This is a genomic window from uncultured Proteiniphilum sp., from assembly GCF_937873925.1.
Classification (GTDB): Bacteria; Bacteroidota; Bacteroidia; order Bacteroidales; family Dysgonomonadaceae; genus Proteiniphilum.
In genome coordinates this window covers 1-50,783 of record NZ_CALNAT010000046.1, presented here as the reverse complement: position 1 = coordinate 50,783, position 50,783 = coordinate 1, and the positions used below count along the sequence as shown (strand labels likewise).

Sequence of the window (50,783 nt, the reverse complement as noted above, 5' to 3'; positions counted from 1 at the left end):
AGTTATAAGATGTTCGGGGAGAGAAAAGGGAAATATACCTCACTGATCACCTTCATTGAAGAATTACTGCCGGTTACCGACGTGATACCCTCTTTTACGATCTTCTGGATCCTGTTCGACTTTCTGGGTCTGGGCAAAGAGAAGAGCCATTTAGGGAATACTCCGGATGCCAATTTCGCAAAACTGCACCGGTAAATATAAAGTTCACTAAATAATTACTCATGAATTACAAAAAAGGGCTCGTCGTTTTAACGATTCTATTTTTATTACTTTCCTGCTCCTCCGGAGTATCGAACGAAAAAGGGAACTCACTGCTGTGGAAAATATCGGGGAACGGGCTGGAGAAACCCTCTTATCTTTTCGGTACACATCACCTTGTGCCGATCTCCTTCCTGGATAGTATCCACGGAATTGACGCTGCTTTTGAAGAAACGGAACAGACAGTGGGTGAACTCGATATGGGCAATATGACAGAAATGCAGAGGAAGATCATGGGCGAAGGCCTCATGCCCCCGGAAGTAACCTACCAGACACTGTTTTCTCCTGAGGATGCGGCACTGCTGGACAGCATGCTCCACGCCCTGGTAGGGGTTGGTCTCAATCAATTGGGACAACTTAAACCGGCAATGCTGTCCAATTTGATTTCCCTCTCCCTCTATCAGCAATATTATCCTTCGGTAACTTCGGAGAAGAATCTGGATCAATATTTCCAGGAAGAGGCGCTGAAACGTTCGCGTCCTGTGATGGGTTTGGAGACAGCCGAAGATCAGATCGACGTACTGCTGAATTTACAGTCATTGGAGCGTCAGGCCGAGATGTTGATCTGTATGGTAAAACATCCGGGACTCTTGAAAGAGCAGATGGATGAATTTCAGGCAGCTTACCATGCGCAAGATATCGAAACCCTGCACCAGTTGTACGAAAAGGAGACACCCGATGATCCCTGTCCCTCTACGGAAGAAGAAGACAATGCGCTGAACGGTGACCGCAACCGGAAATGGTTAGAAAAATTACCGTCTGTCATGGAAGAAAAATCCTCATTTATTGCCGTCGGATGCCTGCATTTACCAGGTGATGAGGGACTGATCGAAGGATTACGAAAGTTGGGATATAACGTAGAGGCAGTAAAGAGATAGTAAAAAGCTAAGATTCTGGGAAAAGTCGTTATTTCCCGGATATCAAAAACAATAATTATAAAATAGCAGAGCCCCGTACAATACCGGGCTCTACTATTTTGAGGTCAATTCAGCATTGGCCCAAATTATTTATAATTTCTTCAATCCTTTGGTTTGTGCTTTGTCCGTTACCGGAAACAGGCTGATGGCAAAACCACCTCCCGGGACGGAAGCCTGATTCAATCTGGATTTACTGGTTACTACTACCTTGCGGATAGTATATGCCTGCGGGTTGGTTTTATAATCAGCATCTTTGGCATCAGCATAGATCGTGGCAACATATTGCTTGCCCGGATCCAGAAAATCGAATGCGATTTTAGAAGTAAACGGGTTGTTCCCCGCAGTATTGCCGACGAACCAGTTATCTATGCCTTTGGCTTTTCGGGCAACGGTAATGTATTCTCCCGGTTCGGCTTCGAGGTATATGCTTTCATCCCAATCCAATGCTACGTCTTTGATGAACCGGAAAGCATCGGGGAATCGTTCGTAATTTTCCGGCAGGTCGGCCGCCATTTGCAGCGGACTGCTCATGGTGACGTACAGTGCCAGTTGGTTGGCGATGGTCGAATTACAATGCGACTGGTTGTTGGGGTTAAGTTTTGATATATCCATTCCGAAAATACCCGGGGTATAGTCCATCGGCCCTCCGATAATGCGTGTGAAAGGCAGCACTGTTACGTGATTCGGCTTGCTGCCGCCAAAGGCCTGGTACTCCGTTCCCCGTGCCGACTCGTTGGCGATCAAGTTGGGCCAGGTTCGGGAAAGACCGGTGGGGCGCACGGCTTCATGCGCATTGACCATGATCTTATACTCTGCCGCTTTTTCAATTGCATACTGGTAATGGTTATTGATCCATTGACTGTAGTGGTTTTCACCGCGGGGAATAATATCGCCCACATAACCGCTCTTTACGGCGGGGTAGTCGTACTTGTTCATCAGTTGGTACGCTTTATGGAGATAGCGTTCGTAATTGCGGACGGAAGACGACGTTTCATGATGCATGATCATCTGCACGCCTTTACTCTGGGCATAGCGGTATATCTCATCTATATCGAAATCGGGGTACGGCGTTTGAAAATCGAACACAAAATCTTTCGAATTGCCGAACCAATCCTCCCATCCGATATTCCAGCCTTCCACCAGTACACCGTCGATCCCGTGCTTTGCTGCAAAATCAATGTATCTTTTCACATTCTCCGTAGTAGCACCGTGCCGCCCGTGCGGCTTCACTTTGGAATAATCCGTCACACCGATATGGACACTTGGCAAATCATAGGTATAGGACCATTCGCTTTTTCCGGTAATCATTTCCCACCATACGCCGACATATTTCATCGGTTTGATCCATGAAGTATCCTCAATCTTGGACGGTTCATTGAGATTCAACGTGATATCGGATGCGAGGATATCGCGGGCATCATCGCTTACGATAATGGTACGCCAGGGAATTGTACACGGGGTTTGCAGATATCCTTTTGCTCCGTTGGCATCGGGTGTAATCCATGACTGGAAGATGAAGTTCCGGTCATCCAGGTTCAGGTGCATGGCTCCATAATTGATCAATGCTGCTTCATGTAGGTTGATATAGATACCGTCGGCTGTTTTCAGTTGCAATGCCGTCTGCACACCCGTGTCTGAAAATCCGGTCTGGGACAGGTTCTCCTGCCTTCCACCTTCGTTGATACCTCTGATTTCCGATAATCTGGAAATATGATAGTCATACTCCTGTGTATCATAATCACCGGGGATCCAGTAAGCCGTATGGTCTCCCGTCATACCGAACTGCGTCAGCTCTTCTTTCACGACAAAATAGACCAGATTCCTTTGTTGGGGAAATTCGTAACGAAAGCCCAGCCCGTCGTCAAACAAACGAAACCGGATAATCATATTACGGTCGGTAGCTTTCTGAGTGAGCGTTACCGCCATCTCATTATAGTGATTGCGGATCTCTTTGGTTTCGCCCCATACCGGCTCCCATGTCTCGTCGAAAGTACTATTCTGCACATCGGACACACTGAATCCGTCGTACAGTGATGTTTGAGGATCTTTCTCCCTATTTATTTCAGCGCCAAACTCCACCTTATCGCTCCCGATCAATTCGAGACCCAATTTACTGGGATTTACTACCGTGTTCCCTTTATATTTCAGGGTATAAACCGGTGTTCCCTGCTGATCGACCGAAAAATTCATCTCCAGATCACCATTCGGCGATCTCAAATCCTGTGCAGTCATGATTCCCGCGATCAGGCAGAAGTGCAATAGAATATATATTTTCTTCATACATTTAAAATTTAGACGCAAGAGCCAAGAATCAAGACACAAGACATGTTAACCATGTTTTTGTGTGAGCATTTGTCTCTTATAGTTCTTTGATACAATTGATTCTTTATTCGCAAGTTTATCAGCAAGAAGTAAGCAGCTAAATATGGAACATGTGAATGGTTTGTGGGGAACCCGTTCGATGAAACAGGCGTAATCTGATAAGCTGTTTGAGCGCAGCGAGTTATTTATCAGATAGCCTGCGAATCGTGAATAGGTCTCAAATCATTCTTAATGAAGTATTTAGCCGCGATCGTGACACCTGCGAAAGTTCAATTAGCTAATATTACAGTTATCTCTTTTCTTTGATCGGGTATTTTCACCCGGCACTCTTTCGATTGATCGCTCCACGACCATTCTATCGACGAGACATCGGTTTCCGCTTTCCGGGCGATGGACGCATCATCCGTTTTTTTGACTGTCTTCCCGTTTACGGTAACCGAACCCGGCATTTCTTCCAGATGACAGACAAGGATAATATTCCTTTTATCCGATTGCCTGAACCCGTTGTCTGACGGTTCCACCACCGTACGGTACCCGTTGGAAAGCGTGGTACAGGTAAACCGGGTCCTGGAAGCAATGTCCCCGAGGTAATCGAGGTTCTCGCCGTCGTCTTCATAGAGTTCGAATTCGGCTGTTTCATCTTCATAATCCGGGAAAATATGGACAAACAGCGGATAGTCTTTCTTTTCGTGGATATATTGCATCACGGGCATCATGGGGATGATGGATCCTTTCTTTACGAACAGGGGGATTACGTTCAAAGGTGTACGATAGGCAATTTGCTGACCACCAAGGTAAACGGTTTTCTTATCGTTAAAATCAATCCATTCGCCTTCGGGCAGATAGAGCCGTTTTACCCGCTCTCCCTTTTTCAGCACGGGCGCCACAAGTAATTCTTCACCGAAGAGGAATTGGTCTTCGACCTTTACGGCTTGTTCATCGTAGGGATACTCCATGAATAGGCCCCTCATAACAGGTAATCCGGTATCATGCGCCTCGCGGGCATAGGTGTACAAATAAGGGAAAAGCTGGTATTTCAGTTCGATAGCTGCTTTACTGTTCTTCTCGGCCACCTCGCCGAACATCCATGGTTCTACGGCATTGTCGCCTTCGTGGTGCACCCGGCTCAGCGGGTTGAATATACCGAACTGCATCCACCGGGTGTATAATTCGGCCATTGCGGGATAATCGCTGATATCGCCGCAATAACCGGAAATATCGGTCGCCCAGAACGGTATTCCTCCCAATCCGGCGGAAATACCCACGGCCACCTGATTCTGTAATTGTCCCCACCCTTCGAGGACATCATTACCGTTCCCGCTATCGCCGCTCCAGCCGAAGGTATAGCGCTGAAGTCCTGCATAGGCCGCTCGGGTCATCTGGAACACCCGTTTGCCGGGATTCCTTTTTTCGAATTGCTCTTTCACTACTTTATCCCAGGTCAGGCCGTATACATTATGGATCTCGTCGTGCATCCCGGTATGGTGCTGCATGTAGAGGCGGTCGGGGTCTTCCTCGTTACTCCATGCCGGCTCGCCCATATCCGTCCAGAAACCATGTGCTCCGTCGTCCAGCGGCTTTTGCTGGGACTCGCCCCACCAGTCGGCTACTTCGGGAATGGTAAAATCAACTACCCCGCAGTTGCCGCCCCATGGCCAGGGCATATCATATGATTTACCGGTACGGACATCCTTTACGAAATAACCGAGCCTGTCGGCTTCTTCCCATTGCTTCTTATTGGCTTGAGAGATCACCGGGTCCTGTGAAAGGATCACTTTAAAACCCTGTTGACTCAATGTAGAGAGCATTTGCTTCGGGTTGGTGTAATTCCCTTTGCGCCATTCGAAATCCTGCAAATACTGGGTCCAGCCGATATCCTGATAAATGATATCGACAGGTATCTCCCGTTTACGGAATTCGGCAGCCACTTCCAGTGCCTGTGCCTCCTTGGTATAAAGGCCACGGCTTTGTGCAAAACCGAGCGCCCACTTTGGCGGCATGATCGGCTGGCCCGTCAGCGTGATATACTGACTCAGGATATCCTTATAATCTTTCCCGAAGATAAAGTAATAGACAAATGCTCCGTCCGGCGCCTCGAACGAGTAATATTCTTCGGATTCCGTACCGAATTTGAATTCGGTCTTGTAGGTATTATCCAGAAAAATACCGTACTGGTAACTGCTCATAAAGAACGGGATGCTCTTATAAAGCGGATCTTCGGTCGTACTGTAGCACGGACGGTCACTGTTCCACATCTTGTATGCCCGTCCGCGGCGGTTGAGCGGCCCGGCCTTTTCACCCAGACCGAAAAATTGCTCGTCGCTACGCAGCATTTTATAGGCTTTTTTCGCTGTTGAGTCCGACACGTGCCCGATCTCCTTAAAATCGCTGAACACCAGTTTTTGCCATTTGTCGAAGATCTGTAACTGCATCGGATTTTTATTCAGCCGGATGCGAAGTTTGGACGTATAGATCTCGTAGCACAACGGTTCATCGTTCACGTTTATCTCCCCTATATCTTCAAGGTCTTCATTGACAACAGCAAACGATCCGTTGTGGCGGACGAATGTCCCGGCAGGGTCAAACCAGACTTTTACGACAGAACTACTAAGAATCTCGAGTGAGAACTTCGATCCGTCATCTGCATTGAATACGATCCTGTTCCCCTCTTTCGTATAAAAGGTAGTCTCTTTCGCTTTGCCGCTTTGTTGCGCGGACAAGGCGAAAGGAATGAAAAGGATAAGCAATAGGATAAATTGTAAATACTTCATCAACTTGTTTTATTGAATTACAAATACTCGAGGACGATCATGTCCCAATATTTCAAGGCCGGAAGCGTCAATCTGACTTCGTTGCCTTCTTGCGTGAAGTCAAGTGTATTGGATACCCCTCCGTTCAGATCGGGGGAAGCGAACCAAACGTTTTTCACCGGATTATCCACGGTGACTGTAATCTCCACATCGGCAACTTCCGTGGGCTCTTTTTGGATTCCATTGGTATCCCTCCATTCCATAGAATTGGCATCGGAAAAATTAAGAAGATGGATCACATCCCTGCCGGTAAATTTTTTGCCGGTAACGGCCACTGCTCCCTGTGACGCCGGCCAGTTCTCTACCCGGACATTTTCGTCGGCCGATTGCACTTCAAACGATGCAAACGTGCCTCCGTCGCGCAAAAGGTTCTGGTAAGCCACAAGAAAATCGTAGTAACGGATCAAATCCTGCCTCAGTTCGCTCTTCATTTGCAGGTTCGAGTTCGGGAAATATTCGTTTGCCAGGTAATGTTCACCCAGTTCAAGGTGTGCACCTCCGAAAGAGAATATCACCGCGTTGGCCAGCAATACACCCGGCCTGTTCACATATCCTGCACTGTTCGACCGGGCATAGTTCATATAAGCGGCAAGCACGGTTTGTTTCCGGTTATCTGAATAGGCGTTGTTGTCAAGGATCACCTGCGCCAATTGTTCAAAGGTCTTGCTTTCGTCCCACACTTCGGTATAGAGAAAATCGACATCAGCCTGGGCAATATGGCTCTGCCCGTATTGGCTGACCGCGTTCATCACCAGCCGTTTGCCGGGGTCGGCCTGTTTCATGGCGGCAATGAACGGTGCATACGTTTCATCCAGTTTCACTTCGTTGCCATTATAATCATATACCGTTCCCCGGTTCCCCAACTGGTCGATATGGTAGCCGTCGAACCCGAATACACTGTACACATCTTTGTGGCGTGCGGCCAGATAGGCCTGCCATCCCGGATTGCCGGGATTGGTCAGGTAAATGCTGCTGCGGAAAGGGGGATCGAGGTGGTGATTGTCCTTATCGGAACGGTTGGCATCCCTGAAGATATACCACTCCTCTTTTACCCCATCCGATGCGGCATTGCTCAGCGCACCGAACGCCAGGTTGTAAAACATCGCATTCATTCCCCTGTCATGCGCAGCATCGATATATCCCTCTACCGTAGACAAATAGTTGGTGCGTCCGATAAGGTCGGGCCAGGACGCCAGCGGATTTTCCACGGTGCCGGCCAATGGACGATGATGGTCGTACATCCAGTCATAGAATTGTATCCCATTGATACGGTAACGGCTCAGTGTCTCGATATTCCTCGCAATTTGTTCTTTGGACATATCGCCGTAAGAAGAAAGAAAACCGTAACGGGGGAATTTCGTCCAGTCGGAAGAGACATCCACGGCTATGCTCTGATATACCTTTTCGCCGTTTTCCTCCGTTTCATAAATATCAACCATATATCCTTTGAAATCTTCGGCCGGTGCAGTCCATGACCAGGTTGTCCCCGGCAGGGCTTCCTCCTTTACCACTTCTCCCAGATGCGAATAACGTACTTTCAGGTTACCGGCCGGTTTTTCTTTCAGGGTAAAATGTACGGTTTCCCCGGGTTTATATACGGCTTTATCGGTAGTAATACCGATATTCAGGTAGGTATCGCCGTAAGTGACCGGATCGTTTTTCGTGTCATAATAATCTTCGCATGATGCCAATATCAGCGAATAAATGACAATTATATAAGTGATTTTTTTGATCATAATATTTTTTAGAGATCCGCCACACCTGATGAAGGGTATGGCAGATCCTCCGGTTTGTTTATTGTTTCTTGATGGTAACTGTTTCTTTCAACTGGTCGAGTTCGATCTGATACGTTCCGGCCTCTGGTATCCTCCACTTGTAATCGACTCCCGCCCCCGGATAGTTATACATCATCTGTTCTTCCTGTCCGGTCGGTGTTTTATCGGCTTCGTTTGCAATGAACCAAGCGCCGTTCCAGTCATCTTGTTTATCGCAGGTAAACTTCAATTCTCCTCCCTTCAGTGCTCCGGTCCAAGTGAACTTGTACGGATCAGCGGTGGTCGTCATTGCGGTGGCATTACCGATATCCCAACCATTGGGCGTTGCATCGCCCACGAGGTATACCATTTCGAACGGCGTGAACGGAACGATATTGATCTTCATATCACGCGTATCCAGTTTGATTTTATATACACCGCCCGTAATATTCCATTTATAATCAGGATCGCCGGCCCATTTGTCCACATCCAGATCCGTACCTTCGCCCGCCATATCGACAGCGGGACGGAAAAAGACTGCGTCCCAGTTTCCCGCGGCAGTTCCGATCTTGAATTCACCGCCGGTCGAAAGATCGGCATTGTAATGGAAAACGAACGGATCGAGCGGATTTACGGTCATTACTTCAAAATTCCAACCGGTAGGATTGCCCACGAACCACAACTCGCTGTATTCCGGCCCTTCTCCTTTTACGATGCTGAGGGCCAATGTGATCAGATTCACCGCCACGGTATAGGTTCCGGATTCTGTTATTTCGAACTGTTCATCGTAGGGATCATCGCCACTTTCACGCAGATAGAGTTTCGTATCATTTTCCCCTTTGTTGTAAGAAGGGACGAACTCACCCAGCGTTGTGATGAATTTGAATTTTCCCGGTGAAAGCGACCCGGTCCAGGTAAAACCTTTAGGAACATTGTTGATAGGCCGCATTTCGGTAGCATCGTCCGCGCTCCATCCGTTGGGCGTTGCGTCGCCTATCAGGTACAACGTTTTTGTAATGGGTTTGTGCGTTTTAACCGAAATACGCTGTACATTAGAGATCTCCGGCTCAATACCCTCTGCCGCAATCGTGGCGATGACACGGGCTTCCAGTACTGTTTCCGTATTTACGGCAATACCGAAATCGTTGAGCAATATCTCATTCAACTCTTCGTTCCTGTATATTTTCTCATAGACTTCCCTTCCCAGATCGAGAGAGATGCCACCGGCAAAGTCATTACCCTGCACATCCATTTGAAAAGTATAGCTGATAGCAGCATGGGTTCCCTGATTGGACCCTGTTGTCCACGATAATTTCAGGGCTTCCGTCGTCGGGTTGGCAGCATCGAGTCCGATCTCAGCAACTGACGCGGTGATTTCCAGCGGGGTATTCCCTTTATCCAGTTCCATATAATTATCGTCGGCACACCGCATGAAAACGGTGGCCAGCAACGATAGGATGAATAATAATCGATATGTTTTCATCATAAAAATTCGTTTTTAATCGTTAATCGTCCGGTATAGGTCCACTTAATAACCCAATTAAATATGTTCTTTGAGATGTCTGTTTGATGCCGACAATCAATTTGTTATGAGTGGTTCTTTAAAGAAAATACCGGACTGTTATGATATTAATATCCTTGATTCTGTGTTAAATTGGGATTGGCATCCCTTTCCCTTTGCGGGATAGGGAACAGAAGGTGTTTCTGCGCCGCATTGATTTTCCCGATAGAATGCAGGAAATCCAATGCATACCGGCCGTTATCCCACCGGACCATGTCGAACCAGCGGTGTCCCTCAAAAGCTAATTCGATACGGCGTTCATGCCTGATCTTCTCCCTCATCTGTTCGGCCGATAAATTTTCCACATCGCTCCGGTCATCCAGTCCGGCTCTCCTGCGTACCTGATACAAAGGCTCTTCCGCTTCTTCACTTCTTCCCAACTCGTTCAATGCTTCGGCTTTCATCAGCAACACATCGGCAAAACGCAACACGACGACGTTTGCCGAATTCGTATTGTAATCGGGCGAAACGGACAGCGGTACAAGGAATTTCCGGACATTGTACCCTGTATTCGACATGGTGGCTTTATATGATTTGCCGTCGAAAGTGGGGCCTCCTTCATACAGAATGGTTTTGTCTTTACGCAGATCGCCTTCTTCGTATTGATCCACAAATTCCCGGGTCGGCTGGTTCCAGCCGTATGCGCCGCCTACCCATCCGGTATTGCGCGGTCCCATATAGGTACTTAACCAATTCGCCTGATTTTCATCATCCCAGAATCCGGCTTTGGTCAATCCGTAATATTGTACCTCAAACAGAGATTCGGCTGTATTTTTATGCCTCTCCTCCCCGCCGAAGCAATCGCTGTAATCGGGATTGAGGGTATAACCGAGGCTCTCGACCAGTTCACTCATTTGCAGTGATTCCTCATACATCCCCAGCGTAAGATATACCTTTGCCAGCATTCCGGCGGCAGCTCCCTTGGATGCACGACCGATATCGCTCCCTGAATATTCTTCCCTGACGGGTAATAGTGCTACTGCATCCTTCAGATCAGGAATGATCACTTCGTTATAAATGGTCATCCTGTCGGTACGTGCCTGCAGCAGGTTATCTCCGGGTTTCGGCGTGGCGACCGTCATCGGGACATCCCCGAAAAGTTGTACCAGAATAAAGTAATAGTGCGCTCGAAGGAATTTTGCTTCCCCGATAGACCGGTTTTTCAACGATTCATCGATATCCATCTCCGGCACATTTTCCAATACCGTATTGCAGTACAATATGCCCGGATTGGGACCTCTCCAGATATCGAGTGCGGCGGCATTATCGGCCGTGGCCACAAAATTCGCCAGCGTAACGGTCTCTATACCGTCGGTACCCCCTCCGGCGCCTACTTCACTGTTTCCGGCAATAATATCCAGCGTCCATATCCTCATGTTGTATAACTTGGGACGCTGAAGCGGCTGATATGCCCCGTTTACCAATGCAATGGCCGATGCTTCGTCGGTAAGCGCTTCGGCGCTGGGATCTTCATAAGGGACCTTGTCCAGAAAATCCGAACATGATCCGAGCAATGTCAATGCGGACAAAAGTCCTATATAGAATATCTTCTTCATAATATTTAAAATTGAATGTTTAACCCTAAACTGATGGTACGTGTTACCGGATAAGTGCCGAGATCGACACCGCCCGCCCCTACTTCGGGATCGAAACCCGAATATTTGGTAAGCGTAAACAAATTCTGACATGAGACATAGAGGCGTGCCATGCTCAATTGTGCTTTTTGTGTAACCGATTGCGGTAGCCTGTAACCCAGTGTAAGGTTTTTCAAACGAAGGTATGAACCGTCTTCGATAAACCGGTCGGAGTGACGCACGTTCTGGTTGGGATCACTATATACCGCACGCGGGATGCTGTTACTTGTCCCCTCCCCTGTCCAGCGATCCAACACTTTTCTCGTCTGGTTCTGCGGAACGGACATACTTTCCTGCCATATCCTGTTGGCATTGTAAATATCATTTCCGGCGACACCCTGGAAAAACAGCTGCATGTCGAAATTCTTATAGGCAAAGCTGTTGTTCAGAGAGAACGACCAGTCAGGGAAAGGGTTGCCGATAAAGGTCCGGTCTTCGGCATTGATCACACCGTTATTGTCCAGATCACGGAATTTGATATCACCGGGCGCCGTCCCCCCCGCTACCTGAACCGCATACCGGTCGACTTCCTGCTGGTTCTGGAAAATACCATTGGTTACATAACCATAGAAAGCATTCACCGGCCTCCCTTCTGCACTGACCTGCACTTTGGTCATATTGATATCGTTGCCGGTAAACAAGGCAATCCCCTCATTCATCTTCATTACTTTATTCTTATTGTAAGAAATGTTGAAATCGGTATCCCATTCAAATTCACCGGTAAGGTTCCTGGACGACACGGTCAATTCAACACCCTTATTCTGAACTTGTCCGGCATTAATACTCGGTACGTAAATATCGGAATAACCGGTTGTAATGGGTACGGACATCGGCACCAGCATATCGCTCGTATTTTTCAGGTACGCATCCAGTGTCAGGTTAATGCGCTGATTGACCAGTGCGAGATCGACCCCGGCATTGAGTTGCTTTACGGTCTCCCATTTCACATCCTGATTGGGCATCACCAACGGATACAACGTGGAAACCGGCGTACCGTTGAACACATACTGGCCTGTTCTCAGGCGGGTGAAGTAGGCATAGTTATCAATGCCGTCCTGGTTTCCGGTTTCACCGTAACCTACACGTACTTTGACATCGTTCACCCATTCGTTGGTATGGAAAAAAGACTCTTCCGACAACCGCCATGCCGCTGAGAACGAAGGGAACGTTCCCCATCTGTTCTCTTTGGAAAACCGCGAAGAACCGTCGCGGCGGATGGTTGCCGTGAAAAGGTATTTATTGTCGAAATTGTAATTGGCACGCCCCAGGAACGAAAGGACAGCCCAATCGTTTTTTGTTCCGCCGACTGTCGGGTCGGTAAGCCCGTTGTTCAATTGGTGGTTGTTATCGCTCAGGAATCCCTGTATACTCGCGTTCATGCGGTTATACACATTATTCTGGGCGCTGGAACCGATCATCACATTGATATGATGTTTATCCTCAAACGTGTCTATGAATGTAAGTGTATTGTCCCATAAATAGGTAAGGCTTTTGTTCGATTCCTCATACAACGATGATTGCGGCTGCGGAATAGGCTTCCAGTCGTATTTGGGACTAAAACTGTTATTATCCCAGAATTTGAAATCGATACCGCCCAGCGATTTGAATGTGAGTTTATCTGCCGGTTTGATCTCGGCAAAGATATTGCCAAGTACATTGTATCCGTTGGTCCTGTTCCGGCTTAGGGTCGCCGTTCCGATCGGGTTGCGGATATCGCCGTACTGGTGGGCCGGTTCGCCGGGGCCGGAATAAGAACCGTCTTCGTTATAAACAGGTTGGGTAGGCAGTGAAGCCATTGTTCCGCGAATATCATAAGAACCTTGTTTCTTTATATCATGGCTCAGGGTTATGTAGTTACCGAATTTTATCCATGAGCGCACATTCGATTCGCTGTTGAACTGTACGGTATAACGCCGGTATGAGGTATTAAGCACGATACCATCCTGATCGAAAACTCCACCCGACACATAGTAATTACTCTTATCGTTACCGCCCGAATAGGAAACCGTATAGTTTTTCATCCATGCCGAGCGGAACAGTGCGTCGAGCCAGTCGGTACCCTCGCCCCACAACGTTGGGTCAGCAAAATCAGGACGCTGGGCAAGCGGCGAGGAAGCGAACTTGTTATAATTGGCGATCATCTCGTTATGTAACGAGGTAAACTGTGCAGCATTGAGCATTTGAGGCATATCGGTAGCGGTTTGTACTCCCCAATTCGCACTGAACGAGATAGAACCGTCCCCCGATTTCCCTTTCTTCGTGGTAATCAATATCACGCCGTTCGCACCGCGGGAACCGTAAATAGCGGTTGCGGAAGCATCCTTGAGCACATCTACCGTTTCCACGTCCTCCATATTCAGGGCATTGATCCCCAAATCGGTAGGTACGCCATCGACAACCAACAAAGGTTCGCTGTTGTTAATGGTACTGATTCCCCTGATGCGGAAGGAAACATTATCGCCCGGTTTACCGGAAGAAATAACCTGCACACCGGCTGCCCGCCCCTGAAGGGCTTCCCCGATGCTGGCTACAGGTTTGTCTTTCATCGTTTCGCCGGAAACCGATGCTACAGCGCCTGTGAGGTCCCTCTTCCTCATCACGCCGTATCCGACAACAACCACTTCATCCAACAATTGATTGTCTTCTTTCAATATAATGGAGAAATCCGTTCTCCCCGCAACCGGAATATCCTGGGGGTGATAGCCGATGTAAGAAACGGTAATCACTGCGGATTCAGGTACCTCCAGAGAAAAATTGCCATCGATATCACTTACGGTTCCGACAGTAGTTCCTTTTACAAAAACGGAAGCCCCAATCACAGACTCACCCTGTTCATCGGTGATATTTCCGGAAATCATTTTCTGATTCTGAGCCGACAGATGAACACTGAAAACTACACACAAGACCAATAATAATAACCTGTATGCAATAGGCTCTTTGGATAATTTTTGTTTTTCCCTCATGTTAATAAATTTAGAAAATAAAAAATACAACATTTTTGTTAAGCAAGAGCAGAACAAATTTATTTGTTTTGCCGAGCGCAGAATTGGAAATCGAGAAGCGAAGGCGACTCAAAATGTCTAATGAAATTGAAAGGTTATAGTCACATTTATACTTCAATAACACCGGCAAATGTAAAAGATGAAGTAACGAGAAAAAAATCCGAATAGTTAACATATAGACACGAAAATCACATACAACGCTATAAATCAAACGAATAAACACATATCAAGCTGCAAAAAAAGTGGATCGTATATATTTATACTTTCTGTATGGCACCGATTTTCATCACTAAACCTTCGAACTTATCACGGGGCACGGCAGCTTTATTTCGTACTCTCGTACGATAATTATAAATGGTATTTGCGGAATAATGCAGGAAGTTGGCTATGCGTGCACTGTCGGTTATTCCCAACCGGATCAGGGCGAATATACGTAGTTCAACGTTCAACAGTTCATTGGCTTTTAGCACGAAACGTTCTTCCTCGAGCAACAGTGAATTAAATTCTTCCACGAAATCAGGATACAGATGAAGAAAGATGTTATCGAACAGTTTATAGAGCTCCTTCAGCTCCTGGTCAATCATATCGTGCGATTTCAGCATCCTGAAAAGTTCATCGAGTTTTCGTTCGGCGGCTTTGTTATTGAGCGTGTTCTGGTATTTCTCCAATTTATTGATATATGTTGAACAAAGATCCAGAAAATGGCCGATGTAAGTTTCCTTGATCTCGTTGGATTCGGACAATTCATCATTTACGTCCGACAATTTTTTATTCGTTTTATTCAATTGATCCACGGTGAGTTGCAAATCCCTGTTCAGATCATTCAGCTTCAGGTTCGTTTGATACAGTTCCTTTCTTATCCGGGCAATCTTCTTCATCTGGCGATAGACGTAAATAATGGCAAGGATAAGAAACAACGACAAAAGACTTACCAGGACAAGGAAGAGTTGCAGCTCTGACTGCTGATTCCTGACTTTTTCCTGATAAGCCGAATCGATAATCGGAAGTATTTGCGAAATTTCATACGTCCGCAGCCGGGCATTACAAAACATGGCATCTTCCATCGACGATTTGATACAACTATAAGCCTTTTCTATATTACCGGTTTCAAATAACGTGATGGCCAATGCCTGCATCGATGCATTTTCCTTAATCGCATTCTTTATATCGCAGATGGCCGATATGGCGTAATAGGTTATTTGCTTATCGATATCTCCTTCTTTCCGGTAAATATTTGCCAGGGCATAGGTCAAAACGGCCTTTTCATGGTCTTCTGCCTCCGATTGATTGATAAGATCCTGTAAAATCTGTTTTGATTCAGCCAACCGGTTTTCGTCGAATAGTTTTTCGGCATATACAATCCGGTAATGGTTGGAATTTTTATCAAGTACATTCAGCAATGAGTCGCGGTACTGGCTGCTCTTTGCAATATATACATGGGCATTAAAATTATTGAAGGAATAGTTCCGGTATAACTGTTTATAGCTGTCATAATATCTTATCAGCAGTTCATCAGAAAGTCCGTTTTTATCAATATTTTTCAGAATATCCAATGATTCGATGTACATTCCCGCTATAATATACAAAGAGGTCAGATTAAGGTTCGATTCATTCATCCGGTCGCGATCGCTCAATTTTTCGGATATCTTTATGTTCTGGTTTACATAATGAATGGCCGAATCGGAAATATATGTTTTATATTCGTTGAATAATTGCAGGTTTATATCATATCGTTGTACATCGCTTATATTAGGCGTTTCTAACATCTTTTTTACGGATAATATCCGGTCCTCTTTTTCCGACATGAATGTTTCTTTGTTCTCCATCAGTTCGTATAATATCCTGAGTGCCACCCCTTGTTGTGGCTCGCCGGCTAAAACGCTCCTGACAGGGAAAACAAAGACAACAGCCCAAAACAGTACAACGATTGATCTGCGACTATTCATAAATTAGATATATCTCTCATGTCGCAATTTATAAAAAAATATCGGATAATGCCTTATCCCCTCATATAAAACTAAATAAATTGCCCGTTTATATTGCGGAAGCACACAAAATTATTTTTTTTCCAACAGCACCACATTCTCCACATGATGCGTGTGCGGGAACATATCTACCGGTTGTATGCGTGCCACCCTGTACTTACCGTCGAGCAGGCTCAGATCACGCGCCTGCGTGGCGGGATTACAGCTTACATACACAATCCGTTCCGGTTCCGCCAGAAGGATCACATCGATCACATCGTTGTGCATACCGGCCCGGGGTGGGTCGGTGATGATCACATCGGGGCGTCCGTGTTCAGAGATAAAATCGGCGGTGAGTACATCTTTCATATCACCGGCAAAAAAAAGTGTATTGTCGATTCCGTTCAGACGGGAGTTCTCATGGGCATCGTAGATGGCCTCAGGGACATATTCTACTCCCACCACCTTTTTTGCATTTCGCGCCACGAAGTTGGCAATAGTACCCGTTCCGGTATAAAGGTCATATACTGTCTCTCCGCCTGACAACCGTGCAAAATCACGGACCACTTTATAAAGGTTATACGCCTGTTCGCTATTGGTCTGAAAGAATGATTTGGGCCCGATCTTGAACTTCAACCCTTCCATCTCTTCATAAATATGATCACGGCCATGCCAGGTGATCACCTCCTGATCGGTGATCGTATCGTTGGCTTTGCTGTTGATAATGTAGAGTAATGAAGTGATTTGCGGAAATTTTCCGGCGATAAAACCCATCAGTTTTTCCCTTTTCTCCGGATCGTCTTCATAAAAGACCACGATCACCATCCATTCGCCAAGGGAACTGTTGCGGATGATGAGCGTACGCATCAGCCCCGTCTGGTTGCGAAGATCGAAAAAGGAATAGTTGTTTTCCAGGCAAAACTCCCGGACTGCATTTCTGATTTGATTGGAAAGGTCATCCTGTAACCAACATTTATCGATATCCAGCACCTTGTCGAACATACCCGGAATATGAAAACCCAACGCTTTCATATTGTCAAATGTCTCACCGCCGGCAATTTGTGCTTCGGTCAGCCATTTTTTGTGGGAGAAGGTGAATTCAAGTTTATTCCGGTAAAAAGTCGTACGGGATGCACCCAGAATAGGATTGATGTCCGGCAGATCGACTTTCCCTATCCGCTCCAGGTTATCCGCCACCTGCTGCTGCTTCTGCTTCAACTGCTCCTCATAAGGCAGCATCTGCCATTTACAACCGCCGCACACGCCAAAATGAATACAAAACGGTTCAGTCCTGTTTTCCGAATACTTTTCAAAACGCACCACCCTACCCTCGGCGAAACTGTTCTTTTTCCGCGTCAACTGAATATCCACCACATCTCCCGGTACGGCATAAGGCACAAAGACCGCCATACCGTCGACTTTGGCAATCGCCTTACCCTCGGCTGCCACATCAGTAATAAGAATATTCTCTAGTAAGGGAAGTTGTTTTCTCTTTCTTACCATCATCTCCACCGTTTTGAGGCACAAAGATAGTGAAAGGTGAGCGCAGAATATCAAACTTGTTTGAAGATTCTGCCGAACCGCATCTTATATTCTATAAAGATAAAAAAAAGTTATCCGGATGAAACTGCATCTTAAACGGGTTTGAGACAAAATTAAGGATGATACTTAAGAAATAATGGGTCTATACCGGACCCGCGGTATCGGTTTTTTTATACCTGGTCAGATTTTCAATGGTGCGTTGTTGTGAATCAATGATACTTATCAGCTGTTTGTTGATATCGGTCTCGTAATGAGACGCCGGTTCTGCAACGTCCCGGTCGCTTTTTTCGACTTTTTTTCTCATTTCTCCTCTGCCGGTAATCAACCAGTCCGGATTTAACCAATCAATTGATTGGATAATCTTTAATAATATCTCGTATCCAGGGTAACTTCTTCTATTTACAACAATATTTCTGACAGTTTGATCTTTTGACCCAATTTTTTTCGCAAACTGAGCAGGCACTCCATTACACTCAATTTCAATCACTTGAGCGATCCTATCAAAAATAGTTTCATTTTCCATAAAAAAACACTCATTTTATTTGCTTTATTCAATAATATTATTGATATTTGCAAAACGAAATAACTTATTACAAAGTAAATGTTTTTATTTCATTTTTGAAATAGGGAGAAAATGCTATTTCCCTTGCTAATACATAAAAAAATGGAAAGAAATTCGTTTCAGAAAGGTCTCGGTCAAGTACAGGTAAAAGATCTGGCTGAAGTCAAAGCTAAACTCATGCAGGCGCTTGGCATTCGAACCTCGCAGGGTCTGGGATATCGTATCCGCGGTGTGTATTCCCTGAAGGTGCATGAAAAGGAACTAATAGAATCCATCTTCGCAGAATATGGGATTACAGATATCTGGGGTTCGTAGAACATTACCAACTTGACGCGCTGAGAACGTGAGATGAGCCCACAGTTTGGGATACCGCTAAGCTACACCTGAGGGGCATGAGGATCAGGAATAAAGAACAATGGGGCAAAAGTCAAGGGTAATTAGTTGATGTGATGATTAAACGATTTAATGATTGAGTAATCTGCCATCAGACATATCCTGGGCTCTTGATTCTTTTGTCTAAATAAAAAATCATATGAAACGAGCATGTGAAAAGTACACTAATCACATGAAGAAGAATCAAATCAGCGAAAAATGGCTCGAGATCATGATCTATCTCCTTTTAGCTATAGTACTCATCGGGCTATCCGTTTGCCTGATCATATTAACCACCTGATAAACCCATATTTTATAATCCCTTCCTCTCTCCCCCTATTTTCAAATAATTTTTCCTCCTATGGCTAAAGATTCTCGTTACCGATAAACTTAAATGTAACTCTTTTTACCCAGCTTATTGAAATAGATCTCCGATATATAGTGAGAGTATCAAAAGTGGCGGTAGAAAAGGTTCGCGGCAGTAGGTACGAAAATCAAAAAATCGCTGGTACGGCTCAAAAAAAGATTTTTCAGATTTAATTCAGAAATAATTTCGTTATTTATCCCGGTAAATATAAATAGGGTATAAGCAGGAGAAAACTTCGAAAGGATAAATTAACAGCCGGTACCCTAGGGATCTGATGCAAAATATTTAATTTTACTGTATGAGATCCCTGAAAATAAATTAACCGTATGAAGATATTGATAGTAGAAGATGAACCATCTTTACACGAGCTGATAAAGCAAACCCTGGAAAGAGAACGATATGTGGTGGAATGCGCCTCATCCTATCAATCGGCTATCCGGAAGATAGAAGATTACGAATACGATTGCATCCTGTTGGACATTATGCTTCCCGACGGTAACGGGTTATCTATACTGGAAGCTTTAAAGAAGATGCAGAAACAGGACAGCGTGATCATTATTTCCGCTAAAGACGCGTTGGAAGATAAAATTACAGGGCTGGAACTGGGTGCGGACGACTATCTGGCCAAGCCATTCCACCTGGCCGAACTTGTTGCGCGGATCCGGAGCGTTATACGACGGAAACAACACGACGGAAACATGTCCATAGAAACAGGCAATGTAAAAATTTATCCCGAAGGGTTCAAGGTTACGGTCAACGACAGGGATATAGACCTTAACCGTAAGGAATACGACATACTTTTTTATTTTGCAAACCGCAGTAACCGGCTGATCAATAAGCACACACTGGCGGAGGCGGTATGGGGCGACCACATCGACCAGGTCGATAATTTCGATTTCATCTATGCGCAAATTAAAAACCTGAGGAAGAAACTGAAGGAATCCGGAGCAAACATTGAAATAAAAGCCGTGTACGGCATAGGGTATAAATTAATCATTGAATGAAACTGATCTACCATATCATCATCCGATTGAGTATTATACTCAGTGTTGCCTTGGCAATATGGGCCGTCTTCTTTTATGTGAGGATGATCGATGAAATAAATGATGAGACCGACGACTCGCTGGAAGATTATTCCGAACAGATCATCATGCGCCTGCTGGCAGGAGAAGAACTGCCTTCGGAAAGCAACAACTCCAATAACCAATATTACCTGAAAGAAATAACGACCGCAGAAGCACAAAACAAACCCCACATCCGTTATCTGGATTCCATGGTGTATATACCATTGAAAAAGGAAACAGAGCCGGCACGTATACTCACCACCATTTACAAAGACGAAAACAGAAAATATTATGAATTGGTTGTCGCCATACCCACCATTGAGAAGAAAGATCTCAAGGAGGCCATCCTTTACTGGATTATCTTCTTATATTTTGGTCTTTTACTTTGCATACTCCTGATCAACGTCTGGGTGTACCACGAGAGCAATCGCCCCCTGCATAAATTACTCGCCTGGCTCAATCGATATAAAATAGGAAGAGAAAACGCCCCTTTAAAAAACGATACGGATATCACCGAATTCAAAAAACTGAACGAGACAGTAGTCAAAAGCATGAAACGCAGCGAAGAGGTTTTCGAAGAACAAAAGCAATTCATCGGGAACGCCTCCCACGAAATCCAAACCCCACTGGCCGTCTGCCGCAACCGCCTGGAAAACTTAATGGATGACGAATCCCTTACGAAGACCCAACTGGAAGAGTTGTCAAAAACACTCCGGACCCTCGAATACATCACCCGGTTGAATAAAACACTGTTGTTGCTCTCTAAAATAGAAAACAGGCAGTTTTCCGGCACACATGAAATTGAACTGAACTCCATTATAAAAAAGAATATCCGCGATTACGAAGAAGTATACGCCCACATGAACATCGACGTTGAAATCAGGGAATCCGGCATATTTAAAGTAGTGATGAATAGAACCCTGGCCGATATACTGGTCAACAACATTATCAAAAACGCTTTTGTCCATAACATGACAAACGGAAAAATAAATATCGAAATCTCTTCGTCGAAGCTTATTTTCAAAAATACCGGGCAGGGATCCTCCCTTGACCCCCAATTTATTTTCAAGAGATTCTACCAGGGGAATAAAAAACCGGAATCCTCAGGACTTGGGCTGGCATTGATCAAGTCGATATGCGATTTGGGGAAGCTGCATATAAATTATGCTTTTGAGGAAGATTTTCATCGTTTCGAAATTTCCGGATAAAAGGGCCTCGATTTTATACCACAATATTTATTATTTAACACTAAAGTCGTAAAAGATGGGGTGATTCACTGATCTGTTGATTGGTATATTAAATCATCACATTGCCCAATCATCACATCATCAAATTGATTATTACGTTCGTTTCATTTTCTTTTCAGAATCGTGTCATAGCTTTGCCATGTACAAACTGAAAATAAAAACAAATCACAGATGAAAAAATTAATTCTTTTATTCTTATGCGTGGCAGCTGTTCACGTAACAACCAAAGCCGGTAATGATAAACCTATCAACTTTGATCAACTACCGGCCCGGTCTCAACAAACGATCAAAAAATATTTCCCCGACCACTCAGTCGCATTGGTTAAAATGGAACGTGATTTTTTGGACAAAAGCTATGAAGTTATTTTCACCAACGGCAATAAAGTGGAATTCGATAAAAAAGGAATGTGGAAAGAGATCAATTGTAAATATGCGGGGCTTCCCCCGGAAGTCGTACCGGAACAAATTGCGAATTATGTCAGGACGAATTATCCCGATCTGAAAATAACCAAAATAGAAAAAAAGAGTCGGAACCGGCATGAAATCGAACTATTGAATGGGATGGAACTGGAATTCGACGCTAATTATACTATAATTGATATTGACGATTAAAAATGAAAAGTATGAAAAAATCTATTTTAACAATGTTAGCGCTGGCTGTTATAACAATGCCATTTTTGAGCTGTGATGACGACTATTTGCCCGGCACTGCTACCAACGGCATCAAAGTATTCATCGAAGAGAAATATCCGGATGCCCGGATCCTGGAGATTGAACGGGACGACAACAGAACAATCGAAGCAGACGTTCTTCATGATAATGTGAGTAAGGAGGTCGTTTTCGACCTGAACAACAACTGGTTGCGAACTTCGTGGGATATGAGGATCTCCGACTTGCCGCAGGAAGTAAGAAATATCATAAACGATCCCGCTTATACAGGATACCACATCGATGACGCCGATTTTGTAGAGACCCCCCAGGGCAATTACTACCTGTTGGAACTTGAAAAAGGCAACTCCGAAGTAAAAGTAAAAATAGACGGAACCGGAAAAGTACTAAACTAAAGGTGGTTTAAATGCCGTATAGGAATAATCCGGCGACAAACAGAATAACGGAGGCGAATATCCCTCTAACACAGGAGAGCGCGTCATAAGCAAGGGCTTATAACACGCTCTCTTCTTTTGGCCTGATCAAGGAAGATCGCTTCTATATCAATCCAGCGACTTGATCATATCTTCGGGGCGCACCCATTTATCGAAATCTTCCGCAGAGACATAACCGAGGCGCACGGCCTCCTCTTTGAGCGTGGTTCCGTTTTTATGGGCCGCATTGGCGATCTCGGCAGCTTTATAATAACCGATCTTGGTATTCAAAGCGGTTACCAGCATCAATGAGTTGTTCAATAATTCCTTAATACGTGGCTTGTTGGGTTCGATATCCGATACGCAGTGTATATCGAAGGAAACGGCGGCATCGCCCAGGAGTTGTGCGCTCTGCAGGAAGTTGGCGGCCATTACCGGCTTAAAGACATTCAGTTCGAAATGTCCCTGCATGCCTCCTACGGCAATTGCCATATCGTTCCCGATCACCTGGGCGCAGACCATGGTGAGCGCTTCCGATTGGGTAGGATTCACTTTCCCGGGCATAATAGACGAGCCGGGTTCGTTAGCCGGGATAATGATCTCACCGATACCGCTTCTCGGGCCGGAGGCCAGCAGGCGGATATCGTTGGCTATCTTATTGAGCGCTACGGCTACCTGTTTCAAAGCGCCGTGTGTTTCCACGATGGCATCATGGGAGGCAAGCGCTTCAAACTTATTCTTTGCCGTTACAAAGGGGAGGCCGGTAAATTCGGCAATGTAGCGTGCCACGGTCACATCGTAGTTCTTGGGCGTATTCAACCCTGTTCCTACCGCGGTACCGCCGAGGGCGAGCTCCGCCAGGTGCGGCAATGTATTTTCAATAGCCCGGATACCATACTCCAGTTGTGCGGCATACCCGCTGAATTCCTGTCCCAATGTGAGGGGAGTGGCATCCATAAGATGTGTCCGCCCGATCTTCACCACATCCTCCATCTCTTTCGATTTGGTGGCCAATGCTTGCTGCAGTTGGCGCAACCCGGGCAGGGTGACCTCTGCGATCTTTTTATAACAGGCGATATGCATTCCGGTAGGGAACGTATCGTTAGACGACTGCGACTTGTTCACATCATCGTTGGGTTGTAATGTTTTCTCTCCCTCCCCTATCGTCTTTCCTGCCAGCTGATGGGCACGATGGGCAATCACTTCATTCACGTTCATATTGCTCTGCGTCCCCGATCCTGTCTGCCAGATAACCAGCGGAAACTGGTCGTCGAGTTTGCCTTCCAGGATTTCATCGCATACCTGCGCGATGTAATCGCGTTTCTCCTGTGACAGCACACCCAGTTCATGGTTGGCATACGCCGCTCCTTTTTTCAGATAAGCAAACCCGTAAATGATCTCCAGCGGCATGGAAGCGGGGCTTCCAATCTTAAAATTGTTGCGCGACCGCTCGGTTTGCGCACCCCACAGTTTGTCGGCAGGCACTTGCACCTCACCCAGCGTATCCTTTTCAATTCTGTAATCCATAAACCTTTTGTTTAATATTTATATAATTTTTGTCTTTAATCTCATCAGCCGGTTTGTCGTCAGTTTCTGCTTATAGTGTTTAATAAAAACATTCCGATCCCTCTTCATTCCGCACCATGCAAAAGTACAAAGAAAAAACGGCATCGGAAAACGGGATAAAGTAAAAAACATACACTCAATACTCCTATTTCATAGTATATTTCCCTAAAAATATACTCATTTCAGGGGATGGTTTTACCATGAAAAAGGTTATTCCTTTGAAGTTGTAAACTCACAAATGAAATATATTTATTGGAATTATATCAGGCCGCCACTCCGCCATTTGAATAGTAATCACCCAAAAAACAGTAATTTTGCACATTAATTCATAATTGATAAATCAAATAATCGTATGAAACAGTTAGCTTTTACTTTAGTGGCATTTGCCTTTTATACAGTCTCCTGCAGCAACGCGGGACAAACACAAAGCAACAGGGATAGTAAACAAACTACGGCAGAAACCGGGACCGTCGTTTTCGATGCAGATTCCCTGTATGCCGTTGCAGAATCGTTTATCGATGAACCGGTCGCGGTCAGGGGGTATGTTACCCATACTTGCAAACATTCAGGCAAACGTTGTTTCCTGACCGGCGAAGGACAGAAGCATTCAATCCGTGTGGAAGCCACAGGGGAAATAGGGGGATTTGACAAGGAATTGGAGGGTTCACAACTGGAGGTGAACGGCATATTGCGTGAACGACGCCTCACCCAGTCTGAAGTAGCAGATATGGAAATTGACCTCAACGAGAGACTGGTAAAAGAAGAAGTTTCGGCGGAAACCTGTGAGGCTGAATTAGCCAATATCAACGAGATGAAAGAGTGGATGAAAGTCCACGGCAAAGATTATTATTCGATATATTATATCGACGGGTTGAACTATGAGAAAGTTCACAATTAATCCGAAAGTAAGAAAGTGGATACGGATCATCCACCGCGACCTCGGTTTCGTGATGGTGGGACTGTCCCTTGTTTACGGAATTTCCGGTATTTTACTCAACCATCTGGACGGCAAAGACCCCTCGTATAGAATAGAGAATGAGAGCCTGACTTTTGCCGAAGGACTGACGCCGGAAAAGTTTAAACAAATATGGGAATCCGAATCCGACAGACCCAAACTGAACAATATCGGCGAAACTGCGGGGAAATACCGTCTAATGATACAAGGTGGTATCGGAGAGTATGATCCGCGGACAGGCATGGTTCAATACCAAACGAGCAAAAGAAAGCCGTTTGCCTACTGGGTGAACCGGCTGCATTATAATCGTGTCAAAGGATGGTCGCCCGTGGCCGATATATTTGCAGGCGCACTGATCTTTCTGGCTGTGTCGGGGTTATTTATGGTAAAAGGGAAGCATAGTATCGCGAAAAGAGGAAAATGGTATCTGATCATCGGCCTGCTTATTCCCATCTTGTATATATTATTGGCAGGATAAGAAAATATAGACCGGGATTTATTATTTAGAAACAATATAAATAAAACGATAAAAAGGCTTATCTTTGCAGGCCAAAATAGAAAATTCAATCATTAATGCGCCTTTCAGAACTACAAACCGGACAAAAAGCCTATATCACAAAAGTAAATGGTAGCGGTGCTTTCAGGAAACGCCTGCTCGAAATGGGGTTTGTGCGAGGAGAGGAAGTGAAGTCTATACTGAATGCCCCATTGAAGGATCCCATCAAATACGCGATCATGGAGTACGAAGTATCGCTACGCCGGAGCGAGGCAGTAATGATTGAAATATCCATGCTCGCAGGGGATGCCCAAAAATACAGAGAAGAACCGATATCTGCTGAACAGTATCCATCGGACACGGACGAAGACAACAATGACGGAACGGAACACAGGATATCCCACCACAGGAACGACGGACTCCATTCTGAAAAAAGGATAAAAGTAGCACTCCTGGGCAATCCCAATTCGGGAAAGACCACCATTTTCAATCTGGCATCCGGTGCGCATGAGCACGTGGGTAATTACGGAGGCGTGACAGTCGATTCGAAAGAAGGAACTTTACGGCATAACGGCTATAAGTTTACGCTGGTAGACCTTCCGGGCACCTACTCACTCTCGGCATATACTCCTGAAGAGTTATTCGTGCGGAAACATATACTGGAGGAAAAGCCCGATGTGATCGTCAACGTAGTCTCAGCATCGGCGGCGGAACGAAACCTCTACCTCACCACCGAGCTGATCGATCTGCAAGTCCCGATGGTGATCGCCATGAATATGTACGACGAACTGGAAGAGAGCGGCCGCACATTCGATCATGAAACATTCTCCTCACTGATCAATATCCCTATTGTCCCCACCGTAGGGAAAAGGGGTGAGGGAATCCCCCGGTTGCTCGAGAAAGTGATCGAGGTTTACAAAGAGGAGGAGCACGATTATGTGCAGATACCCTATGGAAGGGTTTTGGAAAAATCCATCGGCATCATGGAGCGGGAATTCAATAGTATCGGATCCGCTGCTTATGCCGGATGGAACATGCCATTACGCTACATCTGCATCAAACTGCTCGAAGGCGACAGCGATATAGAGAAACGGGTTCGTGCCTTGGCCCAACAGGAACAGATCTTTAGCCGCAGGGATAAAGAACGGGTCTACATTGAGAAATTGTTGCGTGAAGATCCTGAGTCGGCCTTCACCAACGCCCGGTATGGTTTTATCGCCGGAGGGCTGAAAGAAACGCTTACGGAAAAGACCCTGTTCTCCGACAAAACAAAACTGATAGACACCCTCGTAACCCACAAATACATCGGGTTCCCTCTCTTTTTCCTTTTTTTGTGGGTCATGTTCGAAGCGACTTTTCGCCTGGGCAACTACCCGATGGGGTGGATCGAGTGGCTGGTGGAACAACTGGGCAATCTCGTCAGAAACAATATGTCAGAGGGACCACTGAAAGCACTGATCGTAGACGGTATCATCGGAGGTGTGGGGGGCGTCATAGTTTTCCTTCCCAATATTGTAATATTGTACCTTTTCATCGCTTTCATGGAAGATTCGGGTTACATGGCGCGTGCCGCTTTCATCATGGATAAGCTGATGCACAGGATCGGCCTGCACGGGAAATCGTTTATCCCGCTTATCATGGGATTCGGTTGTAATGTTCCTGCTATCATGGCTACACGCACCATCGAGAGCAGAAGCAGCCGCATGATCACTATGTTCATCGTGCCGTTCATGTCATGCAGCGCCCGGTTACCGGTCTATATCCTTTTCGTAAGCGCATTCGTACCTCAATATGCAAGCCTGGTGTTGCTGGGATTATATGCTTTTGGTATTTTAATCGCTGCGGTCACGGCAAGGTTGCTCCGCAAAACCGCTTTCAAGGAAGAGGAAACCCCGTTTGTGATGGAGCTGCCTCCTTACCGGATGCCCACCCGCAAGTCCATTGTTACACATATGTGGGACCGGTCGAGTCAGTACCTGCGGAAAATGGGAGGTCCTATCCTGGTGGCCTCCATCGTGATATGGTTCTTAGGATATTTCCCCCAGAATGAAGAGAGAGACGCCGCATTCGACCAGGAGATTGCCCTGATCGATACGCAGCAGGCCAGCAACGAGATCAGCAGCGAAGAGAGGGAGGATCTGGTGGCCGAGATAGAGCATATCCGCAATACATCTCATCAGGAAAACTCCTATATCGGGAATATCGGGAAATTTATTGAACCGGTGATGCGCCCACTCGGATTCGACTGGAAAATATCGGTAAGTTTACTCTCGGGTATGGCTGCCAAAGAGATCGTTATCAGCACCATGGGTGTACTTTATACCGGTGACAGTGAAAATCAGCAATCATTACAGCATCGGCTGCGGGCAGAATCCTATTCCAACGGATCACCCGTTTTCACCCCTCTCGTTGTGGCGGGCTTTTTGCTTTTCGTACTGATCTACTTCCCCTGTGTGGCTTCCATTGTGGCTATCAAGGAGGAGTCACACTCCTGGCAGTGGGCGCTGTTCAGCGTGCTGTACTCCACCGGCCTCGCCTGGTTTATAGCTTTTCTGGTATATCAGGTGGGTAACCTGTTGATTTAAATATGGCCTATGTAAAAACTTTTCATCCGGTGAACCTGTTTTAATCGTATGGATATACAACTTTTTATCATCATCATTATCGGTATAGTCGTGGGTATTATCCTCGCGCGGACGGTGTATCGTTTCTTTTTCACCGAAAGAGATCACTCTCATTGCGGAGGCTGCATGGGATGTGATATACAAAAAGAACAAGCCCGCCATCTCGATCGATAACAGGCCTTTAGCGGCTAATGAGCAGGGTCTATTCTACTGGAATATAAATCTCCGTTTTTAACTTTTCCGGAGCCGTTTTCCCGGGGTGGTTAAGGTACTTTTCAAAACAATGATAATCCCTTAGCTTCAGGTTTTTTTCAGGTAAATATTTGCCGTAAATCGTGTCATATACTGCATCCAGATTCTCGTAGGGACCTTTATAAAGGAACATGGCAAACTTTCCGCCTTTTATCTCTTTTACTCCTATTTCTCCTTGTGGTTTGACCTCTTTTTTAATGGTCAGGCATATATCTGTCCTGAGTTTTTCGCTTTCCGTTACTTTCGGATCGTCATGGTATATTGCAATGTGCTCCATACCCGCGGAGAATAACTTCTTCTCTTTCACAAATTGCCATAAACGTTGCCATGAACCGCTAAAATCCAGGCTCCCATAACGTCCTGTCAAACTAATGTAGAGTACTTTTTTTGCAGGGATATCCATTACTTTAGGCTCTTTTATACTTAGCTGCAAAACTTTCTTTTCTGTTTTCATGATCATATATTCTTTATTGGTTCTATAATCTATCGGAGAAATCCCATATTGTTGCCTGAAGGCTTTGGAAAGTGAAGTAGGAACATCATAGCCTACTTTATAAGCGATTTCGGAAACGGACATATCCGTATACCGCAATAATTTAGCGGCTGTTTCCAATCTTATCCGAACGATATAGCTCCCGAGCGGTTCACCGAGCAAAGCCCGGGTTATCCGATGGAAATGCCAGGGAGAAAAATGGCTTATTTCAGCCAGTTCAGATAAATCAATCGGTTTATCCAGATTATTATTGATATAATCCTTAATGATATTTATCTGCTTTTGGTATTCTTCTGTGGTCGAAGTTCGTTGCTGCATATCGATCATTTATATTCTGCAAAAATAGGATATAATATCCTATTTTTCCTTTCCGATCTTGCTAATATTCATGGTTATGTCAGGGGTAAAAGCTCCGTTCTGATAACTATAAAAGGCAATATTCCTTTACCGGTTATTATAATCGAATCCTGTCTCCCTATCATCCCTATTTATGATAATTTTTCCCAACAAAAATCATTATTTTTAATGATTGACAGATATTGTTGAATCATATTACTTTGTAACAAATTTATACAGACGGTGGAGTCAACAGGCATTCCTTACGGTTCAAGTAAGGTGTTCCCATAGGAAATATGAAAAAAATTCATACTTTTTATAAGACTGCCCTTATCGCAGTGGCTGTTCTTATGGTTTGTCATATACAGATCGTAAAATCCCAAAATAATCATTTTCAGATTAACGGCGTGTTATTGGATTCTACGGATTTAAAGCCGATAGAGATGGCCGTTGTATCGATTGCCAACCTGGATATCTGGTCGGTTACGGATAAAGATGGCCGTTTTTCATTTGAGAATATTCCACAAGGTATATATACGTTCAATTTCCGGCTATTGGGATACCAAGAGCTGAACATCCCCAGAATAGTCAATTCGGATATTCATGACTGGCAACAAACATTGCAACCGATAACCCTGGCTTTGGAGGAAATAACGGTTACTGCAACGCAGAGTAAATTAGGGTCGTCATCGAAGATAGAAACAACTGCCATTGAGCATATCCAGCCGAAAAGCCTGACGGACGTATTTCAGTTGTTACCCGGGCAAGTGACTGAGAATCCGACATTGGCATCACCGGGACAAGTAAAGATCAGGGAAATAACCGAAAATCCGAACAGCGCGTTAGGTACGCTGGTGATGGTGGACGGCGCTCCCATGTCGAACGATGCAAACATGCAGACATTCAATACTACCCGGTCAGGGAATCTCTCCGCCGCCGCCAATACGGTAGGCAGGGGTGTCGACCTCAGGGAGATATCCGCTGATAATATCGAAGAAGTGGAAGTGATCCGGGGTATACCGTCTTCGGAATATGGCAACCTTACATCGGGAGTGGTATTGGTTAAAACGAAAACGGGTATCCAGCCCTGGGAAGTAAAAGCCAAGATGGATCCGAACACCAAGATGGGAAGCCTGTCAAAAGGATTCCGTTTACCCGACCGGTCCGGCACACTGAATCTCGGGGCGGATTATGCGCAGGCTTACAATGATATACGCTACAAGTACCGTGGCTATAAGCGCCTAACGGGAACGGCCATTTACTCCAACACCTTTATGGAGAAATCGACTCCGTTAGATATGAATGCGCGGGTTTCTTATTTCCAAACGATCGACGACAATAAATCCGACGCACAATTAAACAAGCTGGAAGCTATCCGATCGTCTCATAAAGGTATACGGACGGGAATAAGCGGCAAATGGATGCTGCGCAAGCCTTGGATCACCAATATGGAATATAGCTTTTCGGGCGATTATTCCTGGTCTGAAAACTATGTAAAGCAATTACAGTCGCTCCCAACGGGAGTTGTCCCCTATCCGACTTCTTATACAGACGGAATATTTGAAGAAAACTACCTGCCGGGAGTATTCTATACGGAATACACTACCGACGGTAAGCCCTATAATTTTTTTGCAAAGATCAAAGGCAACCTGAATCGTCAGTTCGGGGAAACATTCAACTCACTCATCGCCGGGTTGGATATCTCAGTAAGCGGGAACAACGGGGAAGGGCTACAGTACGACCTGTCTGCCCCTCCTATGTCGACGCTTGAATCGAGCATCCGCCCCAGGGCGCATAAAGACCTCCCGGCTTTGTGGAACTATGCTCTTTTCATGGAAGACAAAGTGATCCACCCGATAGGCACCACAACGCTTACCGCGCAAGCCGGAGTACGGTTTTCGCACACCCGGCCGGGAAATTATTCTTCGATAGAACCACGCCTGAATGCGGCCTGGGAGATTCTCAACAAAAAGAATAATACGTTGTTCGACCGCCTGAGCGTCAATCTGGGCTATGGGGTTTCCGCGAAAATGCCCACCCTATCCTACATTGTCCCTGATAAAGCATACTTCGACAATGTCAGCTTTAACTACTATGATACGGATCATAAGCTGGCAGTGGTAACTACCAAAGTGATCGATACGGCAAACCCGGCATTGAAACCGGCCCGTAGCACTAAAAAAGAAATCGGATTCTCTTTCGATATCCCAAAAGTATCGGTTTCGGTAACGGGTTTTCACGAAAAACTGAAAAACGGGATGACCTTTTCATCCACTCCTTACTTCGCCCCATACCGAAAATTTACGGTGGAAGGAGCCGGCAAAACGCCGGAATTCGAAAACGGAGAGGTCTACTATTACGAAAACGGAGAGCGATTGCAGGCTTCTTCTGTCATGGACACGGCTGTTTACACCTATAACATGCCGACCAATAATCAGGTTCTCATAAAAAAGGGAGTAGAATATATCATACATATCGGACAAATAAAATCTATCCGTACATCATTTGTTATTGACGGGGCCTGGTTGTTCCAGGAGTCCTACAATATCAATCCGACTTATGTAAAAAGATCCAGGGTCGAACAGGGCGAACTCGTCTCGTATGTTGCGATCATGCCGCCGGGAGATAAAAAGATTCGCCAGCGGATTAATACCAATATCCGTATGATCACCCATATTCCGGAATTGAAGATGATCGTCTCCCTTACGCCGCAGATCATCTGGAATACAAAGGAGAAAGACAGATGGGAGGATGAAAAAGGGAATTCCCTGGTATATTATTACAACGACAACGGAGAAAAAGTATATGACCATACCGCCCTGCAGGATACGGAAACATCGCGCTACATAGACCCGTTGGCTTTCTTCGACAAAAGCGGACAAAAGCATGAATGGAAAGAGGAATATGCCCAGGATTCACGGTATGCTTTTCTTCGGTCAGGCAACCAATACACGTATGAATATGTGGAAGAAAGCCTCCCTCCGGCATTGCAATTCAACCTTCGCCTGACCAAGGAATTTTCCCGTAATCTGACGTTGTCTTTTATGGCAAACAACTTCTTAAAGATGAATCCTTCACAAAAGAGTAACAGAACATCACAATACGTGCAACGAAATACCGAGTTTTATTTCGGAGCAGAGATCCAATATAAGTTTTAACTATTCATTAAAATTAGATATTTTCTCGCAACGGCATAATCCAAGCAAGCTTGTCTTCTACTCGTATTGCTTAACGAAAATATTCATTTAAATTATATACAGCGTATGAAAAAAATAATATTCAACAATCAACATGGCGAAAGAAGTGCATTCCATTGGAAATGGAGCGCTTTCCTGTTTATTTTTGCAGTTTCCCTGCTTCTTTTCTCTTCCTGCGACGACGGGGACGAAGAGGCAGTAAGATATGCCGTCGATGTAACGGTCCAGTATCCCGAAGGATATGCCGATGGCACCCCTTCGGATATTGAGGTAAAAGCAACCAATACCCAAACCGGGACAAATGCTTCCGCCAAAACAAATGCCGATGGTGTTGCCCAATTCTCCCTTGTCTCGGGTATTTACTCGTTCAGTGTCGCCCTTGAAACCGAAGAATTCGCTTTCAACGGATTGCTGGAAAATACGACCGTTGCGGCAGATAAATCAATTACCGTTACGCTCCATGCAAGTTCCCTGTCGGGAGGGTTGGTATTTAAAGAGATTTATTATTCGGGATCCCCCATCGAAGGGGCTACCGGCACTACCGGTTATCTTCAAGATAGTTTCACCGAGATTTACAACAATTCCGATGAAGTGATCTATCTGGATAATATCGGTTTCGGCGCACTGGATCCGGTGGTTTCCAACAGTCCTTCGGTATGGGTGGACGAGAACGGAAATTTGCCGGATCGCTTACCTTTATTCGGATATTCCTTTTATTTCAAAGGTTCCGGCACAGACCACCCTTTAGAACCGCGCACAAGCACCGTGATCGCGGTTGACGGCATCGACCACAAGACAGACCCTGCCGGAAATTCCCTGTCGCCGGTCAATCTGGCCAATGCTGATTGGGAACTATATGTAGGGGACATCAATAACGGGAAAGATGCGGATGCACCGGGAGTACCGAACATGGAGTTGCTGCATACCACAATAACAACCGCATTTGATGCGACATATTCCGTCTTCGGACCGGCGATGGTCATCTTCCGGTTCCCGGAGAATACCGATCCTGCGGATTTCGCCTCCAACGAAGCCAATCTCTCCACGAAGCCGGGTACAACCAAGCCCCAACATCTCCGGATACCCAAAGAATATGTCATCGATATTGTTGAATGTGTGAACCACGATACGAACAAACGCGAAAAAAGGGTGCCTTCCGACCTGGATGCAGGATATACGTTTATCGCCTCTGGAACATACAGCGCCAAAAGTGTGCGTCGAAAAGTAAAACAGATCATTGACGGAAAAGTGATTTACAAAGACACGAACAACTCGACCGAGGATTTTCTGCAAGACCAGACTCCTACCCCGTTCGTCCATCCGACAACCGTCGATCAATAACAGGTATTCATATTAATGAAATTCATTTCCAGAAAGAAGATCCTTATAGGCATTACCTGCCTGTTTTCAGCCGTGACAGGCCATGCACAGACAAACGACAGCGTGGCCTATCCGGTTGACTATTCGTTGTTGCCGGTACGCCATATATGGCTTCAGTCACAAAATCCGGTAGCTTACGCCGGCATTGGCGACGCCATGGATATACGCGTAGCATACGACCATATCTCCGGTTCCTATAAACACCTTTCCGATCCCAAAAGTACAAACGGAGGAAAAGTATCGGCAGAAGGATTCAGGCAGGTGGGACAGCTTCATTTCTTCGGCAGCTTTTCTTACGGGATCTCCAGGTTGAACAGGCAGAAGTGGAAGAATGTACTGATGCCCTCACCCGGAAACCCCTATCTGCTGGCAGACAGTATCGGCGGTGATTACAACAATGAACTGTTCGATATCCGCGGAGCGATGGCCTCTTCCATTAACGATAAGACTACATGGGGGATTGCCGTCACCTATAAGGGTGGTTCTTCATCGGACGAGAATGACCCGCGTGCGTTGATCGATGCCGTCCGCTATTCCATCCGTCCGGGTATCCTGTATCGGTTCTCCCGCTGGTCGATAGGTGCGGATGCAGGATTCGAGGGATACGCCGAAAAAATCGGGATGGAATCCTATTACGGTACATCGAATTTCGTCTTTTTCCAGTTCCAGGGATTGGGAAACTACTTTCCCGATTCGGGCAATGGACACTCGCGGCGTTATAAGGGAAAAGCAACCGGGGGAAATATCCAGATTGGCCGGGAAGGAAGGAACATGGAGAATATCTTTCAGTTAGGGTATAAACTCAATAAGGAGGAATCGGAGGATGGAAGCACCGCAAGTCCTTTTAAATCGGGAGATTATAAAGAGGACACCTATTCCGTATCGAATCTTTTTTCAGCGAAGATCAATGAAACCAACCATATTGCCAGACTGTCCTTTGAATATATTCCTTCAAGGGGGATCTGGTATGATCAACAAAAAATTACCAATGCGAACAATCAAACCGTATGGGAAGTATTCAACCAATCGGTGCAATACCGCCATCGTATCTCCCGTATGGAAGGGCACTATGGATTGACGAAGGAAAAGGACGGTTTTACGGATTACGCCTTTGATGGAACGGTAATCTTTGAACAGCAAAACAGTTCCTTTCTGCCTGAAATGTATCTGCAGGAATATTCCAATATAACGGTTGCTCTGAAAGGGGAAAAAACATTCCCGCTGCCAAAGATGTTTCTGCTGGGATTAAAGTTCAATGCAGGTTATCGGAAAAATCTTTCTTCGAAAGCCGATTTTGAAGGAATAACCCTTGCCGGTATATGGTCATATCCTCTATTCGAATACCGGACATCGGATTATTATACGGGGGGCATCCAGGCCAAACTCAATAAACGAATGTTGCTTGGAAAATTACCAACTACTGTATACCTCATGGCCGGTATCGATTATACAAAATCGACGCTGAAAACAACCAATTTCAACGAACCCCACAGGATAAACGTTTCCGCCGCGTTGGGATGTACATTTTAAAAAATAATTTTTATGAGATATAGATTACTGATCATATTGCTGGCCGCTTTTACGCTGGCACTACAGGCAAAAAACACGTCAAACGGTTTTGCCATTGTCATAGACAGTGCAAGTTACCGGCAGGCGGAAAACGAGGTAAAACGGTATGCCGAATCGATAGAAGCCGACGGGCTTAAAACGTATCTCATTATTGACCGATGGTTCCATCCCGATTCCATCAAACAGGAATTGAAACGGTTATACCATGTAAAGAAAAATCCAATCGAAGGTGCCGTATTGATAGGCGATATTCCCATTGTAATGGTAAGGGACGCCCAACATCTGACCTCGGCTTTCAAAATGAACCAGAAACGGGACTGGCAGCAGTCCAGCATTGCATCCGACCGGTTTTATGACGATTTCGATCTCTCTTTCGATTTCCTCAGGCAGGATTCACTCAAACCGCTTTTCTTCTATTATTCGTTACGTCCCGACTCAAAACAGACAATCCGGTCGGATATCTATACGGCCCGTATCAAGCCGCTGGAAAAAGGGAAAAAAGACAAGTATGCTCAATTGCGCGACTATCTGACAAAAGTAGTCGATATCAAGACGAATGAGAAAAACAACCTTATTGACAATCTTTCGGTTGCCCGGGGATACGGATATAATTCCGAATCGAAAGTGGCATGGTCCGGCGAGCAACTGGCGCTTAAAGAACAATTTCCCACGCTGTTCAATCCGGGGAGTTACGTAAAGTTCATGGATTTCGATTCCTATTGGCCGATAAAACCCTACTGGATGAATGAGATCCTTCGTCCCGATCTGGATATCATGCTGTTTCATCATCACGGTTCCAATGACCGGCAATATGTCAACGGATATAAAAGTGGCAGCGACGTAAACACCTCCATAGAAAATATAAAAATATACCTGCGCAGCAAAGTATCGTCAGCCGTAAAAAGAGGGAAAGATAAAGAAGAGACCATATCATATTATGCCAACCTGCTGGATGTTCCGCGTGCATGGTGCGAGGAGGCTTTCGATCCGGTTCTTATGGAAAAGGATTCGGTGATGAACGCGTCCCTCGAAATAACTGTGGATGAGATCATCGCTATATCGCCCAATGCAAGATTTGTCATGTTTGATGCCTGCTATAACGGCTCTTTCTACGAAGATGAGTATATTGCCGGCGCCTATCTGTTTAATGACGGTAAAACCGTTGTTACACAGGCAAACACCGTCAACACCATCCAGGACAAATGGCCTGATGAATTTCTGGGATTACTCGATCATGGACTCCGGATAGGACAATGGGGCAAATACACTCATTTTCTGGAAACACATATTCTGGGAGATCCTACTTTCCGGTTTGCAAAAAATGCCACTGATGATTTTGATATCAATGATGCACTGACCACACACCGGAATGATAACCGTTTTTGGAGAAAGGCCCTGGCCAGTCCCTATGTGGATATACAGGCGATGGCTTTACAGATGCTGTATGAAAATAATGATCCCGGCATAAGTGATCTGTTGAAAAAATCGTATTTCGAATCCCCCGATATGATTGTACGGCTCCAGTCCCTGATGCTGTTGTCCCGGCTCAATAATGACACATTTGTGGAAGTACTGGCCGCAGCCTCAACAGACAGTTATGAACTCACAAAACGGTATGCTTTTGATTTTATCGGAAAGAACGGATCGGAAGATCTATTGCCGGCTGTTGCCCACGCCATATTGAACGACAATACTTCGAAACGTGTAAACTTTAAGATCTCTTCTGCATACAGGATGCTGAATCTGGATAAACTGGAGACAGAATTACTGAACCAATCTGAAGACCTGCCGCTGTATGCAAGGGAGATGCTGGACAATACGCTGAAGAGCATCCGGTCGGCCAATCAAAGCAAAAAGAGCGATATCCTTTCCATATCGGATAAATCGATAAGCGCCAGCAAAAGGACATCGGAGATTTCCCGGTTCCGGAACCATCCTGCCTCGGATGAAGCGGACATCCTGCTCTCGGTACTGGCAGACCGGACGGATGATCCCGAACTGCGTACCGCTGTAGCCGAAGCGCTTGGGTGGTATAATTATTCCTATCGTAAAGGATACATCATAGAACAATTACAGCAGTTAGTCTCAGCAGAGCCGAACGAAACCGTGCTTTCCGAAATAAAAAAATCGATGAACAGATTATCCGGTCAATAAATGCTCCCGAAGCAAGCGCCGAGGGTATCAAATAAGGAATTTTTAGTTTCCATCCCAAAGGGGCAAGGTACTAAACCAACTTTATAAACAAAGACAAATGAAGAAATATTCCTATTTAGCGTTTTTACTCCTTTTATCCCTTGTTCTGTCCTGTAAAAGCAAGCAGCAAGTGATCCCGCCGGGTATCGAGACGACTATCCGTTTTCAGGAACAACAACTCGTCGATTCCATTCTGCAGTCTGCCCTCGATTATGAGGCGCTGTACACCCTGTTGGGCAATGTGAAACCCATGAGTTCGGTAAGACTGTACCGTTTTCCTTTGGCCAATACGGACAGTGTAAAACAAACAAGTGGCGATATTGTCGACCGGAAGAAGCAAGGAAACCATTTAGATCGATTATATGCTATCCAACAGGCGGTCAACCGGCTGGATTTTCCTGATCTGAAATTTGTACTGGTGCCTTATAAATCAGCCCAGGACAGCATTCGGTTGTTACAGTTAAGCATTGTCAGGATGAGTTCGCTGGACAGCCTTCTGCGGGTAAAAGAAAGTTTTTTCGGCCAGTTCGGACTGGTTCCCGGAGCCGATCCTGCGACCGTGGTCAGTACGATTGAAAATGCAGACCGCTATGAACGATACAGAGGATACGGCTATCTGTTCGGATATCCCGATTATGCCGTCGACTTCTTTGTGGAAGCTGCGCTTGAATCTTCCAAAACCAAGAAGCTTCTACCTCGGAAATTTTTCCAGATACCGGTATATGCAAGGGGAGCAGGATCCTTTACCTACGCCTATCCGGAAGATCATACACCTACATTGGCCACAGATTCTGTCATTTATTACCGGTCGGAGAAAGTGCTGGAAAAATACAGGAAGATCCGGAACAACTATCTGAACACAGACAGTACGCTCAGGGCTTATCAATTGCTGCAGGACTTTTATAAACAGGCATCTTTTTAAGCTCACTGAAAATAAGAAGGATTATTTCAAAAGAAGCAACATGATATAATCCTTCATTCTCAGCAATTATCTTGAAACCTAACCCCTTATAGAGCCGGATAGCCGGATTATTTTACAATTATTTTAACGGGGTAAAGATAATACATTTTTTCCTATCATTTTATTGCATTAAAATTAATTCCTGCCTTGCGAGCCTGCGAATGTTGTAAACGACGGTCTATGTGGTATAGTTTTCCGTCTTTGACGAACCTGGCTCCGGTTTGTTTGAACCAGAACGAAACATTCTGTCCGGTACACAGGTTGCGTAAATCTATGATCCAATCGAAATTACAGGCACGGGCACCGTATCCTGATTCCCCTCCGGCAACCACTTGCTCAACCCATGAACCGATATTGTATGAGGATAAATCTATGCCTTCCAAAAGCGGTTCGCAAATAATGACTTTGTGTTTTATGGGTGCCGTTTTATAGATAGGCAGGCGATAATCCGCTCTGTCCTGATTCTCAACCGTACAGCAAATGGTTACATGATCATAGCCGTCGCCCCAATCTTCAGGCAATGATTCATGCAAACGGTCGATACGCTTGGTTATCATCATAAATTTCAAATCATTTCGAAGACGTATCATTTCCCATGCTTCCGCACGCCAGGGATCGGTATCCTCCAAAAAGAAGTCGGAAGTGAAACAAGTGTAAACCATCGTTCCCGAAGGGATTTTGTATTCTCCGTTCCGCTTTTTCTGCACAGGTAAATCAAAATTCTTTGTTTTGGTAATAATACTACTGTCAACGTCCCGTTTTGAATCACCCCGGTAAACATAGCAATGCTTACAACCAGCGCTTAGCTTATGGCAGCCATGCCACAGATTCCACATCTTCGACTTGGGTTCAATAGCATTCTTTGTCATTCGAACAGTGTGATTGTATAATCGAACAGTTCCATTCCTCCGGATTTGCCATGTCCGGGGATAGCTATTTTAGTGTTCGGATATTTTGCTTTGACACGCTTTACTGTTTCGGACCATTCGTCAGGATTCGCTTCCGCAAGGTTTCCTTTTCCAGCCCCAACCTCTTTGATAAGGCAGCCGCCAAACATAATATCTTCCAGAGGGAAATATCCGATAACATTATCGCAAGTATGTCCTTCCCCTAAAAAATCCACATATACTCTTTCTCCCCCTACTTCCAATTCGAGGAATGGATCGAATCCCTGTTGTGGAACCGGAAGTCCATACTTTTTTGCTATTTGGATTGTCTTTTGATAGGCATAAGAAGGTATTCCTTGACTATGGAACTCATCTAATCCGCCTAAATTGTCGACATGATAATGAGTAGGAATAATTGCCTTAATCTTGCATTGTAGCGTACTTGTTATCCAATCAATCAATTCAGAGGAAGATTCATTATCGGTTGACGTATCAAAAACAACAGCTTCGTTTTTGTTACAAACAATCATTCCGTTGCACGGAACTTTCCCGAAACTTTCGGTCTCAAGATAGGATATATGTTCATAAACATGTTCTGAGATTTGGGTTATCAGCAACTTTTCCGACTGATATACTTCCTTTTTTGATTTTGCTTCTTTACATCCTAAAAGGATAATACTTAAGATAAATAGTGATATAATTCTCCTCATGGTTTATTGCGGTTTTTATTCTTTATTCATTATTTCTCTTTTATCACCATTGTCAAACAAACCACACAGTTCTCTAAAACCTCATATTCTTCACGCTGCTTTTTCATGTAATTCTCAAACAATGATTTTTGTTCAGGATGTTTCTTTATCAGTTCATTGCATCTGAATGTGATATAATCAAATTCCTGTTCGTGCTCCGATTTTATTTCTTCCGGATCGCTCGCGATCTTTTCGTCAATCAACTCCATTCCTGCTTCGGATATTTGTCTTAACAATTCATTCTTTTTGAACAACGCGGAATAATTAAATGTACTTAAATCATCAATATAAGCATCGTCGATTAAAATAATGCCATTGGGTTCCAGGCAGTTTTTGAGTTTGGTCAAAGTGGCATAGTAATCGCCGAAGACTTGCCCGATAGCTCCCAGAATAATGACATCGAACCGGCGAAGTTCATTTATCTTGTCTCTTATATCTGCTTTTTCAAAATGACATAAGGATTTAACCTTATATTCTTTCGCTTTTCGATTGGCTTCTTCAATAAATTCACAGACTCCGTCAAATCCCCAACACTTAGATTCCAATTTTTCGGCAATTCGTATCGACACGGCTCCTTTGCCGCAACCTAAGTCCAGGACTTTTAAACCGGAGTAATCGTTTGTATGCTTTTCAATCAGCTCTATCATATCCGAAGGCGAGGAGCCTATTTCCCAAAAATCCTGCAATATGTAAGGAAGATACGGAAATATTTCTGCATCGTCTCCATCCATAGCCGTAACAACACTTTCTTCTATGGACAAGTCTTTTAGTTTCATCTTTACTCTTTATTCCAGCGTTTCAATGTTAATAGAAACTCACGAAGAATCGGACGTGCTTCATCGGGCGTAAAATTATTTCCCGTCTCTTTATTCCAGTGGTCGAGGTATTTCAGGTTTGTCTCCAGCATATCTTCCATTGTCACGTCACGGGTAAAAGCTCCGTTCTGATAACAATAATGGCAGTACTCCTCGTTTCTTGTTCCGTCGGCATTCGTGCCGAAATCTCCTGCGGATTTCATATTCATACCGCAGCTCTGACAAATTTTTTCTTCCATGATTAATTTAATTTATTGTGGGTTATAATCTGTAAATCCCAATCTATTGGCCGAAGGATTAGAAAACCCGACAGCCCAATCCGTTCTTATAAAAGCTATAACTTTCTTCTATATTTTCAGCTTTTTATCTCAATATCATACTTCGCATGTTCCGAAACAAAATCTTTCGTTATCAAACTCCCAAATGCAGGATGATTTAATAACATTGATTTTCCAATGCCCGGATAGGAATGATAGCCGGTGTAACCTCGCCTCCGAAACAGGCAGAATGGCAAATAATATCGACTTCCTGTGATTTCAATTTGGAACTTAATGATGCGAACCAAGCATCAAAACAAATAGTTAATCCTACTTTCATATCATTACATTTACAAGCGATGGCTTCATTCCCTGCTGTAAAAGCTCGCTTTTCATAATCAGGCAAATGGATCTTCCTGTAAGAAACGACCAAACCTTCGGCTCCCACAATAATCGAGGTATTATATAATTGGGTTCCACACAATTCAGGTATTGATCCCGTTATATATCCCCCGCAATCCTTCATCAAATCTGTGAGATAATTGAGTGTATAGCTATCATTCAGATTTTCACCAAAAGGTATTAATTCATCTTTCGAATCAAATGCAAACCCACTGGTAAATAGTTCGGGTAACACCAATAAATCGAAAGCGGAATCTTTTATTCTCTCTCTTATATAAGTTAGATTGGCATCCCTGTCACGCCATATAATATCGTATTGAAAGAAGCCTATTTTCATATTTTACAATTCTATCTGATATATCCTTGACTCTTCATTCCAAGGGTGATATCCCTGTCCGATATAGTTGAACCCAAATTTCTCATAATAACCGACATGATCGGTAGATAAATACAAATTTCTGAATCCGAATCTTTTAGAATCATCTTTTGCCTTGTTAATCAGAAGTTCCGCATAGTTGTTTCCTCTTTGTTGCTCCGAAATAAATACTGCGCAAATCCACGGATACAAATCCATCCGACTGATAAAATCGTTTGTGATAAGTCCGGCACATCCTATAATTCCACCTTCTTTTTCCAGCAAATACCATTGTGGCAGAGGACTCTCTGCGTTTAGACTGTGGCTTATACTGTCTTCGTATATAACTGGCGATACCGTAATCCAGCTTTGTTGGAAAAAACGAATCGCTTTTTCCTTGTATTCGGGGTTTTCCCGAACCGATATAATTTTCATTTTATATTCTGATTAATCCGTAATAATGCAAATCTATGATTTTACCGTTTTTGATGGCAGCCTGTTTCAGCACAGCTTCCTTTTCAAATCCGGCTTTTTCCAGAACCCGTTGTGAGGCTCTATTAAAATCGAAAACAGGTGCGTACAACTTCTTTATCGGAAAATGAGAGAAAGCGTAATCAACCATTTCTTCCACAACATTTGTCATGATTCCTCTGTTCCAGTAATATTCTCCCAACCAATAGCCGATCTCGGCGCTTATCCGTTCTACATCTGAGTTTAAAACAATTCCGATTCCTCCGACAGCTTTTCCGTCAACGTCAATCGCAAAATCAGTAAAGGGTGGTTCTTTACTTAAAACCATATTGATAAACTGCTCCCCATCCTCAACCGTATATGGGTAAGGGAAATAATCCCTTACATTGTTCCAAATGTTTATATTGTTGGCATTTTCAGCAAGAGATTCCTTGTCTGACAATTTCCATTCCCTTAGTAGATAGTTTTTGCTCATACTTTTTATCCATTTGTCTGGAAAGAAATATCTTCTCCTCTCGCACGGGCCTCCCTAACCATCTGTTGGTATTCTTCCGGCAACGATTCAATTGGTAGAATCATATCATCAACCATAACGAACTGATTAAATGGGTTACTATCAACCATATCTCCGGTTGCAAATTCATTATTGAAGATTCTGTCTAATTTCAGCATATCGCGAATCAATTTAGACTTGGCTCCTATTGTTGAGCTTTTTGTGCCGAAATAATTATGAATATCACTTGATGGAATATAGGGCTCAAAAGATTTGTCGAAAAGGAAGTTCAGATTACCAACTGTATATATGACAGAGGCTGCCCATATTTCCATTTTTCCGGTCAAGAAAGGGACATTTCTCTTACGCCCTAATTTTTGAACCAGTTCAATACAAAGCTGTTTGTATTCCTCATTTAGTTTCTCCTGACAGAAATTAGAGACCAGTTCAATCAATTTCTCTTCTTTTTCTTTTTTGATTTGTTTTATGTCCATATATTATACCTTATAAATAATTCTGTAAAAGCATTTGGAAGTTTACGGACGCCCCCCAACTTGAAGTCACAAATTGTGACTTCAAGTTTTGGAACTCGTTATCAGTCAGTATTAATATTTTGGTTTAAGATCACAAATTGTGATTTATACTGTCAGATAACTTTTACTCGTCTTTTCTATCTTTTTTCTTATTAGCCTTTCTTTCCAATTGCTTAATAGCATCCAGATAGGCTTGCTCAACAGAAGATACAGTTTTCACCTGATATTTTCTATACTCAGCTTTTGCTTTCTCCATCGCTTGTTGATGACTGACACTACCGGCATCGGCCAATAACTTTTCTCCGGTTGAAGAAAGAATATTATCCAACTGATTAACATAGTCCGACATATACATTGGATTACGCCGCATAGCTTGAATTTCCGCAAAGTCGAAATACCCGGAAACAAGATTGTTCAATATTTTAAGCTCGTCAGCCGTCAGGTAATTTTTTGCAACAGTTATATCTTTGCTTGTGGGAAGATCTCCAGAGAATGTAGTCAACCCCATGAATGGCTTATCAGCATCTGCCCGTTCATAGATAACTTCCGCAGCAGTGTGCCCGTGTGCAGCGAAGTGCAATTTATTCTGAACAATCTTGAAAAATTGAATGGAAACATCAGATTTAGGATCATAATCCACACTTGTAGCATAAAGGTCGAGCACCTGACGATAAAGCACTTTCTCGGAAGAACGAATATCCCGGATCCGATCGAGTAGTTCTTTCCAATAATTTCCTCCGCCTAATTGTTTGAGGCGTTCATCATCCATCGTAAAGCCCTTGATCATATACTCTTTCAAACGTTCGGTGGCCCAACGACGGAAATGTGTAGCTACAATGGATTTAATACGATAGCCAACAGAGATAATAGCATCCAGATTATAAAACTGGGTTTGATATGTTTTCCCATCTTCGGCAGTATGTGCAAATTTTGCACATACTGAATCTTTGTCTAATTCTCCTTCTTCAAATATATTACCTAAATGCTTAGTAACCACCGATCGATCTACATCAAACAATATGGCTATTTGCGCTTGCGTCAACCATACAGTTTCGTCTTCCATCTTCACCTCAATACGGGTATGCCCGTCTCCAGCTTGATAGATAATGATATTTCCTTGATTATTACTCATCAATACATCTTTTACTTATTAATCCTGCATTCAATTTTTTATTTTCCTACATTTTGGCGGAAATATTCTTACTGATTTCAAAACAGCTATTTTACAAAATAATAGCCCGCCCTTTTTCCACTTTTATATAACCCCGCCTTACAGCTTCCCGTATACCCTGATACATAGCATAATCTACGTTATTACCTGTTCTGGCAAAACCGAAAAGCTGTGCTGTAATACGTGCCAAATCTTTTGTCGGAAGGCTGATTTGTGATCTCAATAAATATTTCATCGCATTCGCCACTTCATCAGGTGCCAAATCAAGTGCAGTACGTTCCGATACCGGCCTGAAAGTATCATATAAGATCATCTGCTCTTCACTTCTCCAAAAGAAGATAGATTCGTCGTCTCTTTTTTGATAGTATTCAACTTTAGTAAACAACTCATTAAAATATGCATCTATCCGTGATCCTAAACGGGAAATTCCCCAGGAGTTAAGCACACGTTTACACAACAGAGAGCGGCTTATTGGGGCTTCCGCTTCAAGAACTATCTGTATCTGTCTTACAATGTAACTCTCATTGTGAGGAAAAAGAAATGATTCTGAAGGAAATGGTACTTTTGGAAGATTTGCATACACATATATATCATGTATATCGGATTCTTCTGTTTTTATTGGCTCTTCCTGCATTACGATTGACTCTTCTTTCATTACAACCGGGTCTTTCGCCATTGTATTTGGTTTTTCCGGCATCACTCCCCGATCCGCAAAATTATTTTTGATCAGCCCCTCTTCATCACCCGTAACCAACACTTTTTCATCTTGTTTTTTGGCTATGACCGGTTCAGTGATTCTCTTTTTAGCATTTTCGATGGCAGATTCAATCATGATCATTACTTTCGTGGGATCCTCCCACCAATCGAGCGTCCATACACGGCATATATTCCATCCCAACATACGCAGTACACTGTTCTGCACAACTTCCCTATCCCTGGTCGTTTTTGTCCTTTTATAATTTTCACCATCACAAATGATACCTAAAATATAGTTACCGGGATTATTCTCATCCACAACGGCAATATCAATCTTATAGCCGGAAGTACCGATATTTGTATGCACCTCATATCCTATTTCCCTCAATTTTTCGGCAACAAGATATTCAATTGAAGCGTCTTTGGTTATAGCCAACTGCCGCTCCCTATTCAGCCGCTCTCCCTTTTCCGCAAACTCGAGAAAACGTTTCAGGCTTTTGACACCTATGGCAGAGGTGCGGTTCAAATCGATCTGATCGGAACGCAGTGATGAGAAAATGATCATTTCATACCTTGCGCGGGAGACAGCCACATTCAGACGCCTCTCCCCTCCATTACGGTTTAATGGCCCGAAGTTCATACTCACCCGGCCTTCCGCGTCCGGGCCATATCCCACGGAAAATAGAATGACATCGCGTTCATCTCCCTGTACATTTTCGAGATTCTTAATGAACAGAGGCTCTTTGCATTCCAGGGCAATAACCTCTAAATCAGGTCTGAAAACAAACAGATCTGACAACAGGTCTTCAATAAGATTCTGTTGCACTGCACTAAAGGTAACTACTCCAATACTTTTTTTTCTTAATTCCTCATCGGACAAACGACGTTTGATCTCATTGACTACGGCTTCGGCCTCATTCCTGTTCTGCCGGCTTCTCCCTATGTCATAGAGCCCATCTATATGAACCATGCGGACTTTCGATTCGATATTATCAGGGGAGGGAAAAGTAAGCAGTTTATTATCATAATACTCCGAATTGCTGAACGCTATCAGGCTTTCATGTTTACTGCGGTAATGCCACAGCAGATAGCGGGAGGGGATAGAAAGCGCCAAAGTATCGTCCAGGATACTCTCCAGATCTTCTTTATCCAGATTATCCTCATCCACGTTATTGACAGAGAAAAAGTTTGTCGGAGGCATTTGCTTGGGATCACCTACAATGATCATGTTCTTTCCCCTGGCAATAGCGCCCACAGCCTCATACGTCGGCATTTGAGAAGCCTCGTCGAAAATGATCAGATCAAACTTGTCGGCATCGGGATTGATATATTGCGCGACCGAGATCGGACTCATCAGCATGCAAGGACACATGCGTGATAATAAAGTAGGAATCTGATCGAACAGATTACGGATGGACATGCCACGCGCATTATTCCTGATACTGCGTTGCAATATCCCTACTTCTGAATTCTGGGTAGCCTCGATAGTAAACGAGGGGATATTCGCGGCCAATCTGGCATATAACTCTTTCCTGGTAATCTCTGCAAAATGATCGTTCAACTCCTTGTACTTTGAAATCACATCATTGAATAATTCTCCTTTGAAAAGTTCCAGTCCCGACTCTTGCGCAATAATATAGTCAATAGCCGCACGATAGAATCCTTTCAAAAAACTGTTTTTCAATTGATGCGTCGGAATATTCTTCTCCCTGTATTCATCAGCGACAAATCCAATTTGAAGTCCGGCCGCCCTCTCTTTTGCAGTGAGCCACTGACACCAGTCTTTTAGCTTGTCGATATGGGAAAGCCAACTATTTAACTGCGATAAAGCGTTGTCTAACCACAATGTATCATTGCCTATTAGCATAGTATCATCCACATTCAATACCCCCGACAAGTCGGATAATCCATTCTCGAGTTGCCACAGTAACCCTTTAAATTCATTGAAAGATTTCTCATGTACTTTCCTGAAAGTATCTATTCCGCTCACTAACTGCCTGGCGATATTTTGCTTCAGTTCATTGGCTTTCACGATATCGTTCGTAAAAACAAGCACAGCATTGTCTAATAAAGAAAAATCGCTGATTATTTGAAGGATCGTCTCCCATTGTTCATTTTCCTGCTTGGCAAACTTCCCGAACAGCAATTGCAACTTTTGGGAATAGTCATTCACCAATTTCTGCTCCTGCTGGTATTGGATAATGTTTGTAAGTGTGTTCTTTATATCAGTATGCTTAATTGTACCACCATCAATATATAATTTCAATTGATCACGCACCTTCTTTTGTCCCAAAACCCGGGGGATATACCATTTATCGGTGGCCCTATTCCATGCATTCAATAGGGATTTGGCATCGATGGTAAGGATATCTTCGCTGAAATGTTGTCGGATTTCTTTTTTATACCGGTCACGCTCCTTTCCATGCATTACCACTTCTCTACATTCCGTGAACAGCTCTTCCGGCTTATGTTCGTGCAATAAAGCCGGCGTCAACCCGGGTATTTGAAGTAAAACAGCAAAAAGGGTTGCCGCGCTATCAAACTGCCCCCGGGTATATTTTGTTTCAGGTGCATCTCCGGCCAGCGTATTTAATAGCGTTGTTTGCTTTTTCAGATCCGAAAAAACCTTAATGGCCTCCTGTAAGACAGCAGAAGCTTTCTCTTTCGCTTCAGATGTATATCTTGCTATGTTGATCCCGGTCAGAGGGTGATTACAAGGGTGCCCACAGGCATTTCCCACGCTTACAAGTAAATCGACGGCGTCCTGCCATTCAAGAAGTTTATCTTCAGTAAGATCAGGGAATAAGGATTGTGGAAATTTCAACTCAACATCCGTCTCCAAATGCAGATATTTCGTTATGGCCTGATATAAAGATAATCCGAACGGATACGGCTTATGCAACGCTTCGATATATACATTCAGGTCTTTACGAAGGTCGAACAAACGTTTGGCGTCGCGGGCGAAATTCTCAGGAGAACGGTATTTTACAATTTCGGTAGTTTCTTTCAACTGCGACAGAACATCTGTTTTCTTTGCCTTATTCGAATGAAGTTCCAGACAGAAAGGAGCTAATCCAATAGCCTTCAAGCGACTTTGAACAACTGACAATGCCGCCATTTTCTCGGCGACAAAAAGTACCCTTTTCCCCTGGTAGAGGGCATTGGCTATTATATTGGTGATGGTTTGGGATTTTCCCGTCCCGGGAGGACCGTGCAAAATGTAGGTTTTATCGTTTATTGCTTCATAAACGGCTTCCAACTGGGAAGAATCGGCGCTTATAGGCAGTACAAGATCCGCCGGGGTCAGGGTTTTATCCAATTCCGAGGCATCTGTCTGCGTATCATCCACTTCAAATTCAATTTTACCGGTAACAAGACTGTATACCAATTTATTCTCCATCAATTTATCCGCGTTGTTGTGAATATCATTCCACATGATAAATTTGTTGAAAGAGAATATACCCAGGACAGCCTGTTCTTCAACATCCCATTTCGGCAGGTTTTTAATGCTGTTCCTGAAAATAGAATAGATGAGCCGCACGTTCACGCCGCGTCCGTCTTGTGGAAGCGATTCCAAACCGGGAACATTTATACCGAAATTTTGCCTGAGCATCTCCAGCAAGGTAATATTCAAGATAATATCTTCTTCTCGGGAACGAATGATATACCCTTTAGCCGCCGATTTCCGGATCATTTCAACAGGAAATAACAGAAGCGGGGCATAACGCGGACGCTCGCTATTAGGCGTTTCGTACCAACGGAGTAAACCGAGTGCCATATACAAGGTATTGGCCCCGTTCTCTTCAATCGATAATCTGGATGATCGGTATAGATGTTTTAAAGATTTGTCCAATTCCGTTTCTGTCAGGTAAGTCCTTAGTCTTTTCTGTGCTATCTCCGATCTGATAAGTTCAATAACCGGATCAGAAGAAGCCACGGAATGATACACTCCGAAATCATACAACGGATTGTCCCAGTCGGCAGGTTTCGGCATAAGCCTGAACTCGCTTCCATCGGCTAATGCATCTTCAAATTTATCCAGATCGGCAGAAATCAGTTGAAGCGTATTCCTGGTTATTCTTGTATTTAACAAATTGTTTCGCAAGCTCAAATCCAATAATTTCCGCTCCCACATCAATTGCTTAGTAACTTGAATATTGGAGGAAAGATTTGATAAATCATACGGATTAATAGCTTCGGGATTAACGATCTCTTTTTCTGAAAACGTATTACCATTCTCTTTTATTTGCCAATGCTCTCCATTCAAAATACGTTGTGGCAGGGGCCTTACTCCCGAAAATCGGGAACGTTTAACATCTAACGCCAAAAGAAAATCGTTTATCCGCCTGATAGCATCGTTTGCTCGTTTTACCGCCTGGTCGAAAGTGGAATCATTTCCCTTATTCATGCAAGTCGTTTCCACCAAAATAATCTCATTAATCCCTTCGGCAGTTCGTTTTGTCAGAAACGAACCATCGTCAATCACACTATCGGGAAAAGTATCCGGTATCAGCCATCCTCCGGCAAAAGCATGTCCCTGTGTAACAACAATCAAAGGATGTATTCCAATAGCCTCCAGACAAGAAGCATACAGCAACGCCATATCCAGGCATGTTCCCATCTTATGCGACATCACACTATCGGCCATTCTGATCCGCTGTCCGTATTTTTCAAAACTTGCGGGAACAGAACTGTATATAACATCCTGTTCTGTAATTGCATTATAGATAGCCGCCATTTGGTTTTTCACCCGGTTCGGGTTTTTACTTTGGTATTCATCCAGTGCCGGATTACCGGTCATCTGTTCCAGGATATGAGCAGCTCTTCTCTGTATTGAAACAATAGCAGGATGATTGGGAGTAACGAAAGCGGATAACATCTCCGGCAATACCGAAATTCCACTCCATTGGTCGAAGGCCAATATATCAATAGAATAATCTTCCTGAAAAACAATCACATTTTCTACATAAATTTTTAACGATATATTTCCGGCCAATCGTTCGGTTAATTGAATGAAAAAATTGGTTGACAATTTCAATTTTACATCATCTATCCTCACTGTTCCGTCTATGGGAATAGTCTCTAACAGATAAGGAACTGTATCGGCAAAATCAGGTTCAGAAGTCAGTTCCACCCGAATATTGTTCAATGCTTTTCCTGAAATATTTTCAATAGTGAAAATACGGATGACGGAAACACGATTTTGCTGGAATACGAAATTGATGACGGGAAGATAAACGAATTCTACTTTTATCAAATTAGATCCTTCACTCATAATGCTTTTGGTATAATATCCCGCTATTTAGAATGGTTTTTATTTTACCTTCAAAGATAAGAATTTTAGCGGGATATGTAGGAGCAGAGGACAAAAAAAATCCCTAAGAGTATATTTACTTTCAGGGACTTAATGAATCATTCGATTTTCTTGCGTGCGGCTGAAGGGACTCGAACCCCCACGCCTCTCGGCACCAGAT

Annotated in this window: 37 protein-coding genes and 1 pseudogene; 17 read left to right on the top strand and 21 right to left on the bottom strand. The window is 44.2% G+C overall.

Going from position 1 to position 50,783, the window contains the following annotated elements; genetic code table 11:
- Both Q0502_RS03430 and Q0502_RS03425 read left to right on the top strand, forming a co-directional pair.
- Positions 1–195 (top strand): annotated as a pseudogene (locus tag Q0502_RS03430) (hypothetical protein); the annotation flags it as partial.
- Positions 196–221: 26 nt separating this feature from the next.
- Positions 222–1,136 (top strand): TraB/GumN family protein, encoded by a 915-nt coding sequence (locus tag Q0502_RS03425; RefSeq protein ID WP_298647162.1) that lies wholly within the window; start codon positions 222–224, stop codon positions 1,134–1,136.
- A gap of 129 nt (positions 1,137–1,265) precedes the next feature.
- On the opposite strand, the gene Q0502_RS03420 is transcribed toward Q0502_RS03425, so the two are convergent.
- The 9 genes from Q0502_RS03420 to Q0502_RS03380 form a co-directional block, all read right to left on the bottom strand.
- Positions 1,266–3,455: a glycoside hydrolase family 97 protein gene (locus tag Q0502_RS03420; RefSeq protein ID WP_298647159.1), complete on the bottom strand. Its 2,190-nt coding sequence runs from the start codon at positions 3,453–3,455 to the stop codon at positions 1,266–1,268.
- Positions 3,456–3,766: 311 nt separating this feature from the next.
- Positions 3,767–6,268 carry a TIM-barrel domain-containing protein gene (locus Q0502_RS03415; protein ID WP_298647155.1) on the bottom strand — a complete coding sequence of 834 codons (2,502 nt, stop codon included), beginning with the start codon at positions 6,266–6,268 and terminating at the stop codon, positions 3,767–3,769.
- 17 nt (positions 6,269–6,285) lie between these two features.
- Positions 6,286–8,043, bottom strand: a complete 1,758-nt coding sequence (locus tag Q0502_RS03410; RefSeq protein WP_298647153.1) for a glycoside hydrolase family 66 protein — start codon at positions 8,041–8,043, stop codon at positions 6,286–6,288.
- 58 nt (positions 8,044–8,101) lie between these two features.
- A complete protein-coding gene (locus Q0502_RS03405) occupies positions 8,102–9,547 on the bottom strand; it encodes a SusF/SusE family outer membrane protein (RefSeq protein ID WP_298647150.1) in 1,446 nt (481 codons plus the stop codon).
- A 143-nt stretch (positions 9,548–9,690) separates the two neighbouring features.
- Positions 9,691–11,178, bottom strand: a complete 1,488-nt coding sequence (locus Q0502_RS03400; RefSeq protein WP_298647147.1) for a RagB/SusD family nutrient uptake outer membrane protein — start codon at positions 11,176–11,178, stop codon at positions 9,691–9,693.
- Between the two features lie 5 nt (positions 11,179–11,183).
- A complete protein-coding gene (locus Q0502_RS03395; protein ID WP_298647144.1) occupies positions 11,184–14,219 on the bottom strand; it encodes a TonB-dependent receptor in 3,036 nt (1,011 codons plus the stop codon).
- 296 nt (positions 14,220–14,515) lie between these two features.
- Complete coding sequence (locus Q0502_RS03390) at positions 14,516–16,204, bottom strand: DUF6377 domain-containing protein (protein ID WP_298647141.1); 1,689 nt, start codon at positions 16,202–16,204, stop codon at positions 14,516–14,518.
- Positions 16,205–16,315: 111 nt separating this feature from the next.
- A complete protein-coding gene (gene rlmD / locus Q0502_RS03385; protein WP_298647165.1) occupies positions 16,316–17,725 on the bottom strand; it encodes a 23S rRNA (uracil(1939)-C(5))-methyltransferase RlmD in 1,410 nt (469 codons plus the stop codon).
- Between the two features lie 181 nt (positions 17,726–17,906).
- A complete protein-coding gene (locus Q0502_RS03380; RefSeq protein ID WP_298647137.1) occupies positions 17,907–18,287 on the bottom strand; it encodes a hypothetical protein in 381 nt (126 codons plus the stop codon).
- 141 nt (positions 18,288–18,428) lie between these two features.
- Here Q0502_RS03380 and Q0502_RS03375 point away from each other — a divergent pair, with 141 nt between their 5' ends.
- From Q0502_RS03375 to Q0502_RS03350, 6 genes are all read left to right on the top strand, one after another.
- Positions 18,429–18,641: a hypothetical protein gene (locus Q0502_RS03375; RefSeq protein WP_298647134.1), complete on the top strand. Its 213-nt coding sequence runs from the start codon at positions 18,429–18,431 to the stop codon at positions 18,639–18,641.
- Between the two features lie 217 nt (positions 18,642–18,858).
- Positions 18,859–18,999, top strand: coding sequence for a hypothetical protein (locus tag Q0502_RS03370; RefSeq protein ID WP_298647131.1), 141 nt, complete (start codon positions 18,859–18,861; stop codon positions 18,997–18,999).
- 392 nt (positions 19,000–19,391) lie between these two features.
- On the top strand, positions 19,392–20,069 hold the full coding sequence (locus tag Q0502_RS03365) for a response regulator transcription factor (protein ID WP_298647129.1): 678 nt from the start codon (positions 19,392–19,394) through the stop codon (positions 20,067–20,069).
- Positions 20,066–21,337, top strand: coding sequence for a HAMP domain-containing sensor histidine kinase (locus Q0502_RS03360; protein WP_298647127.1), 1,272 nt, complete (start codon positions 20,066–20,068; stop codon positions 21,335–21,337). Before Q0502_RS03365 ends, Q0502_RS03360 begins: the two co-directional genes overlap by 4 nt.
- 210 nt (positions 21,338–21,547) lie before the next feature.
- Positions 21,548–21,988: a PepSY-like domain-containing protein gene (locus Q0502_RS03355; RefSeq protein ID WP_298647125.1), complete on the top strand. Its 441-nt coding sequence runs from the start codon at positions 21,548–21,550 to the stop codon at positions 21,986–21,988.
- A gap of 11 nt (positions 21,989–21,999) precedes the next feature.
- Entirely contained in the window at positions 22,000–22,440 is a 441-nt protein-coding gene (locus Q0502_RS03350; protein ID WP_298647122.1) for a PepSY-like domain-containing protein, read from the top strand.
- 147 nt (positions 22,441–22,587) lie between these two features.
- Here Q0502_RS03350 and fumC read toward each other — a convergent pair whose 3' ends face one another.
- Entirely contained in the window at positions 22,588–23,985 is a 1,398-nt protein-coding gene (gene fumC / locus Q0502_RS03345) for a class II fumarate hydratase (RefSeq protein WP_298647119.1), read from the bottom strand.
- A gap of 391 nt (positions 23,986–24,376) precedes the next feature.
- Between fumC and Q0502_RS03340 the strand changes: the two genes are divergently transcribed.
- From Q0502_RS03340 to Q0502_RS03325, 4 genes are all read left to right on the top strand, one after another.
- Entirely contained in the window at positions 24,377–24,922 is a 546-nt protein-coding gene (locus tag Q0502_RS03340; protein ID WP_298647117.1) for a hypothetical protein, read from the top strand.
- On the top strand, positions 24,903–25,457 hold the full coding sequence (locus tag Q0502_RS03335) for a PepSY-associated TM helix domain-containing protein (RefSeq protein ID WP_298647115.1): 555 nt from the start codon (positions 24,903–24,905) through the stop codon (positions 25,455–25,457). The genes Q0502_RS03340 and Q0502_RS03335 overlap by 20 nt, the downstream gene beginning before the upstream one ends.
- Before the next feature lie 95 nt (positions 25,458–25,552).
- Positions 25,553–28,060, top strand: a complete 2,508-nt coding sequence (gene feoB / locus Q0502_RS03330) for a ferrous iron transport protein B (protein WP_298647113.1) — start codon at positions 25,553–25,555, stop codon at positions 28,058–28,060.
- Between the two features lie 48 nt (positions 28,061–28,108).
- Positions 28,109–28,273 (top strand): hypothetical protein, encoded by a 165-nt coding sequence (locus tag Q0502_RS03325; RefSeq protein ID WP_298647111.1) that lies wholly within the window; start codon positions 28,109–28,111, stop codon positions 28,271–28,273.
- A gap of 28 nt (positions 28,274–28,301) precedes the next feature.
- Here Q0502_RS03325 and Q0502_RS03320 read toward each other — a convergent pair whose 3' ends face one another.
- Positions 28,302–29,162 (bottom strand): AraC family transcriptional regulator, encoded by an 861-nt coding sequence (locus Q0502_RS03320; protein WP_298647109.1) that lies wholly within the window; start codon positions 29,160–29,162, stop codon positions 28,302–28,304.
- Between the two features lie 314 nt (positions 29,163–29,476).
- Here Q0502_RS03320 and Q0502_RS03315 point away from each other — a divergent pair, with 314 nt between their 5' ends.
- The 5 genes from Q0502_RS03315 to Q0502_RS03295 all read left to right on the top strand — a co-directional run bounded on the left by Q0502_RS03315 (position 29,477) and on the right by Q0502_RS03295 (position 38,441).
- Positions 29,477–32,338 carry a TonB-dependent receptor gene (locus Q0502_RS03315; RefSeq protein ID WP_298647107.1) on the top strand — a complete coding sequence of 954 codons (2,862 nt, stop codon included), beginning with the start codon at positions 29,477–29,479 and terminating at the stop codon, positions 32,336–32,338.
- 105 nt (positions 32,339–32,443) lie between these two features.
- Positions 32,444–33,718: a DUF4876 domain-containing protein gene (locus tag Q0502_RS03310; protein ID WP_298647106.1), complete on the top strand. Its 1,275-nt coding sequence runs from the start codon at positions 32,444–32,446 to the stop codon at positions 33,716–33,718.
- Positions 33,719–33,733: 15 nt separating this feature from the next.
- A complete protein-coding gene (locus tag Q0502_RS03305) occupies positions 33,734–35,287 on the top strand; it encodes a DUF6850 family outer membrane beta-barrel protein (RefSeq protein ID WP_298647103.1) in 1,554 nt (517 codons plus the stop codon).
- Positions 35,288–35,299: 12 nt separating this feature from the next.
- A complete protein-coding gene (locus Q0502_RS03300; protein ID WP_298647101.1) occupies positions 35,300–37,480 on the top strand; it encodes a HEAT repeat domain-containing protein in 2,181 nt (726 codons plus the stop codon).
- Positions 37,481–37,577: 97 nt separating this feature from the next.
- Positions 37,578–38,441 carry a hypothetical protein gene (locus Q0502_RS03295; protein WP_298647098.1) on the top strand — a complete coding sequence of 288 codons (864 nt, stop codon included), beginning with the start codon at positions 37,578–37,580 and terminating at the stop codon, positions 38,439–38,441.
- A gap of 155 nt (positions 38,442–38,596) precedes the next feature.
- On the opposite strand, the gene Q0502_RS03290 is transcribed toward Q0502_RS03295, so the two are convergent.
- The 10 genes from Q0502_RS03290 to Q0502_RS03245 form a co-directional block, all read right to left on the bottom strand.
- Positions 38,597–39,349 carry a DUF5131 family protein gene (locus Q0502_RS03290; RefSeq protein WP_298647096.1) on the bottom strand — a complete coding sequence of 251 codons (753 nt, stop codon included), beginning with the start codon at positions 39,347–39,349 and terminating at the stop codon, positions 38,597–38,599.
- The gene (bla, locus tag Q0502_RS03285; RefSeq protein ID WP_298647094.1) at positions 39,346–40,077 is read right to left on the bottom strand and encodes a subclass B1 metallo-beta-lactamase; all 732 of its coding nucleotides are present in this window, start codon (positions 40,075–40,077) and stop codon (positions 39,346–39,348) included. The genes Q0502_RS03290 and bla overlap by 4 nt, the downstream gene beginning before the upstream one ends.
- Before the next feature lie 29 nt (positions 40,078–40,106).
- Positions 40,107–40,892, bottom strand: coding sequence for a class I SAM-dependent methyltransferase (locus Q0502_RS03280; protein WP_298647093.1), 786 nt, complete (start codon positions 40,890–40,892; stop codon positions 40,107–40,109).
- A 2-nt stretch (positions 40,893–40,894) separates the two neighbouring features.
- Complete coding sequence (locus Q0502_RS03275; RefSeq protein ID WP_298647091.1) at positions 40,895–41,170, bottom strand: zinc ribbon domain-containing protein; 276 nt, start codon at positions 41,168–41,170, stop codon at positions 40,895–40,897.
- 196 nt (positions 41,171–41,366) lie between these two features.
- Positions 41,367–41,927: a carbon-nitrogen hydrolase family protein gene (locus Q0502_RS03270; RefSeq protein ID WP_298647089.1), complete on the bottom strand. Its 561-nt coding sequence runs from the start codon at positions 41,925–41,927 to the stop codon at positions 41,367–41,369.
- A 3-nt stretch (positions 41,928–41,930) separates the two neighbouring features.
- A complete protein-coding gene (locus Q0502_RS03265; protein ID WP_298647088.1) occupies positions 41,931–42,380 on the bottom strand; it encodes a GNAT family N-acetyltransferase in 450 nt (149 codons plus the stop codon).
- A 1-nt stretch (position 42,381) separates the two neighbouring features.
- On the bottom strand, positions 42,382–42,891 hold the full coding sequence (locus tag Q0502_RS03260) for a GNAT family protein (protein WP_298647086.1): 510 nt from the start codon (positions 42,889–42,891) through the stop codon (positions 42,382–42,384).
- A gap of 5 nt (positions 42,892–42,896) precedes the next feature.
- Positions 42,897–43,403 carry a DUF6398 domain-containing protein gene (locus tag Q0502_RS03255; RefSeq protein WP_298647084.1) on the bottom strand — a complete coding sequence of 169 codons (507 nt, stop codon included), beginning with the start codon at positions 43,401–43,403 and terminating at the stop codon, positions 42,897–42,899.
- A 163-nt stretch (positions 43,404–43,566) separates the two neighbouring features.
- Positions 43,567–44,577, bottom strand: coding sequence for a virulence RhuM family protein (locus Q0502_RS03250; protein WP_298647082.1), 1,011 nt, complete (start codon positions 44,575–44,577; stop codon positions 43,567–43,569).
- Between the two features lie 88 nt (positions 44,578–44,665).
- The gene (locus Q0502_RS03245; protein WP_298647079.1) at positions 44,666–50,584 is read right to left on the bottom strand and encodes a DUF3320 domain-containing protein; all 5,919 of its coding nucleotides are present in this window, start codon (positions 50,582–50,584) and stop codon (positions 44,666–44,668) included.
- Positions 50,585–50,783 lie beyond the last annotated feature (199 nt).

What these genes read in the sequence shown, in the direction of transcription:
- Q0502_RS03290 (WP_298647096.1), bottom strand. Translation starts at nt 39,349, where the DNA reads ATGACAAAGAATGCTATTGAACCCAAGTCGAAGATGTGGAATCTGTGG.
- Q0502_RS03425 (WP_298647162.1), top strand. Translation starts at nt 222, where the DNA reads ATGAATTACAAAAAAGGGCTCGTCGTTTTAACGATTCTATTTTTATTA.
- Q0502_RS03365 (WP_298647129.1), top strand. Translation starts at nt 19,392, where the DNA reads ATGAAGATATTGATAGTAGAAGATGAACCATCTTTACACGAGCTGATA.
- Q0502_RS03275 (WP_298647091.1), bottom strand. Translation starts at nt 41,170, where the DNA reads ATGGAAGAAAAAATTTGTCAGAGCTGCGGTATGAATATGAAATCCGCA.
- Q0502_RS03360 (WP_298647127.1), top strand. Translation starts at nt 20,066, where the DNA reads ATGAAACTGATCTACCATATCATCATCCGATTGAGTATTATACTCAGT.
- Q0502_RS03420 (WP_298647159.1), bottom strand. Translation starts at nt 3,455, where the DNA reads ATGAAGAAAATATATATTCTATTGCACTTCTGCCTGATCGCGGGAATC.
- rlmD (WP_298647165.1), bottom strand. Translation starts at nt 17,725, where the DNA reads ATGGTAAGAAAGAGAAAACAACTTCCCTTACTAGAGAATATTCTTATT.
- Q0502_RS03295 (WP_298647098.1), top strand. Translation starts at nt 37,578, where the DNA reads ATGAAGAAATATTCCTATTTAGCGTTTTTACTCCTTTTATCCCTTGTT.
- Q0502_RS03265 (WP_298647088.1), bottom strand. Translation starts at nt 42,380, where the DNA reads ATGAAAATTATATCGGTTCGGGAAAACCCCGAATACAAGGAAAAAGCG.
- Q0502_RS03410 (WP_298647153.1), bottom strand. Translation starts at nt 8,043, where the DNA reads ATGATCAAAAAAATCACTTATATAATTGTCATTTATTCGCTGATATTG.
- Q0502_RS03300 (WP_298647101.1), top strand. Translation starts at nt 35,300, where the DNA reads ATGAGATATAGATTACTGATCATATTGCTGGCCGCTTTTACGCTGGCA.
- Q0502_RS03390 (WP_298647141.1), bottom strand. Translation starts at nt 16,204, where the DNA reads ATGAATAGTCGCAGATCAATCGTTGTACTGTTTTGGGCTGTTGTCTTT.
- Q0502_RS03400 (WP_298647147.1), bottom strand. Translation starts at nt 11,178, where the DNA reads ATGAAGAAGATATTCTATATAGGACTTTTGTCCGCATTGACATTGCTC.
- Q0502_RS03280 (WP_298647093.1), bottom strand. Translation starts at nt 40,892, where the DNA reads ATGAAACTAAAAGACTTGTCCATAGAAGAAAGTGTTGTTACGGCTATG.
- fumC (WP_298647119.1), bottom strand. Translation starts at nt 23,985, where the DNA reads ATGGATTACAGAATTGAAAAGGATACGCTGGGTGAGGTGCAAGTGCCT.
- Q0502_RS03355 (WP_298647125.1), top strand. Translation starts at nt 21,548, where the DNA reads ATGAAAAAATTAATTCTTTTATTCTTATGCGTGGCAGCTGTTCACGTA.
- Q0502_RS03380 (WP_298647137.1), bottom strand. Translation starts at nt 18,287, where the DNA reads ATGGAAAATGAAACTATTTTTGATAGGATCGCTCAAGTGATTGAAATT.
- Q0502_RS03335 (WP_298647115.1), top strand. Translation starts at nt 24,903, where the DNA reads ATGAGAAAGTTCACAATTAATCCGAAAGTAAGAAAGTGGATACGGATC.
- Q0502_RS03405 (WP_298647150.1), bottom strand. Translation starts at nt 9,547, where the DNA reads ATGATGAAAACATATCGATTATTATTCATCCTATCGTTGCTGGCCACC.
- feoB (WP_298647113.1), top strand. Translation starts at nt 25,553, where the DNA reads ATGCGCCTTTCAGAACTACAAACCGGACAAAAAGCCTATATCACAAAA.
- Q0502_RS03320 (WP_298647109.1), bottom strand. Translation starts at nt 29,162, where the DNA reads ATGCAGCAACGAACTTCGACCACAGAAGAATACCAAAAGCAGATAAAT.
- Q0502_RS03395 (WP_298647144.1), bottom strand. Translation starts at nt 14,219, where the DNA reads ATGAGGGAAAAACAAAAATTATCCAAAGAGCCTATTGCATACAGGTTA.
- bla (WP_298647094.1), bottom strand. Translation starts at nt 40,077, where the DNA reads ATGAGGAGAATTATATCACTATTTATCTTAAGTATTATCCTTTTAGGA.
- Q0502_RS03270 (WP_298647089.1), bottom strand. Translation starts at nt 41,927, where the DNA reads ATGAAAATAGGCTTCTTTCAATACGATATTATATGGCGTGACAGGGAT.
- Q0502_RS03325 (WP_298647111.1), top strand. Translation starts at nt 28,109, where the DNA reads ATGGATATACAACTTTTTATCATCATCATTATCGGTATAGTCGTGGGT.
- Q0502_RS03370 (WP_298647131.1), top strand. Translation starts at nt 18,859, where the DNA reads ATGAAACGAGCATGTGAAAAGTACACTAATCACATGAAGAAGAATCAA.
- Q0502_RS03350 (WP_298647122.1), top strand. Translation starts at nt 22,000, where the DNA reads ATGAAAAAATCTATTTTAACAATGTTAGCGCTGGCTGTTATAACAATG.
- Q0502_RS03255 (WP_298647084.1), bottom strand. Translation starts at nt 43,403, where the DNA reads ATGGACATAAAACAAATCAAAAAAGAAAAAGAAGAGAAATTGATTGAA.
- Q0502_RS03375 (WP_298647134.1), top strand. Translation starts at nt 18,429, where the DNA reads ATGGAAAGAAATTCGTTTCAGAAAGGTCTCGGTCAAGTACAGGTAAAA.
- Q0502_RS03415 (WP_298647155.1), bottom strand. Translation starts at nt 6,268, where the DNA reads ATGAAGTATTTACAATTTATCCTATTGCTTATCCTTTTCATTCCTTTC.
- Q0502_RS03315 (WP_298647107.1), top strand. Translation starts at nt 29,477, where the DNA reads ATGAAAAAAATTCATACTTTTTATAAGACTGCCCTTATCGCAGTGGCT.
- Q0502_RS03340 (WP_298647117.1), top strand. Translation starts at nt 24,377, where the DNA reads ATGAAACAGTTAGCTTTTACTTTAGTGGCATTTGCCTTTTATACAGTC.
- Q0502_RS03310 (WP_298647106.1), top strand. Translation starts at nt 32,444, where the DNA reads ATGAAAAAAATAATATTCAACAATCAACATGGCGAAAGAAGTGCATTC.
- Q0502_RS03245 (WP_298647079.1), bottom strand. Translation starts at nt 50,584, where the DNA reads ATGAGTGAAGGATCTAATTTGATAAAAGTAGAATTCGTTTATCTTCCC.
- Q0502_RS03260 (WP_298647086.1), bottom strand. Translation starts at nt 42,891, where the DNA reads ATGAGCAAAAACTATCTACTAAGGGAATGGAAATTGTCAGACAAGGAA.
- Q0502_RS03305 (WP_298647103.1), top strand. Translation starts at nt 33,734, where the DNA reads ATGAAATTCATTTCCAGAAAGAAGATCCTTATAGGCATTACCTGCCTG.